Source organism: Xylophilus sp. ASV27, from assembly GCF_016428875.1.
In the GTDB taxonomy this organism is placed as follows: Bacteria; Pseudomonadota; Gammaproteobacteria; order Burkholderiales; family Burkholderiaceae_C; genus Xylophilus.
Genome location: NZ_JAELTO010000002.1, coordinates 1 through 55,288, shown reverse-complemented (window position 1 = coordinate 55,288; position 55,288 = coordinate 1). Strand labels below are relative to the sequence as shown.

General features: G+C 68.2%; 53 protein-coding genes and 1 pseudogene (1 of these 54 cut by a window edge). 26 read left to right on the top strand and 28 right to left on the bottom strand.

Annotated features, from left to right (window positions below; all coding sequences use genetic code 11):
* The 8 genes from JHD63_RS00840 to JHD63_RS00805 form a co-directional block, all read left to right on the top strand.
* A protein-coding gene (locus JHD63_RS00840; protein WP_198968763.1) for a branched-chain amino acid ABC transporter permease crosses the window boundary here: on the top strand, positions 1-862 show its 3' portion. Its footprint begins 56 nt before the window's first position; 862 of the gene's 918 nt are visible here — the last part of the coding sequence; the start codon falls outside the window, past its left edge; the stop codon is at positions 860-862.
* Positions 863-864: 2 nt separating this feature from the next.
* A complete protein-coding gene (locus tag JHD63_RS00835; protein WP_198968762.1) occupies positions 865-1,614 on the top strand; it encodes an ABC transporter ATP-binding protein in 750 nt (249 codons plus the stop codon).
* Complete coding sequence (locus tag JHD63_RS00830; RefSeq protein ID WP_198968761.1) at positions 1,604-2,323, top strand: ABC transporter ATP-binding protein; 720 nt, start codon at positions 1,604-1,606, stop codon at positions 2,321-2,323. Before JHD63_RS00835 ends, JHD63_RS00830 begins: the two co-directional genes overlap by 11 nt.
* A gap of 10 nt (positions 2,324-2,333) precedes the next feature.
* Positions 2,334-3,092 (top strand): SDR family oxidoreductase, encoded by a 759-nt coding sequence (locus JHD63_RS00825; RefSeq protein ID WP_198968760.1) that lies wholly within the window; start codon positions 2,334-2,336, stop codon positions 3,090-3,092.
* Positions 3,093-3,300: 208 nt separating this feature from the next.
* A complete protein-coding gene (locus tag JHD63_RS00820; RefSeq protein ID WP_198968759.1) occupies positions 3,301-4,263 on the top strand; it encodes a Bug family tripartite tricarboxylate transporter substrate binding protein in 963 nt (320 codons plus the stop codon).
* Positions 4,264-4,268: 5 nt separating this feature from the next.
* Entirely contained in the window at positions 4,269-5,579 is a 1,311-nt protein-coding gene (locus JHD63_RS00815) for an acetyl-CoA hydrolase/transferase family protein (RefSeq protein ID WP_198968758.1), read from the top strand.
* A gap of 58 nt (positions 5,580-5,637) precedes the next feature.
* Positions 5,638-5,808 (top strand): hypothetical protein, encoded by a 171-nt coding sequence (locus tag JHD63_RS00810; RefSeq protein WP_198968757.1) that lies wholly within the window; start codon positions 5,638-5,640, stop codon positions 5,806-5,808.
* A gap of 27 nt (positions 5,809-5,835) precedes the next feature.
* Positions 5,836-7,332 (top strand): class I adenylate-forming enzyme family protein, encoded by a 1,497-nt coding sequence (locus JHD63_RS00805; protein WP_198968756.1) that lies wholly within the window; start codon positions 5,836-5,838, stop codon positions 7,330-7,332.
* Between the two features lie 9 nt (positions 7,333-7,341).
* On the opposite strand, the gene JHD63_RS00800 is transcribed toward JHD63_RS00805, so the two are convergent.
* From JHD63_RS00800 to JHD63_RS00785, 4 genes are read right to left on the bottom strand one after another with little or no spacing between them, the layout of a single operon-like run.
* Positions 7,342-8,295 carry a tripartite tricarboxylate transporter substrate binding protein gene (locus tag JHD63_RS00800; RefSeq protein WP_198968755.1) on the bottom strand — a complete coding sequence of 318 codons (954 nt, stop codon included), beginning with the start codon at positions 8,293-8,295 and terminating at the stop codon, positions 7,342-7,344.
* Between the two features lie 32 nt (positions 8,296-8,327).
* The gene (locus JHD63_RS00795) at positions 8,328-9,572 is read right to left on the bottom strand and encodes a CaiB/BaiF CoA transferase family protein (RefSeq protein WP_198968754.1); all 1,245 of its coding nucleotides are present in this window, start codon (positions 9,570-9,572) and stop codon (positions 8,328-8,330) included.
* Complete coding sequence (locus JHD63_RS00790) at positions 9,569-10,495, bottom strand: HpcH/HpaI aldolase/citrate lyase family protein (protein WP_198968753.1); 927 nt, start codon at positions 10,493-10,495, stop codon at positions 9,569-9,571. The genes JHD63_RS00795 and JHD63_RS00790 overlap by 4 nt, the downstream gene beginning before the upstream one ends.
* Positions 10,496-10,497: 2 nt before the next feature.
* Positions 10,498-11,496 carry a Bug family tripartite tricarboxylate transporter substrate binding protein gene (locus JHD63_RS00785; protein WP_198968752.1) on the bottom strand — a complete coding sequence of 333 codons (999 nt, stop codon included), beginning with the start codon at positions 11,494-11,496 and terminating at the stop codon, positions 10,498-10,500.
* Between the two features lie 121 nt (positions 11,497-11,617).
* On the opposite strand from JHD63_RS00785, the gene JHD63_RS00780 reads away from it, so the two are divergent.
* Positions 11,618-12,598, top strand: a complete 981-nt coding sequence (locus JHD63_RS00780) for a LysR family transcriptional regulator (RefSeq protein WP_198968751.1) — start codon at positions 11,618-11,620, stop codon at positions 12,596-12,598.
* A gap of 281 nt (positions 12,599-12,879) precedes the next feature.
* Here JHD63_RS00780 and JHD63_RS00775 read toward each other — a convergent pair whose 3' ends face one another.
* The gene (locus JHD63_RS00775; protein ID WP_198968750.1) at positions 12,880-13,293 is read right to left on the bottom strand and encodes a CoA transferase; all 414 of its coding nucleotides are present in this window, start codon (positions 13,291-13,293) and stop codon (positions 12,880-12,882) included.
* A gap of 7 nt (positions 13,294-13,300) precedes the next feature.
* On the opposite strand from JHD63_RS00775, the pseudogene JHD63_RS00770 reads away from it, so the two are divergent.
* A pseudogene (locus JHD63_RS00770) lies at positions 13,301-13,667 on the top strand (DDE-type integrase/transposase/recombinase); the annotation flags it as partial.
* 40 nt (positions 13,668-13,707) lie between these two features.
* Here the strand turns inward: JHD63_RS00770 and JHD63_RS00765 are convergent.
* The 16 genes from JHD63_RS00765 to JHD63_RS00695 form a co-directional block, all read right to left on the bottom strand.
* Positions 13,708-14,703, bottom strand: coding sequence for a Bug family tripartite tricarboxylate transporter substrate binding protein (locus JHD63_RS00765; RefSeq protein WP_198968749.1), 996 nt, complete (start codon positions 14,701-14,703; stop codon positions 13,708-13,710).
* A 144-nt stretch (positions 14,704-14,847) separates the two neighbouring features.
* Positions 14,848-15,906 (bottom strand): NAD-dependent epimerase/dehydratase family protein, encoded by a 1,059-nt coding sequence (locus tag JHD63_RS00760; protein ID WP_198968748.1) that lies wholly within the window; start codon positions 15,904-15,906, stop codon positions 14,848-14,850.
* Positions 15,903-17,183 carry a CaiB/BaiF CoA transferase family protein gene (locus JHD63_RS00755; RefSeq protein ID WP_198968747.1) on the bottom strand — a complete coding sequence of 427 codons (1,281 nt, stop codon included), beginning with the start codon at positions 17,181-17,183 and terminating at the stop codon, positions 15,903-15,905. The genes JHD63_RS00760 and JHD63_RS00755 overlap by 4 nt, the downstream gene beginning before the upstream one ends.
* A gap of 34 nt (positions 17,184-17,217) precedes the next feature.
* The gene (locus JHD63_RS00750) at positions 17,218-18,492 is read right to left on the bottom strand and encodes an acetyl-CoA hydrolase/transferase family protein (RefSeq protein ID WP_198968746.1); all 1,275 of its coding nucleotides are present in this window, start codon (positions 18,490-18,492) and stop codon (positions 17,218-17,220) included.
* A 66-nt stretch (positions 18,493-18,558) separates the two neighbouring features.
* Positions 18,559-20,925 (bottom strand): ATP-binding protein, encoded by a 2,367-nt coding sequence (locus JHD63_RS00745; RefSeq protein WP_198968745.1) that lies wholly within the window; start codon positions 20,923-20,925, stop codon positions 18,559-18,561.
* 47 nt (positions 20,926-20,972) lie between these two features.
* The gene (locus JHD63_RS00740; RefSeq protein ID WP_198968744.1) at positions 20,973-21,938 is read right to left on the bottom strand and encodes an alpha/beta hydrolase; all 966 of its coding nucleotides are present in this window, start codon (positions 21,936-21,938) and stop codon (positions 20,973-20,975) included.
* Positions 21,939-22,026: 88 nt separating this feature from the next.
* Entirely contained in the window at positions 22,027-22,248 is a 222-nt protein-coding gene (locus JHD63_RS23835; RefSeq protein ID WP_233167468.1) for a hypothetical protein, read from the bottom strand.
* An 18-nt stretch (positions 22,249-22,266) separates the two neighbouring features.
* Complete coding sequence (locus JHD63_RS00735) at positions 22,267-22,926, bottom strand: CoA transferase (protein WP_370590359.1); 660 nt, start codon at positions 22,924-22,926, stop codon at positions 22,267-22,269.
* A gap of 49 nt (positions 22,927-22,975) precedes the next feature.
* On the bottom strand, positions 22,976-24,133 hold the full coding sequence (locus JHD63_RS00730; protein ID WP_198968822.1) for a CaiB/BaiF CoA transferase family protein: 1,158 nt from the start codon (positions 24,131-24,133) through the stop codon (positions 22,976-22,978).
* A 77-nt stretch (positions 24,134-24,210) separates the two neighbouring features.
* A complete protein-coding gene (locus JHD63_RS00725; RefSeq protein WP_198968743.1) occupies positions 24,211-25,425 on the bottom strand; it encodes a CaiB/BaiF CoA transferase family protein in 1,215 nt (404 codons plus the stop codon).
* A 5-nt stretch (positions 25,426-25,430) separates the two neighbouring features.
* Complete coding sequence (locus JHD63_RS00720) at positions 25,431-26,438, bottom strand: Bug family tripartite tricarboxylate transporter substrate binding protein (RefSeq protein WP_198968742.1); 1,008 nt, start codon at positions 26,436-26,438, stop codon at positions 25,431-25,433.
* A gap of 34 nt (positions 26,439-26,472) precedes the next feature.
* On the bottom strand, positions 26,473-27,657 hold the full coding sequence (locus tag JHD63_RS00715) for a lipid-transfer protein (RefSeq protein WP_370590358.1): 1,185 nt from the start codon (positions 27,655-27,657) through the stop codon (positions 26,473-26,475).
* Positions 27,658-27,670: 13 nt separating this feature from the next.
* Positions 27,671-28,012, bottom strand: a complete 342-nt coding sequence (locus JHD63_RS00710; protein ID WP_198968740.1) for an AtuA-related protein — start codon at positions 28,010-28,012, stop codon at positions 27,671-27,673.
* 1 nt (position 28,013) lies between these two features.
* Positions 28,014-29,372: an acyclic terpene utilization AtuA family protein gene (locus JHD63_RS00705; protein WP_198968739.1), complete on the bottom strand. Its 1,359-nt coding sequence runs from the start codon at positions 29,370-29,372 to the stop codon at positions 28,014-28,016.
* Between the two features lie 4 nt (positions 29,373-29,376).
* On the bottom strand, positions 29,377-29,874 hold the full coding sequence (locus JHD63_RS00700) for a MaoC/PaaZ C-terminal domain-containing protein (RefSeq protein WP_198968738.1): 498 nt from the start codon (positions 29,872-29,874) through the stop codon (positions 29,377-29,379).
* Positions 29,875-29,891: 17 nt separating this feature from the next.
* Entirely contained in the window at positions 29,892-31,037 is a 1,146-nt protein-coding gene (locus JHD63_RS00695; RefSeq protein WP_198968737.1) for an acyl-CoA dehydrogenase family protein, read from the bottom strand.
* A gap of 242 nt (positions 31,038-31,279) precedes the next feature.
* Here JHD63_RS00695 and JHD63_RS00690 point away from each other — a divergent pair, with 242 nt between their 5' ends.
* Both JHD63_RS00690 and JHD63_RS00685 read left to right on the top strand, forming a co-directional pair.
* On the top strand, positions 31,280-32,107 hold the full coding sequence (locus JHD63_RS00690) for an SDR family NAD(P)-dependent oxidoreductase (protein ID WP_198968736.1): 828 nt from the start codon (positions 31,280-31,282) through the stop codon (positions 32,105-32,107).
* A gap of 32 nt (positions 32,108-32,139) precedes the next feature.
* Positions 32,140-32,481, top strand: a complete 342-nt coding sequence (locus tag JHD63_RS00685) for a hypothetical protein (protein ID WP_233167466.1) — start codon at positions 32,140-32,142, stop codon at positions 32,479-32,481.
* On the opposite strand, the gene JHD63_RS00680 is transcribed toward JHD63_RS00685, so the two are convergent.
* From JHD63_RS00680 to JHD63_RS00665, 4 genes are all read right to left on the bottom strand, one after another.
* Entirely contained in the window at positions 32,482-33,411 is a 930-nt protein-coding gene (locus JHD63_RS00680; protein WP_198968735.1) for a LysR family transcriptional regulator, read from the bottom strand.
* Positions 33,412-33,428: 17 nt separating this feature from the next.
* Positions 33,429-34,901, bottom strand: a complete 1,473-nt coding sequence (locus tag JHD63_RS00675; RefSeq protein ID WP_198968734.1) for an aldehyde dehydrogenase — start codon at positions 34,899-34,901, stop codon at positions 33,429-33,431.
* Between the two features lie 11 nt (positions 34,902-34,912).
* Positions 34,913-36,352 (bottom strand): MmgE/PrpD family protein, encoded by a 1,440-nt coding sequence (locus JHD63_RS00670; RefSeq protein WP_198968733.1) that lies wholly within the window; start codon positions 36,350-36,352, stop codon positions 34,913-34,915.
* Between the two features lie 141 nt (positions 36,353-36,493).
* Positions 36,494-38,113, bottom strand: a complete 1,620-nt coding sequence (locus tag JHD63_RS00665; RefSeq protein WP_198968732.1) for a GMC family oxidoreductase — start codon at positions 38,111-38,113, stop codon at positions 36,494-36,496.
* Between the two features lie 524 nt (positions 38,114-38,637).
* Between JHD63_RS00665 and JHD63_RS00660 the strand changes: the two genes are divergently transcribed.
* From JHD63_RS00660 to JHD63_RS00640, 5 genes are read left to right on the top strand one after another with little or no spacing between them, the layout of a single operon-like run.
* On the top strand, positions 38,638-39,600 hold the full coding sequence (locus JHD63_RS00660) for a tripartite tricarboxylate transporter substrate-binding protein (protein WP_198968731.1): 963 nt from the start codon (positions 38,638-38,640) through the stop codon (positions 39,598-39,600).
* A 12-nt stretch (positions 39,601-39,612) separates the two neighbouring features.
* A complete protein-coding gene (locus JHD63_RS00655; RefSeq protein WP_198968730.1) occupies positions 39,613-40,575 on the top strand; it encodes a Bug family tripartite tricarboxylate transporter substrate binding protein in 963 nt (320 codons plus the stop codon).
* 3 nt (positions 40,576-40,578) lie between these two features.
* Positions 40,579-41,151, top strand: a complete 573-nt coding sequence (locus tag JHD63_RS00650) for a DUF2889 domain-containing protein (protein WP_198968729.1) — start codon at positions 40,579-40,581, stop codon at positions 41,149-41,151.
* Positions 41,148-42,335, top strand: a complete 1,188-nt coding sequence (locus tag JHD63_RS00645; RefSeq protein ID WP_198968728.1) for a CaiB/BaiF CoA transferase family protein — start codon at positions 41,148-41,150, stop codon at positions 42,333-42,335. Before JHD63_RS00650 ends, JHD63_RS00645 begins: the two co-directional genes overlap by 4 nt.
* Complete coding sequence (locus JHD63_RS00640; protein WP_370590357.1) at positions 42,332-43,750, top strand: MmgE/PrpD family protein; 1,419 nt, start codon at positions 42,332-42,334, stop codon at positions 43,748-43,750. The genes JHD63_RS00645 and JHD63_RS00640 overlap by 4 nt, the downstream gene beginning before the upstream one ends.
* A gap of 33 nt (positions 43,751-43,783) precedes the next feature.
* On the opposite strand, the gene JHD63_RS00635 is transcribed toward JHD63_RS00640, so the two are convergent.
* Together JHD63_RS00635 and JHD63_RS00630 are read right to left on the bottom strand one after the other, a co-directional pair.
* Entirely contained in the window at positions 43,784-44,581 is a 798-nt protein-coding gene (locus JHD63_RS00635; protein WP_198968727.1) for an IclR family transcriptional regulator, read from the bottom strand.
* Complete coding sequence (locus JHD63_RS00630) at positions 44,578-45,393, bottom strand: IclR family transcriptional regulator (protein ID WP_198968726.1); 816 nt, start codon at positions 45,391-45,393, stop codon at positions 44,578-44,580. Before JHD63_RS00630 ends, JHD63_RS00635 begins: the two co-directional genes overlap by 4 nt.
* 101 nt (positions 45,394-45,494) lie before the next feature.
* Here JHD63_RS00630 and JHD63_RS00625 point away from each other — a divergent pair, with 101 nt between their 5' ends.
* Both JHD63_RS00625 and JHD63_RS24510 read left to right on the top strand, forming a co-directional pair.
* On the top strand, positions 45,495-46,376 hold the full coding sequence (locus JHD63_RS00625) for an alpha/beta fold hydrolase (RefSeq protein ID WP_198968725.1): 882 nt from the start codon (positions 45,495-45,497) through the stop codon (positions 46,374-46,376).
* 219 nt (positions 46,377-46,595) lie between these two features.
* Entirely contained in the window at positions 46,596-46,721 is a 126-nt protein-coding gene (locus JHD63_RS24510) for a hypothetical protein (RefSeq protein WP_255519241.1), read from the top strand.
* 17 nt (positions 46,722-46,738) lie between these two features.
* On the opposite strand, the gene JHD63_RS00620 is transcribed toward JHD63_RS24510, so the two are convergent.
* A complete protein-coding gene (locus JHD63_RS00620; protein WP_198968724.1) occupies positions 46,739-47,887 on the bottom strand; it encodes an acyl-CoA dehydrogenase family protein in 1,149 nt (382 codons plus the stop codon).
* Positions 47,888-48,116: 229 nt separating this feature from the next.
* On the opposite strand from JHD63_RS00620, the gene JHD63_RS00615 reads away from it, so the two are divergent.
* The 7 genes from JHD63_RS00615 to JHD63_RS00585 form a co-directional block, all read left to right on the top strand.
* Positions 48,117-48,992, top strand: coding sequence for a MaoC/PaaZ C-terminal domain-containing protein (locus JHD63_RS00615; protein WP_198968723.1), 876 nt, complete (start codon positions 48,117-48,119; stop codon positions 48,990-48,992).
* Between the two features lie 23 nt (positions 48,993-49,015).
* A complete protein-coding gene (locus JHD63_RS00610; RefSeq protein WP_198968722.1) occupies positions 49,016-49,765 on the top strand; it encodes an SDR family NAD(P)-dependent oxidoreductase in 750 nt (249 codons plus the stop codon).
* Between the two features lie 80 nt (positions 49,766-49,845).
* Entirely contained in the window at positions 49,846-51,051 is a 1,206-nt protein-coding gene (locus JHD63_RS00605) for an acetyl-CoA C-acetyltransferase (RefSeq protein ID WP_198968721.1), read from the top strand.
* A gap of 14 nt (positions 51,052-51,065) precedes the next feature.
* Positions 51,066-53,006, top strand: a complete 1,941-nt coding sequence (locus JHD63_RS00600; protein WP_198968720.1) for an AMP-binding protein — start codon at positions 51,066-51,068, stop codon at positions 53,004-53,006.
* Positions 53,007-53,023: 17 nt separating this feature from the next.
* Positions 53,024-53,884, top strand: coding sequence for an IclR family transcriptional regulator (locus JHD63_RS00595; protein ID WP_198968719.1), 861 nt, complete (start codon positions 53,024-53,026; stop codon positions 53,882-53,884).
* A gap of 8 nt (positions 53,885-53,892) precedes the next feature.
* Positions 53,893-55,074, top strand: a complete 1,182-nt coding sequence (locus JHD63_RS00590; protein WP_198968718.1) for a CaiB/BaiF CoA transferase family protein — start codon at positions 53,893-53,895, stop codon at positions 55,072-55,074.
* A gap of 57 nt (positions 55,075-55,131) precedes the next feature.
* A partial coding sequence (locus JHD63_RS00585) for a transposase (protein ID WP_198968717.1) occupies positions 55,132-55,288 on the top strand: 157 nt, incomplete at its 3' end.

Genomic DNA, 55,288 nt, shown 5'->3' with positions numbered 1-55,288 from the left:
GGGCTGCATCTTCTGGGGCGGCGGGTACACGGGCAACCTGGTGGTGTGGATGGCGATTGCGGCGCTGATGGCGGCCAGCCTGCGCTTCGTGCTGCTGATCGGCGAACTGAACTTCGCCTCGGCCGCATTCTTCGGCATCGGGGCCTACTGCACCGGCTATGTGGCCAACACGCTGCAATGGCCCTTCTTCGCCACGCTCGCGCTCAGCGCTGCGCTGGCGCTGGTGGTGAGCATCGCCTTCGGCTGCATCACGCTCAAGGTGAAGGGCCCGTACTTTCTGCTGATCGGCTTTGCGTTCACCGAGGCCATGCGCATCCTCTACACACGCACCGATGCGCTTGGCGGCAACTCGGGGCTGGTGGGCATCTTTCCGCCCGCCTGGCTGGATGCGCACTACCAGTACTTCGCCACCGTGCTGTGCTTCGCGCTCATCCTGGGGCTGTTGGCCATCGAGCGCTCGCACCTGGGCAGGATCTTCGTCGCCATCCGCGACAACGACTACGTCGTGCGCAGCGTGGGAAACCGCGTGTTCGTGGCCAAGGTGGTGTGCTTTGCCATCGCCTCGGCCGTGGCCGGGCTGGCGGGCTCGCTGCATGCCTTCGCCAACAACGTGATCAGCCCGCTGGACTTCGGCTTCATGCTCTCCACCTTCGCGCTGGCCTATCTCAAGGTCGGCGGCGAGGACAGCCCGCTCGGGCCGGTCGTCGGCGCGGTGCTGCTGGTGGGCGTTGCCAGCTGGGCGCAGAGCCTGGGCGGCAGCGAGCACATCCTGTACGGCGCGGCCATCGTGCTGTCGGTGCTGTTCATGCCCAAGGGGCTGATGGGCCTGCTGCACGGATTCAGGCATGGGGGAGGGCGGTGAACATGGCAGGCGGCGGCACACTCCTTTCGGGGTGCAACCTGTCCAAGCAGTTCAAGGGGCTGCTGGCGGTGTCGGGCGTGGACATCGACATCCGGCGCGGTGAGATCGTCGGCCTGATCGGCCCCAACGGCGCGGGCAAGAGCACCACCTTCAACCTGCTCAGCGGCTTCCTGCCGCCCACCACCGGCCAGCTCACCATCGCCGGCATCGACATGACCGGCGCCACGCCCGAGCGCATCAGCGCGCAGGGCCTGGTGCGCACCTTCCAGCACGGCAGCTACATGCCGAGCATGACGGTAGAGGACAACGTGCTCATCGGCGCGCTGGGCGGCACGCGCAGCGGCCGCGTGCCGCGCGCCGAACAGGCCGACGTGATCCGGCAGGCCATCGCGCTTTTCGGCCTCACCGAACAGCGGCGCCAGGTGGCAAAGAACCTGCCGCATGGCCTGCAGCGCCTTTTGAGCATGGCCATAGCCTTCGCGGCGCGGCCCACGCTGATCTGCTATGACGAGCCGCTCACCGGCCTGAACCAGACCGAGGTGGCCGTGACGCTTCAGGTCTATCGCAGGCTCAAGAGCGAGTTCGGCATGTCGATCCTGCTCGTCGAACACAACATGCGGGCCGTGATGGCCATCTGCGACCGCATCTACGTGCTGCACCATGGCGAGATCATCTTCACGGGCGCGCCCGAGGAGGTGAAGGCCAGCGAGGTCGTGCTCAAGGCCTACCTGGGGGAGGCGCATGGGCTCTGAGAAAAGCCTCGCCGTGCGCGACCTGACGGTGCACTATGGCGCCGTGCCCGCCATCAGCGGCGTCAGCCTGGAGGTCCGGGGCGGCAGCATCGCCGCGCTGATCGGGGCCAATGGCGCGGGCAAGTCCACGCTGATCAAAGCCATCACCGGCCTCGTGAAGGTGCGCTCGGGCGAGGTGACGTACGGCGGGCAGGCGCTCGCCAACCGCCCGCCCAACGCCATCCTGGACCACGGCATCGCCCTCGTGCCCGAGGGGCGGCGCCTGTTCGGCAGCATGACGGTGCGCGAGAACCTGGAGATGGGCGCCTACCGCATCCACGACGCGCAGCGCAAGGCCGAACTGCTCGATACCTGCCTGCGCTACTTCCCCGACCTCAGGCCCAAGCTGCCCAGCGCCGCCAATGCCCTCTCTGGCGGCCAGCAGCAGATGGTGGCCGTGGCGCGCGCGCTGATGAGCGCGCCCAGCGTGCTGCTGCTGGACGAGCCCACCATCGGCCTCGCGCCCGCGTTCGTCAATGTGATCAGCGCGGTGGTGCGCGACATCAACCGCCAGGGCGTCACGGTGCTGCTGGTCGAGCAGAACGCAGAAGTCGCGCTGCGCGTGAGCAACTACGCCTACGTGATGGAGTCGGGCGCGGTGGTCAAGCACGGGCCGTCCGGCGTGTTCCTGCACGATCCGGACATCAAGAAGGCCTATCTGGGCTTGTGAGGCGTCAGACATGGATCTGCAACTGAACGGCCGCAAGGTCCTCGTCACCGGCGCATCGCGCGGCATAGGCGAAGGGCTGGCCCATGCGTTTGCCGCCGAAGGCTGCGCACTGTATCTGACGGCACGCGCGGGCGACGACTTGGCGCGCGTGGCGCAGGCGGTGCGCGACCGCCACGGGGCGCTGGTTCGGACCCTGGCGCTGGACATGACTGCTCCCGGCGCGCCGGAGCAGGTAGCCGCGTTCTCAGATGATGCCGACGTGCTCGTCAACAACGCGGGCGCCATTCCGGGCGGTTCGCTGTGGGAGGTGGATGAGGCCGCCTGGCGCCGGGGCTGGGAGCTGAAGGTGTTCGGCTACATCAACCTCACGCGCCTGGTGTACGCGCGCATGAAGGCCAGCGGCGGTGGCGTGATCCTCAACAACATCGGCAACGGCGGCGAGAACTATGACTTCGACTACATCGCCGGCACCACCGGCAATGCGGCGCTGATGGCCTTCACCCGCGCCCTGGGCGGGCGCAGCCTGCAGGACGGCATCCGCGTGCTGGGCGTGAACCCCGGCCCGGTGGACACCGAGCGTATCCGCAAGGTGCTGCGCCAGCGCGGCGACCGCAGTGACACGATGGCCGGCATGCCGCTGGGCCGGCCCGCCAGTGTGCAGGAGGTGGCGGACCTGTTCGTCTATCTCGCCTCCAGCCGCTCGGGCTACAGCAGCGGCGCGATCTTCACCGTCGACGGCGGCCTGACCTCGCGCCGCTCCATCGTCTGACGGTGTCGCGTGGAATAAGCCCCAGGAGGCGAGCGGCACGCGCCGCTGGGCACTCGCGCGCCGGTGACCATCATTTCTTCCGAGGTACGGAACGCATGGCCCGGCAGCGTTGACCCGCGTGCGGCCGGGCTCGTCCAATGCCTGCACTGCGCGGACGACTCTGAAAGCGGGCCGGCGCGGAGCAGCTTTTTTCCGGAGACACCACACCATGATCCAACGCCGCCACTTCACCCTGGCCGTTGCCTGCGCGGGGCTGCCGTTCGCGGCCCGGGCCGCCGCCTATCCGAGCCAGCCGGTGCGCGCCATCGTCAGTAACGCACCGGGCACCGGCACCGACATCACGGCGCGCTTCATCACCACCCAGATGGGCAGGAAGTGGGGCGAGTCGGTGTTCGTCGAGAACAAGGCGGGCGCGGGCGGCGTGCTGGGCACCGACTTCGTCGCCAAGACGGCGCCCGACGGCTACAACATCCTGTTCACCACCGGCGCGCACTTCAGCTTTCCGGCGCTGTACGACAAGCTCACCTTCGACGCCCGGGCCGACTTCACGCCGGTGGCCGCCTTCGCGCAGGCGCCCATCGTGGTGTTCGTGCCGGCCGACTCGCCGTTCAAGACCGTGCAGGACGTGGTCGACGCCTCGAAGAAGACGCCCGACAGCGTGAGCTACTCGTCGCCGGGCGCCGGCACCTCGTCGCACCTGGCAGCGGTGATGCTGGCCCACCAGGCCGGTATCCACATGCTGCACGTGCCCTACAAGTCGGCCTCGCAGGCGGCGCTGGAGGTGGCCTCGGGCCAGGCCCAGGTGGGTTTCAACGGCACGGGCGCGACGCTGCCGCTGCTGCAGGCGGGCAGGATCCGCATCCTCGCCGTCAGCAGCCTCAAGCGCTCGGCCTCGCTGCCCCAGGTGCCCACGCTCGATGAGTCGGGCCTGAAGGGCTACGACTTCGTCACGCCGATCCTCGCCCTGGTGCGCGCCGGCACGCCCACGCCGATCGTGGAAACCATCGGCGCCGCCATGATGGCCGCGGCAGCCATGCCCGAGTTCAAGGATCTGTGCCAGGCCCAGGGCCTGGACGTCGCGATCCAGGGGCCGGCCGAGTTGAAGGTCTCCGCGCCCAGGGAGTTCGACAAGTGGAAGCGCCTGGTGGACCTGGCCGGCGTAAAGGTATAGCGCCGATGCCTCAGCACCTGGCCGCGCGCCTGCAAGGCCTGCTGCGCGCGGGCGACACGCTGTGGTGGGGCCAGGCCACGGCCGAGCCGCTGACGCTCACGCGCGCATTGGTGCAGCACCGTCATGCGCTGGCCCAGGGCGGGCGGCTGCGCGTGTTCGTGGGCATCGGCCACTCCGACACGCTGCGGCCCGAGCAGGCCGACGTGATCGACTTCTTCGGCTACGCCGCCAGCGCAACGCACCGCGCGCTCGCGCAGGCGGGCGTGCTGGACATCCTGCCCAGCCACTACTCGCACATCCCGCGGCTGATCGGCGAAGGCGTGCTGCCGGCCGACGTGGTGCTGCTGCAGGTCTCGCCGCCCGACGGGCAGGGCCGCTACAGCCTGGGCCTGGTGCATGAATACCTCACCGCCGCGCTGGAGAAGGCGCGCGTGGTGGTCGCCGAGGTCCACCCCGCCATTCCCTGGACGCACGGCAGCGTGCACCTCCAGGCCGGCGATTTCGACCTGCTGGTGGACGCCGAGCACCCACCGCTCGACGCGGACAGCGCCGCGCCCGGCGCGACCGAGCGCGCCATAGCCCGCCACATCGCCGAACGCGTGCCCGACGCAGCCACGCTGCAGGTGGGCATCGGCAAGATCCCCGAGGCCGTGCTCTCGGCCCTGCACGGGCGGCGCGACCTGGGCTTTCACAGCGGCGCCATCGGCGACGGCATCGCCGCGCTGGCCGAGTCCGGCGCGCTGACCAACGCGCGCAAGGGCCGCGATGCGGGCGTGGGCATCGCCGGCATCCTCATGGGCGGCGAGCGGCTGCGCCGCTGGGCGCACCGCAACCCGGGGCTCGCGCTGCGTGGCACCGAGTACACGCACGACCCCGAGGTTCTGGCCAGCCTGCATCAGTTGGTGGCGATCAACTCCGCCATCGAGGTGGACCTGACCGGCCAGACCAACGCCGAGGTGGCGGGCGGCGTCTACGTGGGTGCCCTGGGCGGCGCGGTGGACTTCCTGCGCGGGGCGGCACGCAGCCGGGGCGGCCTGCCCATCGTCGCGCTGCCCGCCACCGCCAAAGGCGCGACGCGCATCGTGGCGCAACTGAGCGGCCCGGTGAGCACGCCGCGTTGCGACGCGGGCCTGATCGTCACCGAGCACGGCGTGGCCGACCTGCGCGGCCAGACGCTGTCGCGCCGCGTGCAGCGCATGCTGGACATCGCCGCGCCCGAGCACCGCGCCGCGCTGGAGCGCCAGGCCCATGGCGCGCTGCGCCACCGCGGCGCGGTCTTCGCATCATGCTGTGGATGCTACAAAAAATATAGCTAATAACCCAGGTCTTACCTGGGCTGCAGGCAGATTTCTTTCAATAATCAGGGAAATACGCATGTTCCACGCCCATCGCCTCCGCCGGCTCGCCGCCGCCCTGCCGGCCCTGAGCGCCCAGGGCCTTGCGCATGCGCAGGGCGATTCCATCGGCCTCGTCGTCGGCAATGCGGCCGGCGCGCCGGTGAACCAGGCCGCGCGCCTCCCGGCCCCGCTGCTCGGCAGGGCGTGAGGCAGGCCATCGAGGTGGGCTGATCCCATGCCAGAACGCATCCACGCGCTGCTGGACCGCTGGCTGGCCGAGGCGCCCGCGCGGCCCTTCATCCACCTGCCCGATCGCAGCCTGAGCTATGCCGATCTGGGCATGCTCGCCGATGCGCTGGAAAGCGAACTGCGCGCGGACGGCGTGCGCCCCGGCGACCGCGTGCTGGTGGTGGCCGAGAACTGCCCCGAGCATGCCGCGCTGATCGTCGCCTGCAGCCGCGTGGGCGCCTGGTCCTGCGGCGTGAACGCGCGCATGGCGCCGGGCGAAGTGGCGGCCTTCGCGGCCAAGGCCGATGCGCGGGCGTTGTATTTCACCGCGGGCGTCTCACCCGCGGCCGCCGCGCATGCCGCGCGGCACGGGGCCGTGCCCTCTTGCGTGCACGGCCTGCTGCGCCGCGCCGCGCGCATCGCGGCCGAGGCGCGGCCCGAACCGCTGGCGAGCGAGGTGGCCGCCGTCATCTTCACCTCGGGCACTACCGGCGCGCCCAAGGGCGTGATGATGACCCACCGCGGCGTGCTGCACTTCGCGCGCGTCTCGGCCGAGTCGCGGGAACTGGGACCGGGCGACCGGGTCTACGCCCATGCACCCATGACGCACATCTTCGGCCTGGGTACCGTGCTGCTGGCCTCCCTGCACGCCGGGGCATCGCTGGAGATGCGCCCGCAGTTCGAGCCCGCGGAACTGCTCCACGCGCTCGCGTACCGCGGCGTGTCCCAGGTGCAGGGGCCGCCCGCGCTGTTCGCGCGCCTGCTGCAGCATTGCGCGGAGCAGGGCATCACGCGCCCGCAGGCGCCGCGCCTGCGCTACCTGTATGCGGGCGCGGGCCCGCTGGACATGGCGCTCAAGCTGAGGGTCGAGGCCAGCTTCGGCCAGCCGCTGCACCACGGCTACGGCCTGTCGGAATACGCGGGCTCGCTGCATGCCACGCGCCTGGGCGAGCACCGCGCCGACACCAGTGCCGGCCATGCCTTCCCCGGGGCGGAGCTGCGCATCGTCGATCCCGCCACCGGCCGCGCGTTGCCGCCGGGCGAGCGCGGAGAGATCTGGCTGCGCGGCGTCGGCCTGATGCCCGGCTACTTCCGCGACCCGCAGGCCACCGCCGAGGCCATGCGCGAAGGCGGCTGGTACGCCAGCGGCGACCTGGGCGAGTTGCATGCCGACGGCGCGCTGTTCGTGGTGGGCCGCATCAAGGAAATGATCATCCGCTCGGGCTTCAACGTCTACCCGGCCGAGGTTGAGCAGACACTCAACCGCTTTCCCGGCATCCTGCGCTCGGCCGTTGTCGGCCAGAAGGAGGCCGACGGTAACGAGGCCGTGATCGCCTTCATCGTCCCTGATGCCGCCCATCCTACCGACGAGACCGCGCTTCATCAGTACCTGCGCGAGCAGCTTGCGCCCTATAAGCGGCCCGCGCGCATTGTCGCCATCGATGAGCTGCCGATGAGCGCGAATGGCAAGCTGATGCGGCGGCAATTGCTGGAGCGGCTGTAGTGCGGCACTTTATGCAGTGGTCAGGGCCACCAGTTGCCGCCACTTTTCCAGCTCCGCGGGCGCGCTGGCCTTGGCGGTAGCGGCGTCCTGGATATCCACGTCCAGCCCCTGGCCGAGGCAGAAGCTGCCGAACTCCGCGGTGGCCGCCATTCGCGTCAGCGCTTGCGAAAGCCGCGCAACGGCACCAGGCGAGGTGCCGCGCGGCGCGAACACCCAGATGGGCGTGCTGACGTCGTAGCCCGCGAGACCCGATGCCGCCATCGGGGGCACGTTCGGCAGATGCTGCGACGGCACGGCGGTCGTCACCGCCAGGGCGCGCAGGCGCCCGCTCCTGATCATCGGCAGGAAGGTGGCCACGCCCCCGAAGGCCGTGTCGACCTGGCCGCTGGCCGCATCGATGGCCACCTGGCCGGGGGCCTTGTAGGGCACATGGTTGAACTGGAGGTGGGCCATGTGGGCCAGCAGCGCCCCCGACATGTGCGACGTCGAGCCGGTGCCCGACGAGCCGTAAGACAAGGCCTGGGGCTTGAGCCGGGCTGCCGCAATAACGTCGGCGACGGAGCGCAGCGGCGAGTCGGCCGCGGTGACCAGCACCAGCGCCGACGAGGCGATGCGCGCCACGGGCTCGAAATCCGCAACGGCGTCGTAAGGCGTCTTGCCCAGCCATTGATTGGTGTAGTGCGAGGCATAGGTCAACAGCAACGTGCGCCCGTCGGCCGGGGCCTTGGCCACGAAGTCGGTGCCGATCACGCCGCCGGCGCCCATCTTGTTGTCCACCACGACCGGCATTTGCCAGGATGCCCCCAGGGCTTGCGCGACGAAGCGGGCCGTGGCGTCGCTTCCCGTCCCCGGACCGGTGGGGACGACGATGCGCATCGGCTGCGCGGAGACCTGCGTCCACGCCGGCCGGGCAACGCCCAGGAAGCCGGCCAGACACATCACTGTTGAACGCCTGTTGATCATTATTGCTCCTCGGAAAACTGATGAGTGCGGCGTCAGCCAATCACTTGGAAGTCCCGCAGCCGCTCGATCTGTGCGGTGTCCAGGGCCAATTCCCGCGCAAGTAATTCGCCCGTGTGCTCGCCGACCCAGGGCACGCGGCGTTCGGGCCCTTCGGCCACGCGGGACATCTTGACGGGGTTGCCCGGCGTGCATGCGGGCTGGGGTACGCCGTCCGGGCGCTCCAGTTCCACCACCATGTTGCGGGCGATCACGTGGGGGTCTTGCATGACCTCCTGGATGCTCTGGCAGGGCGCTACCGCGATGCCTGCGCGGCCCAGAATCTCCGCTGCTTCCCGATGGCTGTGCGCCGAGGCCCATCGCTCCACTTCGGGGCGGATCAGCGCGTCGATCTGCGCGCCCCAGTCGGCCGAGGTTTCCAGCCGGGGGTCAGTCAGCCACTGCGGGCAGCCCACTGCCTGGGCCAGGCTTACGAAGTGCTGGCGCGTATTGCACATGAGGATGAAGAAGCCGTCGCGCGCCTTGAACGCGGCTGTCAGCGAGGTGGGTACATGCGTCGATTTCTTGCCCATCGAGGCATAGCTCATCATCACGTCCACCATCGAGACCATGACGTCGTACATTGCAATGTCCACGTGCTGTCCTGTACCGATGCGATCCCGATGGCGCAGCGCGGACAGGATGCCGATCACGGCGTACAGCCCGCTGGCCGTGTCGCCCAGGGCTCCGGCGGAGCCTACCTGCGGCCGCTCATCCTTGGTGCGCTTAAAGTCATAGAACGCCGAGATTGCTTCGACGATGGGCGCGAACGCGGCGCGCCCATGGTACGGCGACCGGCCATCGGTGCCGAAGCCGGAAATGGAGGCATAGATGATCCGTGGATGCAGCGCCGCCATCGCCTCGTAGCCCAGACCCGCGCGCTGCAGCGCGCCGCCGCGGAAGTTCTCGGCGAACACGTCGAACTTGCCCGCCAAGCGCAGCACGAGATCGCGGCCCTCCGGGTTTTTGATGTCGATTGTGATGGATCGCTTGTTGAGGTTGTTGCGCAGGAAGGTGCTGCCCAGCAGGCGTCCTTCGGGGTCGCGCGCGGCCGGGTAGGTATTGCGTGCCTGCTCACCTGTGTCGGGAGGCTCGATGCGCACCACGTCGGCTCCCAGCCGGGCCATCAGCTGCGTGGCAAACGGCATGGCGTGTGCCTGCTCCAGCGCGAGGATGCGCACGCCTTCTAGGGGTTTGCCGAAGCGTATCCGCTCGGGATGGGCGATGTCTCCGACTTTCATGGATTGGCCCTTTCCGTTGCGGTCAGCCCCATACGCCGGGCACGGCGCAGCACGTCGTGTGCATGCGGCAGCATTGCATAGTCCACCATCTGGCCGCGGAACTGCACAGCGCCGTCTCCGCGCTCCTGTGCCTGGCTCACCGCTTCGATCACACCCTGCGCATAGTCGATTTCCTCGGCGGAGGGTGCGAAGACCTCGTTCGCGATGGCCACGTGGCTTGGATGGATCAGTACCGCACCGGTAAAACCCAGTTGCTTCGCCCGCTGGCATAGCATGCGCACGGCGTCCAGGTCATCGATGCGCATGCCGACGATGCTGCCCTTGGGGTACATGGCGCCACCGGCGCGGCTGTCGAGCACGGTCTTGGAGGCCAGATAGAGCTGCTCCATGCCTTCGAGCGTAGGGAGGAAGCCTGCGGCGCGTGCCACGTCGCCGTTGACCGGGCCGACCATGCCCGCGAGGCCCATGCAGCGCTGGCTGGCACGCGCCAGCGCACGGCCTTCATAAAGGCCGTTGCTGGTTTCGGGCAGCGGCACAATCGCCACGCAGCCGCGGGCCATGCCGCTTTTGCCTTCTCCATAGGTGAGAGCCAGGTCGAGCGCACGCACCTCCTCTGCAGAATCGGCCTTGGCCAGCATCACTCCTGCCAGTCCAGGGACGGTTATACGCTCCACGTCCTGGGGGCCGCCAAAGTCCCAGCCATTGACGCGTACGAACGGGGCAATGCCTGCCTCCGCAAGCACAGCAATGGCTTCGCGGGCGATCTCCCGGGCCTCGGCTTTCATGTTGGTCGGGACGGCATCTTCCAGATCGAGAATGACGGCCGAAGGCTTATATTTGGAGACCTTGCGCGCCCACTCGATCTTGTGCGCAGGCAAGAATAGCAGGGAGCTCAGGGGCCAGATATCGGAGTTGGGCTTCATGATCACGATTCTTTCTTGGTGAAATGGATGCGCTGGAGATAGGCCCGCAGTTGCTGCGCCTCCAGGTTAAGTTCTGATCTAAATGACTGCGGATCGGACAAGGGCACCGAGCCACTGAGTGACGACTCGATGCGGGCCTTCAGGTCCTTGGTTTCATCCACTGCCAGCTGGATATCCCGGCCGATGCGCTCCGTGATGGCAAGTGAGGTGCCCTGGGGCGCAAACAGGCCACCCCAGGTATCGGGCAGATAGCCTTTCAGCCCCAACTCGCGGATAGACGGTACCGCTGGCCAGTCGGCATAGCGTGTGTCCGCGAGTGCTGCCATTGGCACGGCCGAGCCGTTGTCGATGAAGGTCTTCACCGATGCCGGCGTAGCCAGGATGTACTGCACCTCGTCGCGCACCAGCGCGATGACTGTCTGCGCTACACCGGGATATTCCACGGGCGTGAACCGCAAGCCGATGCCCTCGGCCAGGATGCCGTTCTTGACGCTCTGCTGCGAGGCCACCCCCACGCTGCCGAAGAACAGGCCGCCTTGTGAGGCGCGGCTCAGCGCCAGCAGTGCTTCCGGGCTCCTCGCCTTGGCATGCGTGCTGGCGCTAACGACCAACAGCATCTTGTAGTTCAGAAACTTGATGACGGGATCGAGGTCTGCCAGTGGGTCGATGCGCACACCCGCCAAAGTGAACTTCGCAAACGCCGTCGATTGGCTGCCAACCAGCAGCGTGTGCCCATCGGCCTGAGCGCGTGCCACTTGCTCGGCACCGATCAAGCCTCCCGCGCCGGGCTTGTTCTCCACGATGACGGGCTGTCTCCAGCGCGCTTCCAGCGTTGGTGCCAACTGACGCGCCCACAGGTCGCCCGAGGTGCCAGGTGTAAAAGGTACAAACAGCTTCACCGGGCGGACCGGAAAGGCATCATGGGATCTCGATGCGCCGGCAACGCTGGGTTTGGCGACTGGTATGCCCAAAGCAATTGCGGCATTCAAGCCGGCACGCACGAATTGGCGCCGTGATAGAGGCATGGCTCATCCTTGGAAGGAAGCTGCGATGGACGCATCGTAGGAGTCTGTCCTTTGTGAAGGAAGCCAGTACCGTCTATTCCGGGTATAAACACAGCTCATGACCTTGAGCACTCACCAACATCCTGCGGGGGATGTTCAGCACTTGCCATCCGTCGATCTGACGATGGTGGCTACATTCCAAGCGGTGCTTTCGACTGGCACAGCCTCGAAGGCGGCCGAAGTCCTTGGAGTGACGCAGCCGGCCGTAAGCCATACGTTGCGCCGCCTGCGTGACTACTACGGTGACGAGTTGTTTGTGCGCAGCGGCAATGCACTCCATCCGACTCCACGCGCTATTGCGCTCGCGCCGTTGGCCTCACGGCTGTTGCGGGATTTGCAATTGTTGTCGGCGCGGCAGATTTCGTTTGACCCCGCGACGGCGCAGCGGCAATTCGTGCTGTGCATATCGGCGGATGCGGAATTCGCCGCGCTGCCCATGGTGCTCAGAACCTTGCTGCGGAAGGCGCCTGGATGCAGTATCCGAGGCCGTCAGGTGCCGGTGTCCGAGCTGCACCACTTGCTCGAGTCCGGAGAGATAGATCTGGCCACCGGCAACCTTCACCGCGCCAACCCTTCATTGCGCCGCCAACTGTTGGGCGACTACCCGGCCGTCTGCCTGGTGTCGGCGAGTGGCCGGTGGGCCGAGGCCCCACTCGGCACTGAGGATTTCGCGCTGGCGCGGCATGTGGTGGTCAAGCGCATCAATGACTATGGCGACCCGGTGGGCATGCGCATGCAGGATGCAGGTATCCATCGCAGCATCGCTATGGAGGTGGCAAACCATTTCGTCGCGGCGGAAATGGTGGCCGAGGCGGATTGGATCGCTACCGTACCTGGTCATATGGCGGTGAAACTGAGCCGGTTGTTTCCCATCAAGTTACGTCCGTTGCCGTTTGCCATCGAGTCGGTTCCCGTGCATTCCATATGGCATGAACGGTTCCATCGTGACCCTGGCCATGTCTGGATTCGTTCGGTTGTAAGGCAAACCTGGGCTAAGTTGCTGTCTCACAAGCCGTTGAAGTTGTTGCTTGAGTCATGAAGGTGTCAAGCAGATAGCCCCGTTCGCGGCGCTGGTCATCCTCTTGATACCTGCGAAAGCCTACAGTGTCGCTGGTGGAGCTCGGCGCGATAGCCAGCACGATCCTCACCGGCTTGGTGGGCCAGTCCTGGATCCAGTCGGCAGCCGCTGCCAGCCCCAGCGCCGCCGCGGCCCAAGCCGCAATTTTCGAAACCGGGTTTCGAGGGAACGAAACGATGGCGCCGTGCTCCGGGCCGGAAGCCCCTGGGCGGCGGCACCCCCGCGAACAGCCTGGTTCCCCGCTACCGGGATTCGGCGGTCGTGGCCAGGGTAGGCTGCAGGCCGTTGTCCTGCCCGAGATCGCCGGCCGCCCCCGGCGGCGGCGGGCGCAGGCCGTCGAAGGACAGCGGCAGGCCCACGACCTCGAACTCCTCGTTCGATGGTTGGCCCAGGATGCCCAGCGCTTTAACCTGTTCGTAGCGCAGCACCTCCTCGACCTCCTGCACCGGCGCGCAGGGCACGCCGCCCGCTCGGAGCCTGCGCTGCCAATATTCCTGCGGGTGCTCGCGCAGGCAGGCTTCGAGCAGTGCGTCGAGTTGCGCGCGATGCCGCAGCCGCGCGTTGTTGGTTGTAAACCTGGGGTCAGCATACCACTGGGCATGTCCCAGCGCGTTGTACAGCTTGGTGAACAACGCATCGCTGGCACAGCTGAGCATCAGGTAGCTGTACCTGGCCGTGTTGCTGGAGCTGCACAGCCGCTAGGTGGTGGGCTGGAGCCTGCCGCCGCACATGCAGACCCGCTGGTGAAGGATGCGCTGCTGATGGCCTGCTTGCGGCGCCGGACAACGCCAGGGCTGATCTTGCACAGCGATCGCGGCAGTCAATACTGCAGTCGCGATTTGCAGGACACGCTCCAGGCCTGGGGCATCCGCAGCTCGATGTCGCGCAAAGGCAATTGCGGCACGACGCGCCCACCGAGAGCCTGTGGGGGCGGCTGAAAACGGCCTACGTACATGGCCGCCGATTCGCCACCCGCGAGCAGGCCCGCCAAGCCGTGATGGGCTGGATCGCCTTATACAACCAAAGCAAGGCGCGCCATCGCTGCACAACGGCACCAACTTGCCGAGCGATCACTCCGGCCTGATATTCAGGGTCTTGAACAGTTCTTGCCAAAGTGTCGTCTCCTCGCGGATGTCCTTGGCGAACGCCTCGGGGGACGATGCGGGTACCGAGGCGGTGAGCTTGCCTTCGACCTCCTTGCGGAAGGCTTCATCCTCGAATATGGCCTGCAGGTCGGCGTTCACCCGGCGGATTACAGCATCGGGCGTGCCCTTGGGCAGGAAGAAACCGATCCATAGCTGCGGAAGGTAGCCACGGTAGCCCACGGCCTCCTGCAGCGTCGGCACCTCGGGAAAGCCCGGGTAACGCTGAGTGCTGATGGCCGCCAGCGGCACGATGGCGCCGTTGGCGAAGAAGGGCTTGACCGAGGCCGGGTTGTTGACGATGAACTGCGCGTCGTTGCGCACCAGAGAAAGATTGGCATCGCTGACGTTGCTGAAGTTCACCGCCGAATACTGCATGCCCAACTGCTGGTTCAGGATGGCATACGTCAGGTTGAAGGCAGAGGTCGGCCCCAGTCCTGCGAGGAAGATGCCCTTGTCGTCCTTCTTGCTCAGCATGACCAGATCCTTCAGCGTCGGGGCCTGCCTGGCGGTGTCGCCGTTGGTAGCGATCACGAGCTGGTAGTTGAGCATTTTGCGCACGGGCACCAGGTCGGTCAGGGGGTCGAAGCGCAGGCCTTTCTGCGTGTACTTGGGCAGTATGGAACTCTGGGAGCCCAGCAGCAGAGTGTGGCCGTCGGTGGTACGCACGACGTACTCGGTGCCCACTGCGCCGCTGGCGCCGGGCTTGTTCTCCACGATCACGGGCTGCTTCCAGCGCTGCTCCAGCCTTGGCGCGATCAGGCGCGCCAGTGTGTCGCCCGACGAACCCGGGCCAATGGCCAGGACGATGCGCACCGGCTTGCTGGGCCAGTCCTGCGCCGCGGCGCCCGCGCTCGCAAGCCCCAGGACGGTGGTGGCAAGCGCCGTCTTCAGCCAGGCGCGGCGGGTGTTGGTAGTATGCATGTCTGTCCCCTGTTTGAATAATGTGGTGTCCTTTGCCATCCGGCCTCTCCGAAGCCACTAGCGCATCCAGGTCTCACGCAAGCGCAGCATTGGTCGGCTCCATCGACCTGCTTCAATATCCCTTCCTCAGGAACCGATCGGTGCTTAGGGGTGCGCGTAGGGGTGCTGGTACTGCACGCCTGCGAACGGCAGTTCCGCTGCTCGCCGGTTCATCTCGTCGAGCAGCGCGATGAACGCATCCTCTGCCGCGTAGTCGAAGGGGTCCCCGATCTGCTGTTCGGCCTCAATCCCGAGGGGGTGCCCGAGGTAGTGCTCGACAGTGCGCCTGATGCCTTCTTCGAAGCTGACGAGATCGGTGTATCCCAGTTCTCTGCGGATCTTTCCGCTGTCGATCAGCAGGTGGTGCGTCGTGGGCGGGAGACCGGTCTTGGTGAAATTGAGGTCCCGGTTCGCGCCCCAGAAGTAGGCGGGGCGGCCCATTTCGGGCGTGAAGTTCGCGAGTTCAACCTCGACGCCCATGGCCCGCGCTATGGCGCGCACCAGGATGGCATCGGAGGGCGTATAGGCGTCCGCAACGTTGTAGGTCTGCCCCGATGAGGCCTCGGGTTGATCAACGCAGAGCAGGATCGCGTTTGCAGCATTCTCGACGTAGGCCTTGCTCTCCAGGGTCAGGCCGCCATTGATGACGGGGATGTGGGTGCGCCCATCGCGGACGCGGCGGATGATGCTCCACTCGCGGGGAGCGAGCTGGCGGGGGCCGAACAGGCAGGGATAGCGCAGGTGCGTGATGTTGTAGTGTCCGGCCGAATGGGCCTCCATGAGAATCTGCTCGGTCTGCACGATCTTCTCGCTGAGCTTGTGCCCCGTCTTGCGGGGACCGTCCTCCGCGGAGGGTCGTGCCAGGTTGTCGCCATAGGCCGCGCCGCCGATGGTGATCAGTCGTTCGCTCACACCCGCGAGCGCGTCGACAAATAGGCGCAGGCGCCCGTAGGTCGCCACAACGAGGTCGTAGCGATGGCCCTTGAGCGCCTCGGTCAGGCCCTCGAGGAAGTTCGGATCGGTGTGAATGTGCGGCACGTCGTCGGGCAGGTCGATCTCGTGCCGCCCCGTGTGCAGGATAGTGGTCTTGTAGCCGCGCTGCCGCAGCCCCTCGACGATGAACGGGCCGGTGGGGCCGGTGCCCCCGATGACGAGTGCCTTCATGATGCTGTCTCCGTGTGGTTGTGCTGCTGGGTCGATGCTTCCCGGGCGATGCCGGCGCTCGTTAGCGACGCAATCTCCGCGTCGTCGAACCCGGCTTCGCGCAAGATCTCGGCGGTGTGCTCCCCAAGCGTGGGCGCGTAGCCGCGGGGGCCGGTGGGGGCCTTCGCAAACCGGATCGGGTTGTTGGGCACGCGGTACTCGCCGTGGATCGGGTGGTTGAGGGTGGTAAGGGATTGGTTGGCGATGGCTTGTGGATCCTCGATCGCGTCTTCGAGCTTGTGGATCGGGCCGCAGGGCACGCCGGCGGCTTCGAGCTCTGCGAGCCAGTATTCGGCAGGCTGCGTCGCGAAGATGGCTTCGAGCCGACTGCACAGTTCCAGGCGATGCGTGACGCGGCCGGTGTTCGTGGCAAAGCGCGGATCATGGAAATCCCCATAGCGATCGAGCAGCGGCAGCATCTTCCGCCAGAACTTGTCGTTCATGCAGGCGAGGATGAAGTGCTTCTGGTCGGAGCCGAGGAACGGCTGATAGGGCACGAGCTGCGGGTGCCCGCCGCCCTGACGGCGAAACGGCACCCGGGTTTTGTCGTACACCGTCAGGTAGTTCGCGAAGCTGGCGATCAGACCGTCGAGCAGGTTGACCGTGACCTTGTCGCCTTGGCCGGTCTGGTCGCGCAGCCGCAGCGCGGCGCAGACGCCGAAGCCGAGCAGGTAGGAGGCGGCGAAGTCGGCGATCGGCACGCCGACCTTCACGGGGCCCCCGCCGATCTCGCCGGTGACGCCCATGATCCCGCTCATGGCCTGCGCGAGGATGTCCATGCCGGGAAGGTGCGCACGCGGTCCGGTCTCACCGAATGCGGTGATGGAGCAGTAGATGAGGCGGCCGTTGATCTTGCGCAGGGACTCATAGTCGATGCCCATGCGCTGCACGGCGTCGGGCCTGAATGCGACGGCGAACACGTCGGCATTTTTGACGAGCCGGGTGAGCACCTCGAAGCCGCGTTCGCTTTTGAGGTTCAGTGCGATGGAGCGCTTGCTGCGGTTCACGCCGTAGAAGTAGGCGCTTTCCCCCTCGCCGAATGCGTCATCGACGTAGCGGAAAGTGTCTCCCTCAAGCGGCTCGATCTTGATGACATCGGCGCCGAGGTCGCCCAGCAGCGAAGTGCAGTAGGGGCCGGCGCCCACCTGGGTGAGGTCGACGACGCGAATGCCGCTCAGGGGCAGTGCGCCGCTTTCGGGCCTTGGGGAGAAAGGGTTGTGGTCTGCCGGGTTCGGCATGGCGGGCTCCTTGTGGTGCTGATGTCGAGTGCGATCAGTGCGCAGCGCGCAGCGCATCGCGGTGCTCAGGGGCCGCGATCTCGATCAGGCGTGCAGCTCGTTCTGCGGCCGTGGTGCCTTGCAGGTCGGCGATACCGTATTCGGTGATGACCATGTCGATGTCGCTTTGCAGCGAGGTGACCGGCCCGCTGAGCGCGGTGACGATCTGGGAGGCCCCCTTGGGGCCGCGAGCCGGCATGGCGACGATCGCGAGTCCTGATGGCGCAACGCGGGTGGCGCGGAAGGTATCGACCTGGCTGCCCAGCGCACCGATGTACATGCCGCCGGCGACTTCGGAATTGACCTGCCCGAGCAGATCGACTTCGAGCGCGGAGTTCACCGCGACGTAGGGATTGCAGAACGATACGGCCGCTGATGCGGTCAGATCGGTGATGGGCATGAAACGGACCCGGTCATGCCGCGCGACGAAATCGTAGAGCGCTGGACTGCCGAGCGCCATGCCCGCGACGCATGCATCATCTCCGCTTGCCAGTGCCCCTGCGGCGTCGAGTTCGAGCAGCCAGTCTCCGACGAGGCCGGACCGCACGCGCAGCTCGCGGTGCCTGCAGAGTGCGCGACCTATTGCTGTCGCGAGCGCTCCGATGCCGAGCTGGACCGAAGCTCCGTCGGGCACGACGGATGCGACGTGGCGCGCGATCGCGTAGTCGATGTCCGAGGGGACGCGTGCAGGGGTTCCCTCCAGCGGCCGGTCGTTCGAGAACGAGGCGGTGATCTGTGATTGATGCAGCCGCCACTTCGATCGAGTGGATGGCATGTTTTCGTTGATCTCGGCAATGATGATGGGTCCGAGGCGGTCAACGCGCCCCGTTGGTGTTGCTGCCGGCGCCGTTTGCGCGGCCTGCGCGACGTAATCGACGGTGGTGCCGAAGCTGTGGTACCCGTCCGCGTCGGCGGGGGGCAGTTGCAGCAGGATCACATTCGGCTGAAACGCGCCAGTGGTGACGAGACGCCCGAAGTGGCTGTAGTGGTTGGGCAGGATGTCGATCTCGCCCGAACGTGCCAGGCCACGCAGCGGGCCGTGCGCGGAATAGGTGACCACACGCGGCTTGCCGCGCGTCACGCGCTTCCAGTCGTCCGAGAGCGCGTATCCGCACACCACCGTGAGATCCGCGATTTGCTGCGATGCGTCAACGAGCTGTGCGACGAGTTCGTGCGGCTCGGCGGCAGCCTGGCCGACCAATACGGTGTCCTGCGGTCGCAAGTAGTCGAGCAGCGAGATGGCGAATGGGGCATGCGTCGGTGTGGTCATGGAGCCACGTTATCCAAGCGTGTTCCCGCGCGCGAGGGGAGAAATACGTGAATCGCTCCCCGTTTCTCAATCGGGTATTCGCTGCTGCTGGGCGACCCATGAGGCCACCTTGGCACGGGAGCGAAAGCCGAGCTTGGCGAGGATTCGTTCCACATGGCCTTCGGCGGTACGCTGGGCGATAAAGAGCCGCTCCGCGATCTGCCGGTTGCTGAGCCCCTCGGCGATGAGCGCCGCGACTTCAGCCTCGCGTCGTGTGAGGCTCTCCGCAACGAGAGGCTCGGCGTTGTCGGCCTTTCGGGGTGCAGGCGCAGAGCCGAGTTCAGGAGCGTTGCCGACCGCAAAGCGAGCCGCCTCGGCCACCGAGAACGCGGCACCGTGGTCGAATGCTGCTCGATAGCGCGCCTCGCCAAGTGCGTTGCGGACCTGGTCGTCGATGGCGTCGGTGCCGAGACTGCGTACCACGGCCTGTGGAAACGGAGCCGCGGCCTTGCGCCACGCTGCATGGGCGGCACCCTTGAGGGTCGCCGCGTGCTCGGCCTGTCCGTTTGCGGCGGCGGTCAACGCCAATCCTTCGCAGCACATTGCGATGCCCCCTGTGAAGCCTCGGGCTTCGTAGAGGGGCAGCGCCTGCTGCAGGCGGGCCGAAGCGAGCTGTTGATCGCCGGCACGCCAGAGGCAGAGGCCCTCTATCCATAGGCTGCTCGCGATGCGATAGGGGGACCCGTACTCTTGCGCCAGGGCCAGAGACCTTCGGGCGAACTCGGCGGCCCGGTCGTCGTGCATGCCGAAAGCGGTGACCGCTGCGCGGTAAAACGCGTCGCAGGCGCCGGCAAGATTGCCCGAGGCGGTGCAGCGGGCGATCGCTGCTTCAGAGAGCCGGAGTGTGCGAGCGCGATCCCCGCTGTAGAAGCTCGCGCGCGCGAGGCCGCATGCAGCGTCCGCCGCGACGCTGGGCAGGCCCAGGGCGTCGGCGAGATCGGCGGCCTCAAGTGCGCGCTGCTCGGCTTCATCGCCGTTGCCCATGATGGACGCCGCATAGCTGCACGCCACGAGCGCGCGTGCGCGGATCTCGTTGGGGGTACGGTCGTGCTCGAGCGCAGAGGCGAGCCAGCGGTACTCCTCAACGACGTAGCTGGCGCCGACCCGGTACAGCTGGAGGGGCGTGACGATGGCCATCACGCTGGCGTGATCGCGCAATTCGGTACTGCAGTACTCGACGGCCGTGCGCAGGTTGGAGTGCTCTTCTCGTACGCGACGTGCCCACTCCATCTCGCGGGGACTGAAGTACGCCGTCTGGCCGCGCCCGGCCAGTGCGCGGAAGTAGTCGAGGTGATTCCGCCGGAACTGCATTTCCTCGCCACATTCCCGCAGTCGCTCGATTCCGAAATCGCGAAGCAGGCCAAGCATCGTCAGCCTTGACGTTGCGCCGCTCGAACCTCCCTGCCGGGCCAGGATCGACTTGTCGACCAGACCGGCGAGGAGGTCGAAGATTTGCTCGCGCACTATCGGCCCACCACTGCAGACGTCTTCAACCGCGTCGACGGCGATGCCATCGGTGAAGACCGAGAGACGAGTCCACAGGACCTGCTCGGGGGCAGAGCACAACCCGAAGCTCCACGCCACTGTCGACTCCAGGGTGCGGTGGCGCTTGGGCGTCGTTCGCAGCGTACTTGCGAGCGCTCCGACAGCGCCGTCCAGTCGCTCAAGGATCGTTTCGAGCGAGAAGGCGCGCAGGCGTGTTGCGGCAAGCTCGATCGCCAGGGGAATTCCCTCCAGCCGGTGGCAGATCCGGTACAGCAGATCTTGATTGGAGGTGTCGATGGCAAACCCGGGAAGCGCCGCCTTCGCGCGGTCCGCGAAAAGCAGGACCGCATCCGGGATCGCCGGGGATGCTGCTCTCACAGGGGCCGTGCCGTCACGGCTCGGGGCCGCTTCATTGTCCAGCGATACTGCGAGCGGCACTATCGGGAAGACCCGTTCCCCGGGCACGCCCAGCACCTGCCGGCTTGTCGCGACCACACGAAGCTCGGGCGCTGCCGCAAGCAGATCGTGCAGCAACACGGCGACCGGCTCGAGGAGGTGCTCGCAGTTGTCGACGACAAGCATGACGTGCCGTCCGCGCAGGTGCTTGGCCAGATCGTCGACGGTCTCGGTGGGAGAGTGGAAAAGGCCGAGCCTTGAGCCGATCACCGATGGGAGCAGGCCGCCATCGGTGATGTCCGTGAGGTCGACGAACCATACCCCGTCGCGAAAGGCCTGTCGCTCTTCAGCGCCGATCTGCTTGGCAAGGCGGGTCTTGCCGACCCCGCCGGACCCGGTCAGAGTCAGCAGACGAGTCGACGGGAGAAGGGCGCGCGCCTCATCCAACTCGGCTTTCCGACCGACGAAACTCGTCACTTCGGCGGGGAGGTTGCCCTGGCCAGGCGAATGCATGGTGGCTTCAGCGCTGATAGAACTGCAGGAGTGAGTACTTCGGTGGACTAGCGACAACCAGGAACTTCCACAGCAGGCCATGAGAGCTCGGTACGGGGATCATGCCCCCTCACCCCGTAGCAGGAACGCACGAAGCTGCGGTAGGCGTCGACGATGCCGGTGCCATGGGTCTCGCCTCGGATCACCTCGGCCGTCGCGCGCAAGCCTGGAAGCGGGGTGCGGCGGATACGGTCTACGAGTGCCAGATAGTTGTGCGAGAGGTCTCGATAGAGCGCGAACTCGCTACTCGTCTCGCTGTCGTTGATCGTCAGGTGCAGCCGGGGCGGCAGCGTGCTGTCTCCCTCGGCGATGCGGCGATCGTAGTGATGGAACACTTCGCTCTTCTCCGAAAGTATGCCGGGGCTGCTCGCTCCGATCACGGTGAATAGCGGGTTGGACGTCGCAAACACGTACATGGCGAAGAGTCCGCCGTAGGAATAGCCGAAAAGGCCGACGTCATGGGCATCCACTCGCCAGAGCTCGGCGATACGAGGGTGAAGTTCGCGCTCAAGGAAGGCGAGAAACCGATCACCAGCGGATTGGCGTAGATCGGCGATGACCGCGGCGTATTGTGCTTCGCTAAGCGCTCCCCGCTCGACGCGGGGGCGCAGATGAGCCGCCATCTGGTGAGGGAACGGCTCGCTCGGCGGCACGAGGTCGCGGTTGCGCACCTTCAGGAAATTTCTCGCGTCGTCGCCGAAGTATCCAACAGTCACTTGGATGAATGGCCGGATCGGGCTGGTCTCGTGCATCATCATCAGCGAGCCAGTGGGGGCGGTGATCGCAAGCTGCGTGTTGCCATCCAAAACGTAAAGCACGGGCAAGGCGGCAGTTCCTGCACCGTATCCCGGCGGCACCGTCACCCACACCGCAAAGGTACCGCCGACGAACTCCGAGCGCAGGGTGAAAGCTCGTGTCGTCGGAATCACATCGCGCAACTCCGGGTGCCAGGCTTCAAGTGCGGCTATCGTCATTCGAGACTCCTTTTCCCCCGCATTGGAGATTGATTTCGTGCTTTGCCGGATTTCGGCGACGAGCGAAGGCGCCCCGTGCGTGGTGGTGCTACAGCACCGCGCCCGCAGCGCGCAGGGCCTGCTGCTCCTGGGCGGAGAAGCCCCAGTCGCCGAGCACCGCCTCCGCGTCCTGGCCCGGGCGCTGCGGCGGGTTCTGGATGGCGTCGAGGGTGCGGCTGAAGCGCGGAGCCGGCGCGGGCTGCGCCACGCCTTCGACCTCGACGAGGCAGTTGCGCTCCTGGATGTGAGCATGGTACGGCACCTCGGCCATGGATAGCGCGGGCGCTATTCACGATTGCGTGCCGGCGGCGAGCCGGACCCATTCGTCGCGCGTACGGGTCTTGAAGACGTCTGCAATGCGCTGCTTCATGTACGGCCAGCCGGCCTGGTCGTGCTGGTGGCCGGGCAGGTCCTCTTTCTTGAGGCCCATCACGCCCAGCGCTTCGCGGTAGAAGCGCGTTTCGTTGGCGGCGATGCTGACGTGCTTGCCGCCCTGGGTTTCGTATACGGTGTACCAGGGCGCGCCGGAGTCGAGGCGGTTCGCGCCGCGTTCATCCTTCCAGTAGCCGGCGGCCAGGAAGCCGTAGAGCAGCGTCATCAGCGAGGTGGTGCCATCGACCATGGCGGCATCGACCACCTGGCCCTGACCGGAACTGCGTGCCTCCAGAAGCGCGCTGAGCACGCCAAGCGCCAGGTACAGCGAGCAGTTGCCGAAGGCACCCATCAGGTTCAGCGGAGTGGCGGGCGCCTCGCCCGCGCGGCCCATGGCGTGCAGCGTGCCGGTCAGCGAGATGTAGTTCACATCGTGCCCGGGCGCCTGGGCCAGTGGTCCGTCCCGGCCCCAGACCGCCATGCGGCCACAGACCAGGCGTGGTTTAGTTTGCAGGCAAGCGTCGGGCCCCGGGCCCAGGCGCTCCATCACGCCGGAGCGAAAGCCCTCGATCAGCACGTCAGGCCGAGCGCGGCCAGCGCATGCATCAGTTGCCTGCGTCGCATGTCTATTCCCCTTTGCCGTTGGCCCGCATCAGTTCGTGCAAGCGCTCGTCGTCCTGCCCGATGCCGGGTGCGGAATCGAGCGGCGGCGGGCGCTGCCCGTCGAAGGAAAGCGGCATGCCCACCAGGGCGATTTCGTCTTCGCGGCTCTTGCCTAGAATGCCCAGCGCCCGGGTCTGCGCGTGCGCCACCAGCTCGGCCGTGGTCTGTACCGAGGCGCAGGGCAGGCCGTAGCCGTCGAGGTGCTTTTGCCAGTGGTCGCGCGTGTGCTGCTTCATGCGCTGGCCGATCAGCGTGTCGATTTCCTTGCGGTGGGCCAGGCGCGCGGCGTTGGTGGCGAACCTGGCGTCACTCGCCCATTCGGGGTGGCCCAGCGCCTCGCACAGCCGCGCGAACAACCGGTCGTTGGCGGCGCTGATGATGGCGTGGCCGTCGGCCGCCTCGTAGGCGCGGTGCGGCACGATGAAGGCCACGCCCGAGCCGTGGCGCCCGCCGGGCTCGCCGTCGGCGGCGTAGTTGGCGACGCCGACCGACATCCAGGCGATGGCGGTCTCCAGCAGCGAACTGTTGACGGTGGCGCCGATCTGCCTGCGTTCGCGCCGCAGCAGCGCCGAGACGATGCCGATCACGGCCCACATGCCGGTGCCGAAGTCGACGATGGAGACGCCCGCGCGCACGGGCGCCTGGCCTTCCTCGCCGGTCAGGCTCATGATGCCGGCGAAGGCCTGCATCAGCGGGTCGTAGCCGGGCAGCTTGTTGAGCGGGCCGACGTGGCCGTAGGCGCCGACTTCGCAGACCACCAGCCCGGGCTTGCGCTGGCGCAGGCTCTCGGGGTCGAGCCGGTACTGGTGGGCGCTGCCCGGGCGCAGGTTGTGCAGGAACACGTCGGTATGGCGCTCGATCAGGTCGTGCAGCGTGGCCAGTTGCACCCTGTCCTTGATGTCCAGGCAGATCGAGCGCTTGCCGCGGTTGAGCGCGTGGAAGGCCGCGCCGCTGCTCCTCCACTGGCTCGGCCCCCAGCCGCGCGAGGAGTCGCCCGTGGGGCGCTCCACCTTCCACACCTCCGCGCCCAGGCCGGCCAGTATTTGCCCCGCGAACGGCGCCGAGGCGCTGTCGCCCAGCTCCACCACGGTCACGCCTGCCAGGGGCAGGTCGGATCGCATGTCGTCCTGCATCGTCATCTCCTTAATTCTCAAAGCGAATCGGGCTGTAGCCCTAGTGCGTCAAGCGCTTCCAGCTATCATTTTTGATATTCCACGGCAGGGGCCTGCATGGCGCCGCCCGCAGCGATGACCTGCTGCGCTTGGTCCCGCGCCAGCCCGTATTCGGTCAGCAGTTGCAGGGTGTGCTCGCCCAGGCGCGGCGCGGGGTAGCGCTGCTCGGGGGCGCTTTCGCTCCATTGCTGCGGAATGCCCAGCATGCGCAGCAGGCCTTCGCTCGGGTGCTGCTGCATCTGGAAGAAATTCACCGCCTGCATGTGCGGGTCGTGCAGCAGGGTGCCGGGCGTGTTCATCTCGATGATCGGGATGTCGGCCTCGATCAGGAGGCGCAGCCACTCCGCCGTGGTCTTGGTCTGGAAGGTCTCGGCCAGGAACCGGTAGAGGTCGGCGATGTTCTCGGTGCGGCCGAAGATGGTGCCGTAGCGCGGGTCGTCCGCCATGTCGGCGCGGCCCACGGCCAGGAAAAAGCGCCGCCAGTGGCGGTCGGTATAGATGTTGACGCCCACGTAGCCGTCCTGGGTCTGGTAGGGGCGGCGCTCGGCGCTCATCATGCGGGCGTAGCCCCAGTCGCCGATCGGCGGCTCGAAGCTGTGGCCGTAGAGATGGTCGCCCATCACGAAGTGCGCGAAGGTTTCGAACATGGGCACTTGCACCGACTGGCCGCGGCCGGTCTTCTCGCGGTAGTACAGTGCCATGGCCACGGCGTTGCTGGTGGCCATGCCCACCAGGCGGTCGGCGATGGCGGTGGCCACGTAGGCGGGCGGGCCCACCTTGCGCGCCTGCAGCACGGGCATGCCCACGGCCGCCTGGATCAGGTCGTCGTACGCGGGCCGATCCGCATACGGGCCGTTCTGGCCGAAGCCGAAGGCGCCGCAGTAGATGATCCGCGGGTTGACGGTCCTGACCTGTTCGTAGGCCAGCCCGAGCCGGGCCATCGCCTTGGGGCGCAGGCTGTGCAGCACCACGTCGGCCGATGCCAGCATGGTCCGCAGCGCCTCCGCGGCCCGGGCGTTCTTGAGGTCCAGCACCGCGCTGCGCTTGTTGCGGTTGAGGTGCAGGAAGATGGCGCTCATGCCCGGGTTGCGGCAGGGGCCGACGCCGCGCGTGGGGTCACCCGCGGGCGCTTCGATCTTGCAGATGTCCGCGCCCATGTCGGCCAGCAGCAGCGAGGCGTAGGGCCCCATGAAATTGGACGTGAGGTCGAGGATGCGCACCCCGGTGAGAGGACCTGCCATGCCGATTACTCCGGTTGGATGTTCAGGCTCTTGAACAGATCTTGCCAGAGCGTCGTCTCTTCGCGGATGTCCTTGGCGAAGGCATCAGGCGACGAGGACGCCACCGATGCGGTGAGCTTGTCCTCCACTTGCCTGCGGAATTCCGGTTCTTCGAAGATCGCAGCCACGTCCTGGCTGATCCGCTCCACGAGGGCCGCCGGCGTGTTCCTGGGCACGAAGAAGCCCGTCCACAACTGGGGCAGGTAGCCGCTATAGCCCACGGCCTCCTGCAGGGTCGGCACGTCGGGCAGGCTGGCATAGCGCTGCATGCCGATGGCGGCCAGCGGCACGATTGCATTGGTGGCGAAGTAGGGCCTGACCGATGCCGGGTTATTGACGATGAACTGTGCGTCGTTGCGCATCACGGCCAGGTTCGCGTCGTTGACGTTGTTGAAGTTCACCGAGGAGTACCGGGCCCCGAGCTGACGGTTGAGGATGGCGTAGGACAGGTTGAAGACGGACGTCGGCCCAAGGCCCGCAAGGAAGAGCCCCTGGCTGCCTTTCTTGCTCAGGTCGATCAGCTCCTTGAGCGTGCGGGCCTGCTTCGCCGTCTCGCCATTCGTGGCGATCACGAGCTGATAGTTCAGCACCTTGCGCACGGGCACCAGGTCGGTGAGCGGGTCGAAGCGCAGGCCCTTCTGCGTGTACTTGGGCAGGATGGAGCTTTGCGTGCCCAGCAGCAGCGTGTGTCCGTCGGTAGCGCGCACCACGTACTCGGTGCCCACCACGCCGCCCGCGCCGGGCTTGTTCTCCACGATCACGGGCTGTTTCCAGCGCGCCTCCAGCCTGGGCGCCATCATGCGCGCCAGCGTGTCGCCGGAGGAGCCCGGGCCGATGGCTAGCACGATGCGCACGGGCTTGGTCGGCCAGTCCTGGGCCTGGGCGCTGCCGGCCCCGAAAAGGCCCGCCACCGCGCAGGCCGCGACCAGGGTGGCCGACTGCATCCAGCCTCGGCGGTCCAGGTGGTTGGTCATCATCGTCTCCTTGTTCATTGAAGGCCGGCAGCCGTCAGGCGCGCCGGTACATCGTCACCACACAGGCGCCGCCCAGGCCGATGTTGTGCTGCAGCGCGATGCGCGCGTTCTCGACCTGGCGCTGGCCGGCCTGGCCGCGCAGGTGCCACACGAGTTCGGCGCACTGCGCCAGGCCGGTCGCGCCCAGCGGGTGGCCCTTGGACATGAGGCCGCCCGACGGGTTGACGACGTACCTGCCGCCGTAGGTGTTGTCGCCGTCGGCGATGAACTTCTCGGCACCGCCCTCGGGGCACAGGCCCAGGCCCTCGTAACTGATGACCTCGTTGGGCGTGAAGCAGTCGTGCAGTTCCACCACGTTCAGGTCTTCGGGGCCGATGCCCGCCTTCTCATAGACCTCGCGGGCGGCGCGGCGCGTCATGTCCGCGCCCACCAGGTTGATCAGGTCGGTCTTGCTGGCCTCGGTGTCCGTGGTCATGGCCTGGGCCGCGATTTCGACGGCGTTGCCGATGCCGTGCTTCCTTGCGAACGCCTCGCTGCAGACGATGGCCGCCGCCGCGCCGCAGGTGGGCGGGCAGGCCATCAGGCGCGTGAGATAGGGGTACATCGGCGCGGCGCCCATCACCTCCTCGACCGTCAGCGGCTTGGTGAACAGCGAGTAGGGGTTGTGCACCGCATGGCTGCGCGTCTTCACGGCCACGCGGGCGAAGATGTCGGGGTTGGCCCCATGGCGGTTGATGTACTCCCAGCCCGCCGAGCCGAAGGCCTTGATGGCGCGCGGCGCGTCCTGCGGCAGATCGGGCGCCAGCTCGCGCTGGCGCTCGTAGATCCAGCCCACGGGCGAGGTGCGGTCGCCGAAGGCGCTGGCGAGAGCGCCGGGCTTCATCTCCTCGAAGCCGAAGGCCAGCGCGCAGTCGATCGCGCCCGACTCCACCGCCTGGCGCGCCAGGAACAGCGCGGACGAGCCCGAGGCGCAGTAGTTGTTCAGGTTGAAAACGGGAATGCCGCTCATGCCCACGCCATAGGCCACGCGCTGGCCGCAGGTGCTGTCGCCATAGACATAGCCGGCGAATGCCTGCTGTACCTCGCCGTAGCCGATGCCCGCATCCTGCAGTGCGCCCTGGATGGCCTTGGCGCCCATGACCTCGTAGGGTTCGTGCGATCCCGGCTTGGCGAACTTCACCATGTTGACGCCGATGATTCTGGCTTTGCTGCTGCTCACGTCTGCGTCTCCTTCAATGAATGAGGCGGAGATCGCTCTCATCGACCTCCAGCACGATGCGCAGGATGGCCTGGCACATGGTCTTGCCGGTGAAGTCGACGCGCAGGCTGCGCGTGGCGCCACCGCCCAGCGAATTGCGCAGCACGAAGTTCATCGCATGCAGTGTGCGCACCTCGTAGCGCTCCACGGGGCCCTTGGACATTTCGCCGAAGAACTCCTTCACGCGCTCGGCCGTCAGGTGCTTCTGCAGTAGAGGGTAGAAGCGCGGCTCCTTGGCGATGACGGCGATGTTGCTGATGTCGCCCTTGTCGCCCGAGCGGGCGTACACCAGATCTTTCAGTTGCAGTTTGGCCATGTCAAAGCTCCCTGGTCTCTACGTTCTGCACCACTTCCTCGCGCGCGATCAGCGTGGGCCACAGCGCGAACACTTCGCGCGGCGCGGGCGTGTTCAACTGGCCGGTCGAGCCGATGGGGCCAGTGCCCATCAGCATCACGCACTCGCGCGCCACCTTGCCGGCCTCGGCGCGGTCCGCGCACTTGGCGGCCACGCGGATGCGCACCTCGTTGATCTCAGGGTCGGGCTCGGGCGAGGCGGACCAGTGGCAGGAATCGACGCCGATCATGTCGAAGCGCACCTCGTCGGCCTTGAGCTTCACCATTTCGAAGCGCTTGCGGATGATCTCCAACGAGCGCCGCGCCTTGGCCACCGCGTCAGGCCAGGTCACGGAGGACTCGACCTCGCCGATGTAGCCGTCGGTGTAGGCGATGCCGGCCTTGAGCGTCGCGGGCGCTGGCTTGCCCCTGGCGCCCCAGACCTTCACGCGGTCCTTGGCGACCTCCTCCATCTGCACCTGGGTGAAGTCGGTGATGACCTCGGGCATCAGGTAGTTGCCCGGGTCGTGCACCTCGTACAGCAGGTGCTCGGTCAGCGTGATCGTGTTGACCAGGCCGCCCGTGCCGTGCACCTTGGTGATGAACAGCTCGCCCTTCTCGTTGACCTCGGCGATCGGGTAGCCGATGTTCCACGGCTCGGGCACCTCTTTCCACAGGCTGGTGATGCCGCCCGAGCAGGCCGCGCCGCATTCGATCAGGTGGCCCGCCGTGATGCCGGTGGCGAGCTTGTCCCATTCGTCCCACTTCCAGCCGAATTCATGCACCAGCGGCGCCAGGATGGCGGCGTCATCGGTCGCGCGGTCGGAGATGATGATGTCGCAGCCCTGCTGCAGCGCCTGCACGTAGCCATAGGCGCCGGAATAGACGTAGGAGCCGACGATGCGCTCTCGCACCCGGCCCAGGTCGTCGTCGCCCGTGTCCAGGTTGGTGAACTTCGCGCCGCTGTCGAGCAGTTGCTCGACCTTCTGCTGGATGTCGTTCGTCGTGACGATGCCGACCTTGAGCCGGGTGATGCCCAGTTCCCTGGCCGAGGCAAGGATGGTGTCGGCGCAGGCCTGAGGATTGGCCGCGCCCGCGTTGGTCAGGATCCTGATGCCTTTTTCGAGGCAGATCGGCAGCACGCCGCGCACCACGGCGCGGATCGCAGGCACGAAGCCCTGCGCGGGGTTCTTCTGCCGCATCTTCTGCAGCAGTGGAATAGTGGGCTCGCCCAGGAAATCGTAGGCGAGGTACTGCACGTTGCCGTGCCTGGCGATCTCGATCGCGGGGTCGAGGTTGTCGCCCCAGAAACCGCTGCCCGAGCCGATGCGGATGGTCTTCATGGCCTCAGCCCCTGGACGCGGGCAAGGTGGAGGCCACCAGCGCGTCGAGGTCCTCGCGCCGGCGCAGCATCAACAGGCTCCATTCGCCCTGCTGCACTACGTCGCCGTCCTGGTTCTGCACCTGGATCAGGAACTTGATCACGCCGTACTTCTCGTCCTTGACCTTCTTGCCGATCACGGTGGCCTTGGCGAACACGGTGTCGTCGATCAGCACGGGCTTGAGGAAGCGCATGTTGTCTATGCCGTAGTTGGCCTGGATGCCCAGGCCGAACTGGATCAGGCCGGTGGCGATGGAGTAGGTGAGGGCGCCCTGCACCAGCCGCTTGCCAAAGCGGGTCTTGGAGGCGTAGAGCGTGTTGGAGTGGATCGCGATCCAGTTGCCGGTGAGCGCGCAGTAGTTGACCACGTCGGTCTCGGTGATGGTGCGGCCGCCCGAGTTGAAGACCTGGCCGTCTTCCAGCTCGTCGAAGGTCTGGTTGATCTGGTTGTTGATGAGGCTCATGCTTGTCTCCGAAGGGGTCAACCCAGACGCATCGACTTGGCGATGATGGTCTTCTGGATCTGCGAGGTGCCACCGCCGATCGTGCACTGGATGCTCTCGCGCAGGTAGCGCTCCATGTCGGCCTCCGGCAGGTTGGCATAGCCGCCCAGCACCTGCATGCCGGTCAACGCGCAGGCCTTGAGCGTCTCGGAGCCGTAGAGCTTGGCCATCGACACCTCGCGGCTGCAGGGCTTGTGCTCGGCGGCCAGTTGCGCGGCGCGGTAACACAGCAGGCGCGCGGCATCGACCTCGGTCTGGCGGTCTGCCAGCATGTGCTTGAGCACCTGGAAGTCCCACAACTGCTTGCCGAACTGGATGCGCTCATGCGCATAGCGCACCGCGTTCGACACCGCCTCCTGGGCATTGCCCACGTAGGCCGCGGCCACCGAGCAGCGTTCCAGTTCCAGATGCTCGGTGATGATCTTCCAGCCCTGGCCTTCCTCGCCCAGCATGGCGTCGCCCGGCACGCGCACGTTGTCGAGGAAGATCTCGGTCGTTCCGGTGGCATGGCGCGACAGCGTGGGCAGCTTGTTGATGACCATGCCCGGCGTGTCGTTCGGGATCAGCAGCACCGACAGGCCGCCGTGCTTGTTGTCGGGGTCGGTGCGCACCAGCATGGCGATCACCACGTCCTTGGCCGCCGCGCCGCTGCACCAGAGCTTCTGGCCGCTGACGATCCAGTCGCCGTTGGCGTCGCGCCGCGCGCGGGTCTTGGTGTTGGAAGCGTCGGAGCCGGCGTCGGGCTCGGAGATCGACACCGAGAAGCGGATCTTGCCTTCGATGAAGGGCCGGATGTACTTCTCTTTCTGCGCGGGCGAGCCGTACTTGGCGATGTTCATCGCGGTGAAGGTGGGCACCAGGATGGCGGCCGCGAAGTCGAAGCCGTACTTTCCCAGGCCCTCCGCCATCAGCGTGTAGTCGAAGATGTTGCCGCCGGCGCCGCCTTCCTCCTCGCTGAACAGCAGGCCCAGCCAGCCTTGCCGGGCGATCTTCTCGTAGGCCTCGTAGGGGTAGTCGCGGCCCACGTCGCACTTGCGGATGTATTCGACGGTGATCTCGTTGTCCATGAAACGGTTCACGGTGTCGAGCCACATCTGCTGCGAGTCGTCGAGGAAATTGGCCATGGTCGGTTGCTCCTTGGGGTATTGCGTTGACCCCGGTAGGCTAGGGAAAGCGGCCAGGCAATCCAAGTTGTGAATTTCGAAGCCGCGTTTCGATGGCCCCGAAGCGCTCGCGTCGCGGAGGACGTTCTGATGCGAATCGGTCACGGCGGATTTCGTTTCCTGGAAGCGGCGCTTCGGAAATCCGCACTTGGATCGGCGCATGTCGCCGCGTACGCTGTGGCCCACACCAGGAGCAATAGGGCATGGCACCACATCCGACGATCAACCTACTGGATGGCAGGGTCGCCATCGTCACGGGCGGCACGGGCGGCATCGGAAAAGGCGTGGCGCTGCAACTGGCAGCGCGCGGCGCGCGCGTCGTCGTCAATGGGCGCAGCGCGGACAACGCCCGCGCCGTGCTCGACGAGATCCGCGACCTGGGCGGCGAGGCCTGCTTCGCCCCAGGCGACGTGCGTTCCCGGGCCGACATGCAGGCCGTGGCGGCCGAGGCGGTTCGCCGCTTCGGCGGTGTGGACATCGTGGTGCCCAACGCGGGCGGCAATGACGATGAGGCGCGCTCGCCCGAGGTGCGCGGCCCGTTCGCCGGCATCGATCTGGAGCGCGTCGCGCAGTTCGTCGGCCAGGCCCTCGCGGCCAAGCTGCTCGTGGTGCAGGCCGCCGTGCCCGCGATGCGCGAGCGCGGCGGCGGCAGCGTGGTGTTCGTCACCTCCGAGGGCGGGCGCAGCCCCACGCCGGGGCAGACGGCCATCGCCAGCTTCTCGGGCGGGCTGATTGCCGCGAGCAGGGTGCTGGCCAGGGATCTGGCACGGGAGCGCATCCGCGTGAACTGCGTCTGTGTGACCGTGGTGCGCGACACGCCGTCCTGGAGCGCGGTGTTCGGCCCCGGCAGCACCGTCTCGGACATGCACCGCAGGCAGTACGAGAAGATCGTCGCGCACAGCCCGCTGGGCGTGGCCAGCCCGGCGGACATCGGCAAGGTCGTGGCCTTCTTCGCGTCGGACGATGCGGCCCATCTCACCGGCACCGCCATCAGCCCGACGGGCGGGCTCACGATCCATTGCTGGACCTGAAGCACCCCCACGGGCTGGCGGCACAGCGGCGCGTGCTGGCATCGGCGGACGCGCTGCTGTTCAGCCTGCGGCCGCAGGCCATGGACATCCCCGCCATCGCCATGAACACGCCCGAAACCCTGCTGCAGGACGCGCACAGGCAGGCCGTAGGCTTCTTCGGCGTGCTGGAGCATCCGGGCGAGGGCACGATTCGCACCATCGGCATTCCGCAGCAGTGGAGCGAGAGCCCGGCCACGCTGCGCCACTCGGCGCTGCGCCTGCGCGAGCGCACCGAGGCGCTGCTGGGCGAGTACGGCTTTGGCCTGGACGAGATCGGGGCGCTGCTGCAGCCGCGCGGCGCGCGGGCCGCCGCGCCTGCCGAGCCGGCCGCCTGATCAGGCGCCTGGCGGCGTGTCCGCCGGCCGGCTCAGCAACTGCTCGAGCAAGGCGCGCGCGGCGGGGCTCAGCGTGCGCTCGCGCGGGGTGGCGATCTGCACGATGCGCCGGGCCCAGGCGTCCGACATGGGCACGGCCACCACGCCGTCGATCTGCGCCTGCACGACGTCGCACTCGGGCTGCACCGTCACCCCCAGCCGGGCCTGCGCCAGGCTCATGGCCACGCCCGTGCTGCGCACGCTGTATTTGGGCTTGTATTCGCCGCCCAGCTTGCGCGCCGCCTTGGCGAAAGTCGCGTGCATGGCCGATATCACGATCAGGTTCTCGGGAACGAGTTCCTCGAACGAAACGCTTGCGTGGGCGGCCAGCGGGTGGGCCTCGGGTACCACGGCCACCAGCCGGTCGGTGCGGTAGGGGTGGGTGTTGATTCCGCCCAGGTCCAGCCCCGGCGCCATGGCGAACACGCCGATGTCCGCGTCTCCCTGGATCACGGCCTGCACGATGGCCGTGTTCTCCAGCTCGCGCAGCACCAGGTCCACTTGCGGAAAATCGCGCGCGAAATTGCCCAACTCGCGCGAGAGGAACGGCACGAAGATGGAGCGCGCCGAGGCCACGAACACCTCGCCGCGCAGCCCTTCACCGAAGGCGGCGATCTCCGCGCGCATGTCGTCCATGTCGGAGAACAGCTTGCGGATGTAGCGCACGATGACCTCGCCCGCCGGTGTGGCCACCACGCCCTTGGGCGTGCGCTCCAGCAGCGGCACGCCCGCGATCTCCTCGAAGTCCTGGATGCGCTTGGTGGCGGTGGATGCGGCGATATTCTCGCGGATCGCGGCGCGGCCGATCTGCTGTTCATCCACGGCCGAGAGGAACAGCCGCAGCGTGAACAGATCGACCTGACGGATGAAGTGCAGTCGGTTGAAGGTCATGGCGGCCGGCTCCGGGCTCAGGAGGCCATCCGGTCCAGCACCACGGTCTTCGATTCGAGGAAGGCTTCGAGTCCGCCCACGCCGCCTTCGCGCCCGATGCCCGACTGTTTGAAGCCGCCGAAGCCGATCGAGAAGTCCGTGCGCGAGGCGTTGTGCCCCACCGAGCCCGCGCGCAACTGGCGCGCCACGCGCATGGCGCGCTCGGTGTCGTGGGTGAACACCACGGCGTTGAGGCCGAAGATGCTGTCGTTGGCCATGTCGATCGCGTGCCGTTCGCTGTCGGCCGCGATCACCGACAGCACGGGGCCGAAGAACTCGTTCTGCGCCGCGAAGGAGCGGCTGTCCACGTTGGCGAACACCGTGGGCTCGAAGAAGAAGCCGCGCCCGAGGTGCGCGGGGCGCCTGCCGCCCGTGACGAGCTGCGCGCCCTGGGCGACGCTTTGCGCCACCATGCGCTCGACCACGCCGCGCTGCGCCGCCGTGGCAAGCGGACCCATGCTCGTCGCCTCGTCGAGCGGGTCGCCCAACACCATGCTGCGCGCGGCGGCGGCCAGTGCCTCGACCATCGCGTCGTGCCTAGCGGCCGGTACGATGATGCGCGTGAGGCTGTGGCAGACCTGGCCCGAGAGGTAGCCGAAGTAGGGCGCGCCCAGCACCTTGGCGGCGGCCTCCACGTCGTAGTCGTCCAGCACCACGGCGGGCGACTTGCCGCCCAGCTCCAGCGTGACGCGGGCCACGCGCTCGGCGGCCACGGCGCCGATGCGCCGGCCCGCGCCGGTGGAGCCGGTGAAGGTGATCTTGTCCACGCCGGGGTGGCGCACCAGCGTCTCGGACACGGCCCGGTCCGCCGTCACCATGTTGACCACGCCGGGCGGCAGCCCCTCCTCGTGGCAGATCTGCGCGAACAGGTGGCCCGAACTCGGCGTCTCGGGCGTGTTCTTGATGACGGCCGTGCAGCCCGCCAGCAGCGCGGGCGCGAGCTTGTAGGCCAGCAGCCCGGCCGGGCCGTTCCACGGCACGATCACGGCGACCACGCCCACGGGCTCCTGCACCTGATAGGCCTGGTGGCCGGTGACCGAGCGCGTGGGCGCCACGAACGGATAGGTCTGCGCCATGGCCGTGTACTGGCGGAATGCGCCGCTCAGGAACAGGCCGATGCGCGGCTTGGCTATTTTGTAGAGCACGCCGGATTCGATGCTCCAGCCGCGCGCGAACTCGTCGTTCAGCGCTTCGAGCCGCTCGGCGATCTTCTCCAGGTAGGCGGCGCGCTCGGCCGGCGCCATGCGTGGCCAGGGGCCGTGGTCGAAGGCCTCGCGCGCGGCCTGCACGGCAGCGGCCACGTCGGATTCGGTGGCCTGGGCGGCGTGCGCCACCACCTCTTCGGTGGCGCAGTTGAGCACGGCAAACGTCTCGCTGGTGGAGGGCTGGACCCACCGGCCGCCGATGTAGAGCCGGTCGGCGTGGGGCATGTTCAGGGACGGGCTTTTCATGGCTTGTCTCCTCAGGGCTGCGGCGAGCGCACGAACTGGCGGATGACGGTGCCGAAGTCCTTCACCTGTTCGAGGTTCAGCACGCTGTCCACCGCCCGGTCGATGGCCGCCGCGGGGAGCAGGCCGTCGACGAAGCTGCGGAACTTGGCGACCAGTTCTTCCGTCGTCATGTAGGTCGAGGGGTCGGCCGAGGGCGTGCCCTTGGGGAACATCTTCTCACCGGCGAAGACTTGGCCGCGCGCGCGCACTTCCACGCGCGACGGGCGGCTGGAGATGTCCGTCGACACCGACTGGAAGTAGCCCGGGTGGGTCTGCAGCGAAACCCGGTTCATCAACGCCAGCACGGACGGATCGAACACCACCGCCGGGTCCTGCCAGCGCGGGCCGGGCGGGATGCGGTGGGCCGCCACGGCCAGGCCGTGCGCGAAGCAGAACTGCGCGTCGTGCACCTGCAGGATCTCGCGGCTGGTGAAGCAGGGCAGCACATAGGCCCAGCCTTCGCCGAAGGAGGTGATGCTCTCGATCTCGTCCGGCTTCAGATCGTGGGTGCTCACGATGTCGATCAGCAGGTCCAGCGGCGCGTGCATGACGCGGCAGTGCGGATAGGGCTTGAACATCTGGAACGCGGGAAAGCGCCAGTCCTGGCCCAGGCCGTCGGTGATGGCGGTGGGCAGCCAGCGGTCGGTTCCGATGAAGCTGGCCCAGCCGTTGACCTCGTCGTCCAGGATGCGCAGGTCGCCGCGATGGCCCAGTTCGCCCATGTCGGCGGCAGTGAGCGCGACGCTGGTCATCCCGCCGGCCAACTGGTACTTGATGGTGGCCGTGGGCGCATGCATGAACCAGGCGCGCTGCGCGTTGACCGGCGCGGAGGCCGCGGCCAGGCCAAGTGCGTTGGCCAGTTGGGCGGCCGACAGGCGCTTGAGCTTGCCTGCCGATGCGGTGGCGCCGAACACGGTGCTGCTGTAGCCCACGACCGAGGCGGGGTTGGCGAGCTTGCCGTCCTTCGTATCGCGGTAGCCGGGCATCGCGGCGCCGAAGCGGCAGGAGATTTCGTGCGACACCGCCACGGCGGCGATCAGGTCCCGGCCGGAGCGCCGCAGCGCCTCGGCCGTGGCGAAGGCGCCGGGCAGCACGTAGGGGCTCACGTGCCCGGGCAGCAGCACCGAATCGGCGTCCAGCGCGTTGAGCATCTCGCTGTTGGCGAAGGCGGCGCCGTAGACAGTCGAGCGCTCGCCGGTGCCGATGATGGTCGCAGTGCCTGCGCTGCCGCCTATCCGGCGGGCCATCTCGATGCCGATGCGGCTCCGGGCGTGATCGATGCCCGCCAGCGCGACGCCGAGAGAGTCGAGGATGTCGCGCTTGCACTCCTGCACGACGTTCTCCGGCAGTTGGGCGATATCGACGCCGGCGGCGAAATGGGCGAGCTGTTCGACGATGGTGTGGGGGCTCATGGGTGGCTCCTGCAGGAGAGGTGCTGTCGTTGATTTGCTATAATATTCATAGCTAAAAGCCTAGTTTTTATATGGGCTACAGGCATTCAATGTCTGAAATTCGGCGGATGCCATCAGGCTTTGCCTTGCTGTCGATGAAGATCAGGCCGCCACGGCGCGCGCGGGCAGCGCGTCCTCGCGGAGCATGTCCGCGCCCTTCTCGCCGAGCATGATGCAGGGCGCGTTGGTGTTGCCGGTGGGGATGGTGGGCATGATCGAGGCGTCGATCACCCGCAGGCGCCGCACGCCTTGCACGCGCAGCCGCGCATCGACCACGGCCTGATCGTCATGGCCCATCTTGCAGGTGCCCACCGGGTGCCAGGCGGTCCCGCCGAAGCGCTTGAGATAGTCGAGCAACTGTTCGTCGCTTGCGGCAGCGGGGCCGGGCTTGACCTCCTCGACCACGCGCAGGCCCAGCGGCGGCGTCTGGATGATCTTGCGCAGCCGGCGCATGCCCGCGACGTGGCGGCGGACGTCGCTCGCATGGCTGAGGTAGTTGGGGTGAAACAGAGGCGCTTGCAGCGGGTCGCTGCTCGCCAGTTCCATGTGGCCGCGCGATGCGGGCGTGAGCAGCACGACGGAGGCGGAGATGCCGGGATAGCCGTCGGCCGCCACCTCGCCCGAGGGCGTGGCGGAGAAGCTCATGGCGTTGAACGACAACTGCAGGTCGGCGCGGCCGCCTTCCTCGCTGTTCACGTAGGCCGTGACCGGCGCCGCGCCCAGGGCCAGGTAGCCGGTGCGGGTCAACAGGTAGCGTGCGCCTTCGAGGTATTTGCGCAGGCCGCTGAGGCGATGGTTGACCGAGCTGCCCGGGATCACGCGCCAAGCGAACGATGCGTACCAGTGGTCCTGCAGGTTGCGCCCCACGCCCGGCAGTTCGCGCTGCAACGCGATGCCGTGGCGCTGCAACTGTGCCGCGTCGCCGATGCCCGAGAGCATGAGGATCTGCGGCGAGGCGAGAGCGCCGCCGCTGAGCACCACCTCGCGCGCCGCCAGGAGGCTGCGCCGCCGGCCGCCGTGCTGCACCTCCACGCCCGCGGCCTCGCCGTTCTCCAGCAGCACGCGCGTGGCGTGGGCGCCGGTCAGGATGCTCAGGTTGCGGCGCTGGCGCACGGGTTCGATGAACGCCTGGTACGCCGAATGGCGCCGCCCGCCCCGGATCGTGTACTGCCGCAATCCGGCCGCGGGGTGGGGCGGGGCGTTCAGATCGGCAGAGCGCGGGATTCCCGCGTTGGCGCAGGCGGCGAGGAAATCCTCGGCCGCGGGATGGACCTCCACCGGATCCGTGACGCTGAGCGGTCCCTGGTCGCCGTGGAACGCGCTGGCGCCGCGCGCGTTGTTCTCCGAGCGCTTGAAGTAGGGCAGCACATCGTCCCAGCCCCATCCCGCATTGCCCGCGCGCGCCCACTGCTCGTAATCCTCGGGCTGGCCGCGCATGTAGATCATGCCGTTGACGGCGCTGCAGCCGCCCAGGCCCTTGCCACGGTCCCATTGCACCTGGCGCCCGCCCAGCGTGGGCACGGGCGCGGTCTTGAAGCGCCAGTTGAAACGTTGGCTGGCGAACAGCTTGGCCATGCCGGCGGGGGTGTGCACCCAGAAGTCGTCCATGTCGCCGCCGGCCTCGATCAGCAGCACGCGCGCCTGCGGATCGTCCGACAGCCGGCGTGCCACCACGCAGCCCGACGAGCCCGCGCCGACGACGATGTAGTCGTACACCTCCATTGCCTGCTTTCCAGTGCTTAATCTATCTAGTAATTGTTAGATAAATTCATGGCCTTGCATCGGTTCTTCTGGGTGATCAAGGGTTTGTCCTAGGTATTCGGTATCCCCGAATCGCCGCTTCGGAATTCCTCACTTGGATGCGCGGCGCGGTTCCTTGAAGATCTGCATGCAATGAAACCACCCCCAGGCTGCGCGCTTCGCGTCTTCGCCTTCCTCGTGCGAGGGCGCACATCCAGCGGACCGGCGGAGCCGGTTCTGCGGATGTCCTGGCATGGCCTGCTCCGCGGCATCTTGAGCCTTAGGGCGACGCTGAACAAATCCCCGCGCTGGCGCGCGCCTTGGTGTGGGATGGAATGCAGGGCGCAAACCGCAGCCATGGCCGCCGCCATGGCGAGAATTTGCAACGCCGCAGACCGCCCACGGCAGGGACGCGCGACACGCGAGGGGCTTGTTCAGCGTTGCCTTGGGGTTGCATGTGCTGCGGGCGGCGCTGGTCACCCTTCGCAACCCAGAAGACGAGCGTCATGAAGAAACTCGCATGCATCACGGCCATCGCCGTGTCGTCCGTTGGCGGCCTGTTGCCGGCCGCCGGACTCGCCCAGACGTTCAAGGCGCCGATCAAGATCGTCGTGCCCTACGCGGCAGGCGGTGGCACCGACGTGCTCGCGCGCCTGCTGGGGCAGGGGCTGTCGAAGGAACTGGGCCAGTCCGTGCTCATCGAGAACAAGGCGGGCGCCAGTGGACAGATCGGCACGCAGTTCGTGCAGGCCGCGGCGCCCAACGGCGCCACGCTGCTGTTCACCGTCGATCACTCGCTGATCACCGTGCCGTTGACCACCCCCGCCGCCAGATATGACGCGGCGGCGGACTTCACCGCGCTCGGGCAGGCCGCGCGCTCCGTGTGGACGCTGAGCATTCCCGCGAGCGCGCCCTACCAGGACTTCGCAGGCTTCGCCGCCGCGCTCAAGGCCGATGCGTCGTTGCGCTCCTTCGGCGTGCCGTTCACGGACGGCGCTCCGACGCTGATCGGCCAGGCCCTGGGCCGCCGTTGGGGCGTTGCCATGACGGCCATTCCCTATAGCGGATCCGGGCCCGTCATCCAGAACGTCATGGCCGCCCAGGTGCCGGCGGGCATCACGGGCATGCCCGAGGCCATGGCGGTGCACCGCTCGGGCAAGGCGCGGGTGATCGCCGTGTCCGGCACGCGGCGCTCGGCGCTGCTGCCCGACGTTCCGACCTTCAAGGAACTGGGCATTGAGGGGCTGGAGTTCTACACCTTTCTCGGCTTCTTCGCGCCCAAGAACCTGCCCAGGGACATGGCGCAGGAGTTCAACGCCGCCTTGCGCAAGGTGCTGGCCGAACCGGCGGTGCTCGAGAAGCTGAGCGGCATGTCCCTTCAGCCCGCGCCGACCACGCTGGCCGAGGCCGGCGAAGAGGTCGCATCGCTGGAGCGCTTCTGGAAGCAGGCGCTGGGCGTAGCGCGCTGAGAGAAAGCGCCCATGACTTCCCGCCGATCATTCCTCGCCGGCCTGCCCGCCGCAGTCAGCTTGCTGGCGCAGGACGCATTCGCCCAGACACCCTGGCCCGACCGCCCGATCCGCTTCATCGTCCCGGTCGCGGCGGGCGCCGGCACCGATCTCGTCGCCCGCCAGGTGTCCGTGGCGCTGAACAGGTTGTGGAGCGTGGCCTGCATCGTTGACAACAAGCCCGGCGCCGGCGGGGCGGTGGGTACGGACTATGTGGCCAAGGCGTTGCCTGACGGGTACACGCTGCTGTTCACCTTCTCGGCCCACTACACCACGCCGCTGATCGACAAGACGCCCTACGACCCGGTGGCCGACTTCGAGCCGGTCGCCCGGCTGGCCAGCTCCCCACTGTTCATGGTGACCGCGCCGGATTCGCCCTTCAAGAGCGTGGCCGACGTGGTCGTGGCGTCCCGGCGCGCGCCGCGCTCGGTCACCTACGCCTCGGCGGGGCAGGGCACGCCCTCGCACATGGGCGGCGCGCTGCTGGAGTCCATCGCCGGTGTGGAGATGGTGCATGCGCCGTATCGCAACGGCTCGCAGGCCATGATCGAAACCGGCAGCGGACAGGTCCACGTCGCGTTCTCGGGCGCGGCGTCCTTGCCGCTGGTCAAGAGCGGCCGGCTGCGCCTGCTGGCCATCACCTCGGCCAGGCGCTCGGTGTATCTGCCCGGCGTTCCCACCCTGAACGAGTCGGCCGGCATCCAGGGCTACGAGCTCACCTCGCCCATCTGGGCGATGGCCCCGCGCGGTACGCCCGATGCCGTGCGCAGCAAGCTGTCCGACGCATTGGCCGCGATCGCCGCCACGCCTGACTTCATGGCCTTCTGCGCCGCTCAGTACCTGGAGCAGGACTTCCAGGGCGCGGCGCAGGCCAGGGCGGCCGCCGCGGGCGAAGCGGCCCATTGGCGCCGCCTGGTGCAACTGACCAGGGCTTGAGGCATGGCGGAAGAAGTCACGCGCGAGGAGCTGCACTTCCGGCGCATCGATTTCCGCGGTTTTCGCCGCAGCGATGGCCTTTTCGAGGTCGAGGCGCGCCTCACCGACCGCAAGACCTGCGACTTCGCGCCGCCCAGCGGCGGGCGGCATGTGCCGGCGGGCGACACCATCCATGACCACGGATTGCGGGTGGTGTTCGGCGAGGACATGGTGATCCTTGAGATCACCACGGCCATCCGAGCCTACCCCTACCGCGAGTGCGCGGCCGGCGGCGATACCTTGCAGGCGCTGGTCGGATTGCGCATGGGCGCGGGATGGAATAGCGAACTGCGCAAACGCCTGCCCGCGGGCGACACCTGCACGCATCTGAAGGAAATGATGGCGCCGCTGGCCAGCGCGGCCTTCCAGACCATTTACTCGGTGCGCACCAGCCATGTGGACGAGAAGGATGTCAATGGCCGGCCGCGCAAGATCGACAGTTGCTATGCCTACGGCGCCTCGCGCGAACTGGTGGCGCTGCAGTGGCCGGCGTTCCACAAGCCTGCTCCTGAACGTGACAACCAAGGAAACGCATGACCGACAAGAGGAAACAGGGCCCGCTGGCGGGCGTCCGCATCGTGGAGCTGGGCGGCATCGGCCCCGGCCCGTTCTGCTGCATGCTGCTGGCCGACCTGGGCGCCGAGGTGATCCGCATCGACCGTCCGCCGGGGCATGACGGCGGCGCGCCCATCGCCGCGCGCTTCGACCTGCTCAACCGCGGCCGGCGCAGCGCGATGATGGACCTGAAGAAGCCCGAGGCCGCCGCCGCCGTGTTGCGCCTGGTGGCGCAGGCCGACGCCTTCATCGAGGGCTTTCGCCCCGGCGTGGCCGAGCGCCTGGGACTGGGGCCGGAGACCTGCCTGGGCGTCAACCCGCGCCTGGTCTACGGCCGCATGACCGGCTGGGGCCAGACGGGGCCGCTGGCCCATGCGCCGGGGCATGACATCAACTACATCTCGCTCACGGGCGTGCTCAATGCCGTGGGCCGGGCGGGCGAGCCGCCTGCCATTCCGCTCAACCTCGTGGGCGACTTCGGCGGCGGCTCGCTCTACCTGGCGCTTGGCGTGGTCAGCGCCATCCTGGAGGCGCGCGGCAGCGGGCGCGGCCAGGTGGTGGATGCCGCCATGGTCGACGGCTCGGCCTCGCTCATGACGCTGATCTACGGCATGCGCGCCGCGGGCTACTGGAGCGACCAGCGCGGCACCAACCGGCTCGACTCGGGCGCGCCCTGGTACAACGTGTACGAGACCCGCGACGGCAGCTACGTCAGCATCGCCGCGAACGAAGCGCGCTTCTACCGCGCCGCGCTGGCGGTGATGGGGCTGCAGGACGAGCCGCTGGCCGGGCAGCACGATCGCAGCGGCTGGCCCGCCATGCAGGCGCGGTTCGCCGAAGTGTTCCGCACCCGCACGCAGGCCGAGTGGGTGGCGCTTGCCGAGGGCAGCGAATCCTGCATCACGCCCGTGCTCTCGATGGCCGAGGCGCCCGCGCACCCGCATCTTCAGCAGCGCGGCACCTTCGTCGAGGTCGACGGCGTGGCGCAACCCGCGCCCGCGCCACGCTTCAGCCGCACCCCAGGCGCGATCCAGCGCCCGCCCGCGCGGCCCGGCCAGCACACGCGCGAGGTGCTGCGCGACTGGGGCCTGTCCAGCTTCGAGATCGACGCGCTGCACCAGGCCGGCGCAGCGCTGTCGCCCGGCGATGCGGAGCTGGCGCGGTGACTGTGTCCCAGAAGCTGGCCCGTGAGGTCGTGAAGGATCCGGCCAGCGCGCACATGACCGCCGCCATCGCGGCCCACGTGGCCCGCGTGGCGAACATGCCGCTCTCCGAGGCCGACACCGAGGCCGCGCGCCGGCTGCTGCTGGACAACTTCATCGTCTCGCTGTGGGGCGCCACCCGGCCCTGGACGCGCGAGATCGCGCAGTGGGCGCAGCGCTTCGCCGGCAGCGGCGCCAGCCCCGTGCTGGGCGCGGACTGGTGCGCCGACCCCATGGTGGCGGCGCTGGTGCACGGCACGGCCGCCCACAGCTTCGAACTCGACGACACGCACGACGAAACCCTGAGCCACCCCGGCGCCGCGATCATTCCCGCCGCGCTGGCCGTGGGCGCCGCCGCCGGCGCGCCGCAGGCCGATCTGCTGCGCGCGCTGGCTGCGGGCTATGAGGCCATGGCCCTGCTGGGCGCTTCGGCGGGCGGCATGGAGACGGTGCACCGCGGCTTTCACCCGACATCGGTGTTCGGCTCCTTTGGCGCGGCCACCGCCTGCACCTGTCTGCATGCCTATGCGCGTGGCGAAGCGGTCGCGCCCGATGCAATGATCGCCGCCTGGGGCCATGCGCTGTCGCAGGCCTGCGGCGCAATGCAGTTCTCCGCCGAGCCGGGCGGCGGCGAGGTCAAGCGCGCGCACGCAGGCTTCGGCGCGCGCAACGGCGTGCTGGCGGCGGAGTTCGCGCGCATGCCCGCCGTCACCGCGCCGCGCCGCGTGGCCGAAGGCGCGTACGGGCTGGCGGCGCTGTTCGGCGGCCCGCTGCGCCAGGTCGAGCCCGCCGGCACGCTGCAGATCCGCAACATCAGCTTCAAGCCCTATGCGTGCTGCCGGCTGTTTCACTCCACCATCGACGCACTGCGCGAAGTCACCCACGGCTTCAGCACACCGGTGGATTCCATCGAGAGCATCACCCTCAGCGGCCCGCAACTGATCGCCGACCAGCACATGCTGCGGCGGCCCGAGGGCAGCATGGCGGCGCAGTACAGCGCCCCGTTCATCGTGGGCGCCACGCTGGCCTACGGGCCGCGGCGCTACGACGCCTATGGCGAAGAGCATCTGGGCGACGCCGCCATCCTCGGCATCGCTGACAGAGTGCGTTTCGAGCTGAGCGAGGAACTGACGCGCAGCTACTACCCCCAGCACTTCGCCACGGGCGTGCGCATGCGCTTCAGCGACGGCAGCGAGCGCGCCAGCGTGGTCGTGGACAGCGTGGGCACGCCGTGCAAGCCGCTGACCAGGGAGCAGATCCTTGCCAAGGGGCTGGGCCTGGCGGGCGGTGCTGCGACCGGCGAACGCTTGCGCAAGTGCATCTGGGACGGCGGGCAGGGCGCACGGGCATTGGCGCAGGCGCTGATTCCGCGGCGATGAGCGCCTTTCGCCCTGGGCGATGCCAGGTGGCCGTCACAGATGGCTGTCGAACCCGGCCAGCAGCGCCTGGAGCCGCGCGGCCGTTTCCTTGAGCGCGGGAGCGATGCGCTCGCGCTCCGAGCGCAGGTCCAGCTCAACGTCTGCCTTGCCGCAGCTCAGGCTCATGAGCGCGCCCTGGAGGCCCACGCGGATCGGCAAAGCCACGCCGTAGGTGCCGCGCTGGTAGCCGCCCAGCACGGCGCAGGTGCCCGACTGCGCCAGTTCGGCGAAGGAGGCGCGGATCGACTGCTCCAGCGCCTCGCCCTGCGCGCCCGCGCGGCGCTTGTGCTCCTCGATCAACGCGCGCTGCTGCCCGGGCGGCAGCCCCCAGAGGTAGGCACGGCCGATGGAGGTGGCGCCCATGGGCAGCACCGAGCCAACGCCCAGCCGCAGCGTGGCCACCTTGCGGCTCACGCGATAGCCCACGTAGAGGATGTCGATGCCGTCCTGGATGCCGAGCGCGACCGACACGTCGAGCCGGTCCGCCAGCTCCTGCATCAGCGGCTGCGCGGCCTGCAGCATGTCGTTGGTGGCCAGGTACGCATGGCCGATGCCCAGCGCGCCGGCCGACAGCTCGAACTCGCGCCGGCCCGGCACCAGGCGCAGAAAGCCGACCTGCAGCAGCGTGGAGGTCAGGCGCGAAACGGTGGCCTTGGGCAGGCCGGTGCGCCGCACCAGTTCGGCATTGGTGAGTGGCGTGCGGTCCGAGCGGAAGGCACGCAGCACTTCGAGCCCGCGCTCCACAGTCATCAGCGTGGCGCTTTCGGCGGCCTGCGCCCCGGCAGCGCTCATGGCCGCCCCCGCGAGCGCTGGATTTCCTGGGCCATGCGCACCAGGGCCGGCCCCAGTTCGCGCACGCTGCGGGTGCGGCCCATGAGCATGGACGGCGCCATGCAACTCACCGCCAGCGGGGCCTGGTCCGGCAACTGGATGGGCGCGGCCACCATGGTCATGGGCTGGCCCGATTCGCCCAGCGCCACGCAGAAGCCGTCCTTGCGCACCTGCACCATGGCTGCGCTCGAACGCAGGCGCGTCTGCCGCGCGTCGTCGTGCGGATGCTGCGCGGCGCTTTGCAGCAGGTAATGGCGCTCGGCATCGGGCAGGCTGGCCAGCAGCGCCCAGCCGGCGGCGGACGAGGCCAGGCCCAGGCGGGTGCCGACGCCGGGCTGCAGCGATGCGGGCAGGGCGCTGGTGCTGCAACTGTCGATCACCACCAGGTCCAGCCGGTCGCGGGAACTCAGGTGCACGTGCACCTGGTGGCGTTCGGCGAACTGGCTCATGCGCTGGTTGGCGGCGCGGTGGATCTCGGTGTCCGCCGCGGCCCGGTAGCCCAGGGCCAGGGCGGACGGGCTCAGGCGGAACCTGCGCGTGTCGGCGGCGCAGCGCAGGTAGCCCAGCGTCACCAGGGTGCGCGTCATGCGCGTCACCGTCGATGCGGGCAGGCCGGTGCGTGCCACCAGGTCGCCGTTGCAGAGCCAGCGGTCCTGCGGCGTGAACGCCGAGAGAATGGACAGGGCGCGGGCGAAGGGCGTCACGATGGTGCAGCGCTCGGATCGCGGGCGCGGGCCGGGGCCATCAGGGGAGGGCGAAGATGGGTGGTGCATGCTGCGGTTCATGGAACACTCTCATCAAACTAACATTCATTAGAATACGAAGGAAGAAAAAAGTCGATTGGGGTTTTCTCTTTGCTGGATCTGCTCGAACCATGACTCCGCTCAAGCCACTTCCCGGCACGCCCCGGCCCAAGCTCGCCTGGACGGGCGCCCACGGCAACCGCCTGTGCGGCGACAGTTGGGGCGATCCGTCCGCGCCGCCCGTCGTGCTGCTGCATGGCGGCGGGCAGACGCGGCATTCGTGGCGGCGCACGGCGCTGTCGCTGGCGCAGGCGGGTTACCACGCCGTGGCCTATGACGCGCGCGGCCATGGCGATTCGGACTGGGTGCCCAGCGGCGACTATGGCGATGCGGCGATGGCACAGGACCTGGCCTGCGTGCTGCGCGGCATCGCCGGCGCGGGCGCTGCCGCCCGGCCGGTGCTGATAGGCGCCTCGATGGGTGGCATCACGGGCCTGGTGGCCACGGGCGAAGCGGTGGTGCAGGCTGCCGCGCTGATCCTGGCCGACGTCTTGCACACCACGGCGCCGGCCGGTTTCGAGCGCGTGCGCGGCTTCATGACGCGCCACGCGCAGGGCTTTGCTTCGCTGCAGGAGGCGGCGGACGCCATCGGCGCCTACCAGGGTGCGCGGGCACACCGGCGGCGCAGCCCGGCGGGCCTGGCCAAGAATCTGCGCCAGGGCGCGGACGGGCGCCTGTACTGGCACTGGGACCCGCGCTTTCTCGACGGCCGGGAAGACCTGGCGGCGCGCGCGCGGCGGCTGGCGCAGTGTGCGCGGCGGCTCGCGGTGCCGACGCTGCTGGTGCGCGGCGCGCATTCCGACGTGGTCACCGACGAGGCCGTGCGCGAATTCCTGGCGCTGTGTCCGCGGGCGAGCCACGTCGATGTGCCGGGGGCGGGGCACATGCTCACGGGGGATGACAACGATGCCTTCGGTCAGATGGCGATCGGCTTCATTCGCCAAAGAACATAGCCGCCAGGGGCCAGCGCAACGTCAGGGACGCCCATCCGTCGTTCCACGCGCTCCGCCGCGTGAGAGTGGCGGTGGGGAGCGCGAAATGTCGATTTCGATGCAATATGGCGATGTGTTGTTACATAGAGGCGAGCCGCTGCCCGACGACTTCCTGACCCGGCGCCAGGATGTCCCGGCGCAAGAGCGCGACTGGACTTGACGCCCGCCATGCGCCGCACGATGGATACCCACATCTGCAGCTACATCCTGCGCCGCCATCCCGCACAGATGATCGAGCGCTTTGCCGCGCTCGATCGGGCGCAGTTGTGGCTGCCGGCCATCGTGGCGGCCGAAATGGGCTGTTGAAGGATGACACGCCCTCGTCACAGCTCCCGCAGCATGTTCTTCGCAATCACTGTCTGCTGGATCTGTGTCGTGCCCTCGTAGATGCGGAACAGGCGCACGTCGCGGTAGAAGCGCTCGATGCCGTATTCGGCCATGTAGCCCGCGCCGCCGAAGATCTGCACCGCGCGGTCGGCCACGCGGCCGCACATCTCGGAGGCGAACATCTTGGCGCACGAGGCCTCGGTGCCCACGGGCAGCTTGTCGTCGCGGCGGCGGGCGGCGTCCAGCACCATGCAGCGCGCCGCGTAGATCTCGGCCTTGCTGTCGGCGAGCATGGCCTGCACGAGTTGGAAGTTGGCGATCGGCTGGCCGAACTGCTTGCGCTCGGCGGCATAGCGCAGCGCCATGTCCAGCATGCGCTCGGCCACGGCCACGCAGACGGCTGCGATGTGGATGCGGCCCTTCTCCAGCACCTTCATCGCGGTCTTGAAGCCCTTGCCTTCCTTGCCGCCGATGAGGTTGTCGGCCGGCACGCGCACGTTGTCGAAGATCACGTCGCAGGTGTGCGCGCCCTTCTGGCCCATCTTCTTGTCGCGCTTGCCGAAGCTGATGCCGGGCGTGTCGGCATCGACGATGAAGGCCGACACGCCGCCCGCGGCCTTGACGCCCGGGTCGGTGCGCGCCATCAGCGTGAACATGCCGGCCTGCGGCGCGTTGGTGATGAAGCGCTTGGTGCCGTTGACCACGTAGCCGTCGCCGTCCCGGATGGCGGTGGTGCGCAGCGAGGCGGCGTCCGAGCCGGCCTCGGGCTCGGTCAGCGCGAAGGAGGCCAGCAGTTCGCCCGTGGCCAGGCGGGGCAGGTATTTTTCCTGCTGCGCCTGGGTGCCGTCGAACAGGATGCCCTGCGAGCCGATGCCCACCGTGGTGCCGATGAGCGAGCGGAAGACGGGCGAGGCGCGGCACAGCTCGAACATGGCCAGCACTTCTTCTTCCATCGTGAGCTCCAGGCCGCCGAAGCGTTCCGGGATGGTCAGGCCGAACAGGCCCAGCGTGCGCATGTCCTGCACGATGTCCTCGGGGATTTCGTCGGAGTCGGCCACCAGTTCCTCATTGGGGATGAGACGCTCGTTCACGAAGCGGCGGATGGAGTCGAGCAGGACGTTGAGCGTTTCTGGGTCGCGGATCATGGCGGGCGAATCAAGGGATGAGGATGGTGCGGCATGCTGCGCCGCCGCTGTGTCCGACGCAAGCGCCGTGGCACGCGCGTTCCGAAAGATGGAAATGCCTTGAACGCCTGCACGCACAGAGGATGCGCCCATCGCATGCCGTTGTACGGAACGAAGCCCGCATGCCTGTTGACCGGGGCGGGCTGCGGCGGCATCGTCGCCCCTGCTTCCTCACCAAGAGTCCTCTCCCATGCCTATCGACCCAGCCCGCCTGCTGGCACGGCCCTTTCCCGCCATCGAGCACGCCTACTCGCAGCGCGACACCCAGCTCTACGCGCTGGGCCTGGGCCTGGGCGCGGACCCGCTGGACGCGGGACAACTGCGCTACGTCTACGAAGGGCGGGACGGCGCATCGCTGCGCGCCATGCCCACCATGGCCAACGTCCTGGCCTACCCAGGCTTCTGGGCGCGCGATCCCGATACCGGCATCACCTGGCAAAAGCTCCTGCATGCCGAGCAGGAAGTCCGATGGCACGCGCCATTGCCCGCCAGCGGTCGCGTGACGGGCTGCACGCGCATCACCGGCCTGTGGGACAAGGGCGAGGGCAGGGGTGCCCTGCTGCAGCAGACGCGCGAGATCACCGATGCCGCCAGCGGCCGCCTGCTCGCCACCGTCCAGCAGTTGAGCCTGCTGCGCGGCGACGGCGGGTTTGGCGCGGGCGGCACCGAAGGCGCGCCGCCCGCGCCGCACGCCATGCCCGAGGGCGCGCCCGACCACGTGTGCGACCTCGCCACACCCGCGCAACTTGCGCTGATCTACCGCCTGAGCGGCGACCTGAACCCCTTGCACGCCGACCCGGCCGTGGCCGCGGCCGCGGGCTTTGCGCGGCCCATCCTGCACGGCATGGCGCTGATGGGCGTGGCCGCGCACGCGGTGCTGCGCACGGTGCTGGACTATGAGGACACCCGTTTTGCCGGCATGCGGGTGCGCTTCACCGCACCCGCCTGGCCAGGCGACACGCTGCGCACCGAGATGTGGGTGCGCGGCGCCACGGTATCGCTGCGCACCACGGCGGTGGAACGCAGCGTGGTGGTCTTGAACAATGCGCGGGTCGATCTGCGCTGAGCATTTTCCAAGGAGCAACCGTCATGGATCTGGGTTTGAACGGCAAGGTCGCCATCGTCACCGGCTCGGCGCGCGGCCTGGGCGCTGCCACGGCGCGGCGCCTGGCGCAAGAGGGCGCCAAGGTGGTGATCACCGACATCAATGCGGAGCTGGCCGAGGCCACGGCCAAGGCGCTGCGCGGCGAGGGCCTGGCCGCGCACTGCGTGGTGGGCGACATCACCCAGGGGGCGGACGTGAAGCGCCTGGTGGATGAGACCGTGGCGCACTTCGGCGGTGTGCACGTGCTGGTGAACAACGCCGGCGCGCCGCGCGACAAGTACCTGGTGAAGATGAGCGAGGACGACTGGGACTTCGTGATGGCCGTCATGCTCAAGGGCGCCTTCCTGGCCACCAAGGCGGTGATGCCGCACTTCATCGGGCAGGGCTGGGGCCGCGTCATCAACATCAGCTCGCGCGCCCACCTGGGCAACCCGACGCAGGCCAACTACTCCGCCGCCAAGGCCGGGCTGATCGGCATGGCGCGGGCGCTGTCGAAGGAAGAGGGGCGCTACGGCGTCACCTGCAACTGCGTGGCGCCCGGCTTCATGGAAACCGAAATGGTGCGCGCGCTGCCGACCTACGAAACCATCAAGGACAACGCCATCGCCGCCCAGCCGGTCAAGCGCGTGGGCCAGCCCGAGGACATCGCCGACGCCGTGGCCTTCCTGGCCAGCGAGCGCGCCGGCTTCATCAGTGGCGAGGTGCTGCACGTGACCGGCGGGCGCTATGGATGAGCTATCAAAATAATAGCTGGTAGCCCAGGAGCGATCTGGGCTGGAGGCCAATTTTCATCGAAATCCTGAGGTACATGGACATGAAACGAGCAGCCATCGTCTCCCCGCTGCGCACCCCCGTGGGCGCCTACGGCGGGGCACTCAGAGGCGTTCCCGTCGAGGAACTGGGCGCCACCGTGGCGCGCGCCGTCGTGCAGCGCACCGGGCTGGACCCGGCGTGCATCGACGACGTGGTCTTCGCCCAGAGCTACGCCAGCGGCGAGACGCCTTGCACCGGCCGCTGGGTGGCCTTGCAGGCGGGCTTCCCGATCGAGGTCGCGGGCATGCAGCTCGACCGGCGCTGCGGCGGCGGCGTGCAGGCCCTGGCCACGGCCGCCATGATGGTGCAGACCGGCGCGGCCGACGTGGTGATGGCCGGCGGCGTGGAGAGCATGAGCAACGTCGAGTACTACACCACCGACATGCGCTGGGGCAAGCGCGCCGGCAACGTCAGGTTCTACGACCGGCTGGACCGGGGCCGCGAGCGCTCGCAGCCCGAAGAGCGCTTCGGCCGCATCAGCGGCATGATCGAAACCGCCGAGACGCTGGCGCGCGAGTACCAGATCAGCCGCGAGGACGCCGACCGCTTTGCCGCGCGCAGCCACCAGCGCGCCGCCAGGGCGCAGGCGGCGGGCCTGTTCGAGGGCGAGATCGTTCCCGTTCCGGTGCCGCAGCGCAAGGGTGAGCCGCTAATGGTGAGCCGCGACGAAGGCGTGCGCGGCGACACCACGGCCGAGAGCCTGGCCAGCCTGCGCGCCATCATGAAGGACGGCATCGTCACCGCCGGCAACGCCTGCCAGCAGAACGACGCAGCCGCCGCCTGCCTGGTCGTGGCCGAGGACAGGCTCGAAGCGCTGGGCCTCACGCCGATCGGCTGGCTGGTGGGCTGGGCCGCCGCCGGCTGCGACCCGGCGCGCATGGGCGTCGGCCCCGTGCCTGCGGTGCAGAAGGTCATGGCGCGCACCGGCCTGAAGTTCGAGCAGATGGACCTGATCGAACTCAACGAGGCCTTTGCCTGCCAGGCGCTGGCCTGCGTCAAGGGCTGGGGCAGCACCATGGAGGCGCTGGAAGACCGGCTCAACGTCAACGGCTCGGGCATCTCCCTGGGCCACCCCGTGGGCGCGACCGGCGTGCGCATCATGAGCACGCTGCTCCACGAAATGCAGCGCCGCCAGGCCCGCTACGGGCTGGAGACCATGTGCATCGGCGGCGGGCAGGGCATCGCCATGGTGTTCGAGCGCGCATGAAGGTGAATCGGCCCATGGATTCCACCAAGAACTGGCAGCCCGGCCAGCGCGAGTTGCAGAACGCCGGCATCGTGCAATTGATGCGTGCGCTGGATCTGCCCACCTACGACGAACTGTTGCGTGTCTCCGTGGCCGAGCCCGAACGCTACTGGCGGACCGTGATGCGCGAATGCGCCATCGCCTGGGACCAGCCGCCCACGGGCTACGTCGATCTTTCGCGTGGGCCGCAGTTCCCGAGCTGGTTCCCCGGCGGCAGGCTGAACTGGGTCAACACGATCTACGGCTGGGCGCGCAAGCCCGCCACCGCGCAGCGGACGGCGGTGGTCGGTGAGCGCGAGGACGGCAGCCTCAGTTCACTGACCTATGCCGAACTCGAAGCGCGCGTGCGCGACTTCGCCGCGGGGCTCGCGCGGCACGGCGTGCGGCAGGGCGACCGCATCGGCCTGCTGATGGAGAACGGGGTCGAGGCGACCGTCTCGCTGCTCGCCATCGTGCACCTGGGCGCGCTGGTCGTGCCGCTGTTCAGCGGCTTCGGCGTCGATGCCATCGTGGCGCGCCTGTCGGCCGCCGAGGCGCGCATGGCCATCGCCTCCACCGGCTTCTCGCGCCGCGCCAGGCGCGTGGACGCGCAGGGCGCCTTGCGCGATGCCTGGCGCCAGTTGCCGCTGCTTGAACACGTGATCTGGAAGCGCGCAGAAGGCGAGGCCGCGCAGGATGCGCGCGACCTGGACTGGCAGGAAACCGCCGCCGTCGCGCAGGGCAGGGGAGGCGATGCCGTGTCCGTCACGCCCGACACGCCCTTCATGGTCATCTACACCTCGGGCACCACCGGCAAGCCCAAGGGCGTGGTGCATACGCATGGCAGCTTCCCGATCAAGATCGCGCACGACTCGCTGGTGCACTTCGACGTGCACCCGGGCGACGTGTATTGCTGGCCCGCCGACATGGGCTGGATCGCCGGCACCCTGGTGCTGGGTTGCGCGCTGTTGCGCGGCGCAACCCTGGTCTGCTACGACGGCGCGCCGGACTATCCCGATTGGTCGCGCATGTCCAGGGTGGTGGAGCGCCACCGGGTCACGCACTTCGGCTCGGCGCCCACGCTGATCCGCGGCATGGCGAGCCACGAAGACCTGGCGCTGGCGGGCGAGCGCTCCACCCTGCGCCTGCTGATCACGGCTGGCGAGGGCATCGCGCCCGAGCACTTCAACTGGTTCCAGCAGAGATTTGGCGACGGCACCGCGCCGCTGATCAACTACACCGGCGGCACCGAGGCTTCGGGCGCGCTGCTGGCCAGCGTGCCGATCCGGGCGATTCCGCCGAGCGGCTTCAACACCATCTCGCCCGGCGTGGCCGCCGACGTCGTGGACCCGTCAGGCCGCAGCGTGACCGGCGAAGTGGGCGAACTCGCGATCCGCGCGCCCTTCGTGGGCATGACCCAGTCGTTCTGGCGCGACGACGAGCGCTACCTCGAAACCTACTGGCAGGCTGTGCCAGGCCTCTGGGTGCACGGCGACCTGGCCCTGCGCACGCCCGAGGGCAACTTCTTCATGATGGGCCGCTCGGACGACACGCTCAAGGTGGCCGGCAAGCGCCTGGGTCCGGCCGAGGTGGAGGAGGTGGTGCTGGAGCTGCACGAGGTGTCCGAGGCCGCCGCCATCGGCGTGGCCGACGCCGAGAAGGGCCAGAAGCTGGTGGTCTTCATCGTGCCCAGGCCGGGCATCGACGCTTCGCACGAAGCGCTGCAGGCCGCCGTTTCGGCGCACGTGGACAAGCGCCTGGGCCGGCCCTTCCGTCCGGCCAAGGTGCATGTGGTGGGCCAGTTGCCCAAGACGCGCAGCTCCAAGATCATGCGCCGCGTGATCCGCAGCGTGTACTGCGGCCAGCCGCCGGGCGATCTCTCGTCGCTGGACAACCCCGGGGCGCTGGACGACGTGCGTGCCGCCGCCGCGGCCTGAAGCCCCCGCGCCGCAGCATGGCCCGCGCCGCCGCCCATGCCAGCGTGCAGTCCACGCGGGCCAGCATGTCTGACTGGCTGCGGCCCGAACCGGGCGTGACGGTGGTGACGCCGCTGGTGCGCGCGCTAGCGCTGATTTCGGCCTTCGCTCCGCACGAGCGCTGGCTGGGCAACGGCCAGCTGGCGCACCGCACCGGACTGCCGCCCTCCACCGTGACGCGCATCGCCCATTCGCTGGTGCAACTGGGCTACCTCCTGTACGACGGCGCGCGGCGCAAGTACCGGCTCTCGCCCGCCGTGCTGGGGCTGGGCTACGCGGCCATCGCGCACTCGGCCATCCAGGGGCTGGCGAGCGGGCCCATGGCGAACTTCGCGCAGCAGAACAACGCGCACGTGTGCCTGGCGGTCCGCGACCGGCTGGACCTGGTCGTGCTCGAATGCCGGCGCAGCCTGGGCTCGCCCGTGATGCTGCCGCTGCACGTGGGCATGCGCGTGGGCATGGCGCTGTCGCCCATGGGCTGGGCGCTGCTCGCGGCACTGCCGGAGCTGGAGCGCTGCTACCTGCTCGAAAACCTGGAGCGCCGCATGTCCAGGGACTGGCCGCGCCAGCGCCGCCGGGTGTCCGAAGGCATTGCGCAGGTGGGCGACAAGGGCTACTGCGCGGCCATCGGAGAATGGGAGCCCGACCTGGGCATCATCGCCACGCCGATGCTGCTGGAGGGCTCGTCGCCCTTCGTGCTGGCCTGCATCGGTGCCAGCCAGGGCATGACACGCGCGCGCGTCGAGCGCGAACTGGGGCCGCGCCTGTTGGCCATGGGCCGCTCGCTGCAGGCCGAATTCAACATGATCGGTGAAGGAACGCCGCCGAATCTTCAGTGAAAGACACCATGACGGTACTAGAAGGCATCAAGGTTCTCGACTTCGGCCGCTTCATCGCCGGCCCGTACTGCGCCGCGCTGCTGGCCGACTACGGCGCGGAAGTCATCCGCATCGACCGGGTGGAGGGCGGGGAAGACCGCTACATCGTGCCCGTGACCGAGGGCGGCGAGGGCGCGATGTTCCTGCAGCTCAATCGCAACAAGCGCTCGCTCACGCTCGACCTCGCCAGCCCCGAGGGCCGCGAGATCGTGCGCAAGCTGGTGGCCGGAGCCGACGTGGTGATCGCCAACATGCCGCCGCGCACGCTCAAGAGTCTGGGGCTGGACTACGACACCCTCTGCGGCATCAAGCCCGACGTCATCCTGGTGGCCTCCAACGCCTTCGGCCACGCGCCGGCCGTGCGCGACCGCGTGGGTTTCGACGGCGTGGGCCAGGCCCTCAGCGGCGCGGTCTACATGGCGGGCACGCCCGAGCAGCCACAGAAGGCCATGGTGCCCGTGGTGGATTTCGCCACCTCGTTCGCCTGCGCCCTGGGCACGCTGCTGGCGCTCTACGAGCGCCAGCGCAGCGGCAAGGGCCAGGAAGTCAGCGCGTCCCTGCTGGGCACCGGGCTGAACATGGCCAGCGGCGCATTGATCGAGGAGGCCATGCTGGGCCTGGACCGCCAGGCCACGCTCAACCGGGCCGCCAGCTATGCGCCGTCCGACATCTTCAAGGCACGGGATGGCTGGTTCATCATCCAGATCATCGGCGGCGCCATGTTCAAGAGCTGGACGCGGCTGGTGAACCGGCCCGAACTGCTGGACGACCCGCGATTTGCCAGTGACAGGCTGCGCGGCGAGCATGGCGAGTTCCTGAGCAGCGTGATGAGCGAGTGGTCACGGAACAGGACGCTGGGCGAGGCGCTGGCGCTGCTCGAGGAGGCGCGTATCCCCGCCGCCCGCGTCAACTCGCCGCGCCAGGCACTGGAGGACGAGACCATCCAGTCCGCGAATCTGATCCACTGGATGGACTACCCGGGCGCGCCGAAGAAGGTGCCGATCTTCGCCACGCCCGTGACCCTGTCGCGCACCCCGCCCGAAATCCGCCAGCGTGCGCCGCTCAACGGCGAGCACACCGACGAGGTGCTGGCGGGCATCGGACTCGATGCGCAGCGCATTGCCGATCTGCGGCGGCGGCGGATCGTCTAGTCTTACTGTGTCATAAATGTCACAATTCGATCTTCCGGACTTCGATTTGGAGGATCGATGAATGCAGCCGAGCGTTTCGATAGCTACCTGGAGCACCTGAGCGAAGGCCTGGGTCACGTGGACCGGCATGCGGGCCTTCGCGGTTACTGCACGGGCCTGATGCTTCCTCTGTCGCGCAAGAGCGTGGAGCCCATGGCCGCGCGAGTGGACCCGA

Bases quoted from the DNA above. Each gene is read 5' to 3' on its own strand.
- JHD63_RS00835 (WP_198968762.1), top strand. From the start codon at position 865: ATGGCAGGCGGCGGCACACTCCTTTCGGGGTGCAACCTGTCCAAGCAG.
- JHD63_RS00830 (WP_198968761.1), top strand. From the start codon at position 1,604: ATGGGCTCTGAGAAAAGCCTCGCCGTGCGCGACCTGACGGTGCACTAT.
- JHD63_RS00825 (WP_198968760.1), top strand. From the start codon at position 2,334: ATGGATCTGCAACTGAACGGCCGCAAGGTCCTCGTCACCGGCGCATCG.
- JHD63_RS00820 (WP_198968759.1), top strand. From the start codon at position 3,301: ATGATCCAACGCCGCCACTTCACCCTGGCCGTTGCCTGCGCGGGGCTG.
- JHD63_RS00815 (WP_198968758.1), top strand. From the start codon at position 4,269: ATGCCTCAGCACCTGGCCGCGCGCCTGCAAGGCCTGCTGCGCGCGGGC.
- JHD63_RS00810 (WP_198968757.1), top strand. From the start codon at position 5,638: ATGTTCCACGCCCATCGCCTCCGCCGGCTCGCCGCCGCCCTGCCGGCC.
- JHD63_RS00805 (WP_198968756.1), top strand. From the start codon at position 5,836: ATGCCAGAACGCATCCACGCGCTGCTGGACCGCTGGCTGGCCGAGGCG.
- JHD63_RS00800 (WP_198968755.1), bottom strand. From the start codon at position 8,295: ATGATCAACAGGCGTTCAACAGTGATGTGTCTGGCCGGCTTCCTGGGC.
- JHD63_RS00795 (WP_198968754.1), bottom strand. From the start codon at position 9,572: ATGAAAGTCGGAGACATCGCCCATCCCGAGCGGATACGCTTCGGCAAA.
- JHD63_RS00790 (WP_198968753.1), bottom strand. From the start codon at position 10,495: ATGAAGCCCAACTCCGATATCTGGCCCCTGAGCTCCCTGCTATTCTTG.
- JHD63_RS00780 (WP_198968751.1), top strand. From the start codon at position 11,618: ATGACCTTGAGCACTCACCAACATCCTGCGGGGGATGTTCAGCACTTG.
- JHD63_RS00775 (WP_198968750.1), bottom strand. From the start codon at position 13,293: ATGCTCAGCTGTGCCAGCGATGCGTTGTTCACCAAGCTGTACAACGCG.
- JHD63_RS00765 (WP_198968749.1), bottom strand. From the start codon at position 14,703: ATGCATACTACCAACACCCGCCGCGCCTGGCTGAAGACGGCGCTTGCC.
- JHD63_RS00760 (WP_198968748.1), bottom strand. From the start codon at position 15,906: ATGAAGGCACTCGTCATCGGGGGCACCGGCCCCACCGGCCCGTTCATC.
- JHD63_RS00755 (WP_198968747.1), bottom strand. From the start codon at position 17,183: ATGCCGAACCCGGCAGACCACAACCCTTTCTCCCCAAGGCCCGAAAGC.
- JHD63_RS00750 (WP_198968746.1), bottom strand. From the start codon at position 18,492: ATGACCACACCGACGCATGCCCCATTCGCCATCTCGCTGCTCGACTAC.
- JHD63_RS00745 (WP_198968745.1), bottom strand. From the start codon at position 20,925: ATGCATTCGCCTGGCCAGGGCAACCTCCCCGCCGAAGTGACGAGTTTC.
- JHD63_RS00740 (WP_198968744.1), bottom strand. From the start codon at position 21,938: ATGACGATAGCCGCACTTGAAGCCTGGCACCCGGAGTTGCGCGATGTG.
- JHD63_RS23835 (WP_233167468.1), bottom strand. From the start codon at position 22,248: ATGGCCGAGGTGCCGTACCATGCTCACATCCAGGAGCGCAACTGCCTC.
- JHD63_RS00730 (WP_198968822.1), bottom strand. From the start codon at position 24,133: ATGCGATCCGACCTGCCCCTGGCAGGCGTGACCGTGGTGGAGCTGGGC.
- JHD63_RS00725 (WP_198968743.1), bottom strand. From the start codon at position 25,425: ATGGCAGGTCCTCTCACCGGGGTGCGCATCCTCGACCTCACGTCCAAT.
- JHD63_RS00720 (WP_198968742.1), bottom strand. From the start codon at position 26,438: ATGACCAACCACCTGGACCGCCGAGGCTGGATGCAGTCGGCCACCCTG.
- JHD63_RS00710 (WP_198968740.1), bottom strand. From the start codon at position 28,012: ATGGCCAAACTGCAACTGAAAGATCTGGTGTACGCCCGCTCGGGCGAC.
- JHD63_RS00705 (WP_198968739.1), bottom strand. From the start codon at position 29,372: ATGAAGACCATCCGCATCGGCTCGGGCAGCGGTTTCTGGGGCGACAAC.
- JHD63_RS00700 (WP_198968738.1), bottom strand. From the start codon at position 29,874: ATGAGCCTCATCAACAACCAGATCAACCAGACCTTCGACGAGCTGGAA.
- JHD63_RS00695 (WP_198968737.1), bottom strand. From the start codon at position 31,037: ATGGCCAATTTCCTCGACGACTCGCAGCAGATGTGGCTCGACACCGTG.
- JHD63_RS00690 (WP_198968736.1), top strand. From the start codon at position 31,280: ATGGCACCACATCCGACGATCAACCTACTGGATGGCAGGGTCGCCATC.
- JHD63_RS00680 (WP_198968735.1), bottom strand. From the start codon at position 33,411: ATGACCTTCAACCGACTGCACTTCATCCGTCAGGTCGATCTGTTCACG.
- JHD63_RS00675 (WP_198968734.1), bottom strand. From the start codon at position 34,901: ATGAAAAGCCCGTCCCTGAACATGCCCCACGCCGACCGGCTCTACATC.
- JHD63_RS00670 (WP_198968733.1), bottom strand. From the start codon at position 36,352: ATGAGCCCCCACACCATCGTCGAACAGCTCGCCCATTTCGCCGCCGGC.
- JHD63_RS00665 (WP_198968732.1), bottom strand. From the start codon at position 38,113: ATGGAGGTGTACGACTACATCGTCGTCGGCGCGGGCTCGTCGGGCTGC.
- JHD63_RS00660 (WP_198968731.1), top strand. From the start codon at position 38,638: ATGAAGAAACTCGCATGCATCACGGCCATCGCCGTGTCGTCCGTTGGC.
- JHD63_RS00655 (WP_198968730.1), top strand. From the start codon at position 39,613: ATGACTTCCCGCCGATCATTCCTCGCCGGCCTGCCCGCCGCAGTCAGC.
- JHD63_RS00650 (WP_198968729.1), top strand. From the start codon at position 40,579: ATGGCGGAAGAAGTCACGCGCGAGGAGCTGCACTTCCGGCGCATCGAT.
- JHD63_RS00645 (WP_198968728.1), top strand. From the start codon at position 41,148: ATGACCGACAAGAGGAAACAGGGCCCGCTGGCGGGCGTCCGCATCGTG.
- JHD63_RS00635 (WP_198968727.1), bottom strand. From the start codon at position 44,581: ATGAGCGCTGCCGGGGCGCAGGCCGCCGAAAGCGCCACGCTGATGACT.
- JHD63_RS00630 (WP_198968726.1), bottom strand. From the start codon at position 45,393: ATGCACCACCCATCTTCGCCCTCCCCTGATGGCCCCGGCCCGCGCCCG.
- JHD63_RS00625 (WP_198968725.1), top strand. From the start codon at position 45,495: ATGACTCCGCTCAAGCCACTTCCCGGCACGCCCCGGCCCAAGCTCGCC.
- JHD63_RS24510 (WP_255519241.1), top strand. From the start codon at position 46,596: ATGGATACCCACATCTGCAGCTACATCCTGCGCCGCCATCCCGCACAG.
- JHD63_RS00620 (WP_198968724.1), bottom strand. From the start codon at position 47,887: ATGATCCGCGACCCAGAAACGCTCAACGTCCTGCTCGACTCCATCCGC.
- JHD63_RS00615 (WP_198968723.1), top strand. From the start codon at position 48,117: ATGCCTATCGACCCAGCCCGCCTGCTGGCACGGCCCTTTCCCGCCATC.
- JHD63_RS00610 (WP_198968722.1), top strand. From the start codon at position 49,016: ATGGATCTGGGTTTGAACGGCAAGGTCGCCATCGTCACCGGCTCGGCG.
- JHD63_RS00605 (WP_198968721.1), top strand. From the start codon at position 49,846: ATGAAACGAGCAGCCATCGTCTCCCCGCTGCGCACCCCCGTGGGCGCC.
- JHD63_RS00600 (WP_198968720.1), top strand. From the start codon at position 51,066: ATGGATTCCACCAAGAACTGGCAGCCCGGCCAGCGCGAGTTGCAGAAC.
- JHD63_RS00595 (WP_198968719.1), top strand. From the start codon at position 53,024: ATGGCCCGCGCCGCCGCCCATGCCAGCGTGCAGTCCACGCGGGCCAGC.
- JHD63_RS00590 (WP_198968718.1), top strand. From the start codon at position 53,893: ATGACGGTACTAGAAGGCATCAAGGTTCTCGACTTCGGCCGCTTCATC.